Here is a 44,191-nt window from a genome sequence, read left to right on the forward strand (position 1 = left end):
GTCCGCAAAGCTGCCGCGCGAACTGTCGACGCGGTCTGCGCCGCAATCGGCTGCGCACTCGATGCCTTCACCTCAGAAGAATGTGCCAACTACCTCAAAAACTCAGGCTATCGAACCTAATGCCATCACGCTTTAGAGCCGTTTCGGTTCTGACGGAGTCACAACCGGGCTCTATTTGTCGAAGGCGTGGATTTGTTGAAGACGTGGATTGTTGGAGCCGTGGTTATTCGCGGCGTATTTTTTGACGCGTACTTTTTTTGACGCACACCTTTCACGCGTGTTCTTCGCGCGAACCGGCCCCGGTCCGCGCGAAAGCACCAGGCAACCGATCAGTCTTCGTTCGCTGCGATCGATTCCATCAAGGACACCAGCTGACGTTGTACGGTCTGGTCCTTGATCTTGCTGTAGGCTCGCAACAACCGCAGGCTGAAAGCGCTGTCGAGGAACAGCAGGCTCTCGACCTCACGCGCCTTGCCGTCGCCGTCGTAGAAGAAGGTGACGGGCACATCAAGCGCGGTAGCGATCTGCTGAAGACGAGCTGCGCCGACACGGTTGACGCCCTTCTCGTACTTCTGGACCTGCTGGAAGCTGACGCCGAGCTTGTCGCCAAGCTCTGCTTGCGAGATCTTCTGCTCAACACGCCGCAGGCGAATCCGCTTGCCCAATTCAATGTCGGGTTTGCCGGCACTGCGCTGCTTCATCTTCTTTGCTGCTGATGTTTTCATTCTGGTTTTACCGTCCTTCGATCGGGAAACCCTGAGCGATCGAGCCAGGGGTTCATCCGCATTTACCGCGTTAAGTTCGTCAGGGTCGTGAGTTCGTCGTTAGAACCACGGGATATCGAGTGATTGCGGGATGGTAGCCAAACGCATTTGCGCATTGGAAACACCCTGATACCGGCGCCGTCGGCTGCCTCCAGCCATTGGCGCCCGGGGCATAATTTAGCAAAACCCCGCACCCGTACATTTGGCAAACTATTCGACAAACTACAACCACCGCGAGTTCACTTGCCACAGATTTTGGGAGCATACTTACCGTGTAACGCCTGTGTACCCGGTACTTCTACGGATATTTGTGGCGGGTTGTGGGCCGATGAAATACCTCTTTAGGTGTACGAAAGGACTTCCCGTGGCTTGTATCGAGCACATGCCTCAACCGTGATATCTGAAAAAATACAGCACGGTCGATACGATTTTCAAATCGATAGTGTGCTGGACAATTGAGTAAAACTTCTGGATCATCAGGTCAGGCTCTCACACGATCCATTGCGTGACAGCGGCCGAATTATTTTGGTGCCTTTTCGTGGAGAGGCTCATGAAGCGACGATCCGAACCGCCTCCAATCTATCTTGCAAGCTCGGGAACTGACAAAATGCCGGCGGCCCATTCAGAAGAACGATTGTTGTCGCTCCTCGCAACGCTGGAGGAATGTCGGGCGTTTCTGATGGATAAGGCCAGCCCGGAGGCCGCGAGATTGCTGTCGCTGGCCATTCTCGAGCTTCGGATGGAACTGCATCGGGTGACGGATTCCGAACTCAAGGCGCTGTGCGACCTGATGGTGACGGATGCTCAGGCTGCGCATACCACCAAGGCCGCACCGGGCCCGCGGTTGCCGCCTTATTTGAAGCTCATCAAATAAGCGCTGCCTTCGGCCCGATAGGCCTGCGCAAAAACTCCCCGACCGGCCGGCCTGCACGGCGCCTTTGCCGGTGCGACTCGTTGTCGCTCTTTGGTTGCGGGCAACCCATCCCGGCTCCAGCCTGCGGTGACATCCTCCGGTTAGGCCCTTCGAACTCGCGCCGCGGCTTGTCGCGGTCGAAATCGCTATCCGCTCAAGTCTCCTGCTCGAGCGCCGCAGTCACCGTGCAGACGACGCCGCGGGGCAGGAAGTCGACGGTGGCCTCGCCGCCGAGCTGGTCTCGCGCGCTGCGCTCGATCAGGCGCGAGCCGAAACCGCGCTGCACCGGCGCAGAAACGTGCGGCCCGCCGGACTCGCTCCAGATCATCCGAAGTTTGCGGCCACCGCCTTGTGCGATGATCTCCCAATCCAGCGTAACGGTTCCACTGTCGTTCGACAGCGCACCGTATTTTGCGGCATTGGTCGCGATCTCGTGCACGATCATCGACAACACCACGGCGAGCCGCGGCGATAGCGGCACCTTCGGTCCGAACATCCGCACCCGCTCCGGATTGTTGAGCAGATAGGGATTGCGAACCCGTGCGACGACGTCCTGCAGTTCGGACCCCTGCCACTTCTCCTGGCTGAGCAGATTATGCGCTTCGGCGAGCGCACCCAGCCGGCCCTCGAATGTCTCACGCTCGGTCCGGCTGGCGCTGCGAAAGGTCTGCATGGCGATCGACTGCAGGATCGCGAGCGTGTTCTTGACGCGGTGGTTGAGCTCGTCAATTAGGAGATCGTGCAGCATCTCGCCGCGCGCAATCGCCGTCGCCATCCGCACTGCAAAGCCAAGGCCGACCAGCAGCAGCACGCCACCGATCACGCTGGTGATCGCCAGATTGCGCCATAACGGGGCGACCAGCGAGCTTTCCGCAATCCCGCCGGCGACCGTCCAGCCGGTGAGCGAGGAGCGCGCAACGCCGGTGGTCAGCGGCGCGCCTTCGAGCGACGCGGTCGCAAAGGTTCCCTCGGGTTTGCGAAACAGCTCCGCATAGAGCGACGGCGATGCCCGCTGGCCGATCGTGTTCTGCGGGTTCGGTACAAGGTCGAGGTTGTTGCGCAGCTGAAGACAGGCGTGACCGAGGAGAACAGCTGGCGCCCTTCGCGGTCCGCCACCAGCACGACGCCGTCCCTGCCATATTGTTCGAGAAAGCCGGTAACGATGCGGCGGAAACCGTCGAAGTCGCGGTCCCGCAGCGCGTTGGTCAGCGACAGCACCTGAAGCCCGCCGATCATGCGCTGCATTTCGGCATCGAGCACGAGGCGGATGCCGCGCACGGTCTCCAGCACGCGCTGCGTCGCGTCCTTGCGGTCCTGGACGTAATTGTTGAAAACGATGCCGGCCGCGAAAATGATCAGCGGCAGCGTGGTTCCCGCCACCAGAAGGACGAGACGCATCGACAGTGAACGCTTTGGCAATGCTCGTCCCGGATCGGCGCCCCCAAACCGGCGCGAGCATAGGAGAAGCAGCCGGCATCCGCCAAGGATTTTAGTCCGATTTCGCGTTCGTGACCGGCGGAGCGGCGGCCTGCGTGGTGCGCCGCATCATTGCGTAAGCTGCAGCGCTGTGCTGTTCGATCCGCGCATTGGAATTAGCTTCCATCGCAACGCTCTTTTGAATACGCTTCGAAAATTGCAAGCCGCAACGTCGGCAAAGCTCACGACCCGGTACAAGGGCGGAGCACAGGGAGGGACAACATGAAACGCAGAACAGTATTAACCGGGCTCGGTGCGACAGCGGCCGTCTTTGGAATGCCGTCCATCTTAAAAGCGCAGGCGCCGGTCACGCTGAACGGCGCCGTGCAGTTCAACGACGACCACGCGTTTACCAAGGCGCTGGTTCGGTTCGAAGAGCTGGTGAAGAAGTATTACGGCAAGCCCGTCAATTTCACGCTGCACAAGAACTCGTCCCTCGGTCTCGAGAAGCAGTATTTCGAGTACATGTCGCAGGGCAAGGCGGTCGATTACGGCATCGTCTCTCCGGCCCACATGTCGACCTTCGCCAAGGCGGCGCCGTTCATCGATGCTCCCTTTGTGTTCAAGGGTATCGACCACATGAACAAGGTCGTCGAGGCGAACATCCTGGCGCCGGTCGCCGACGAAGTCGCTGCGAAGGCCGAGGTGGTGCTGATCGGGTACGCCGGGGGCGGCATCCGCAACATCTTCGCTAACAAGCCGCTCAAGAACCTGGCCGACATCAAGGGCCTCAAGGTGCGTGTACAGGGCGCGCCGATCTGGTCGAAGACGTTTGCCGCCGCCGGCATGTCTCCGACGGTCATCGCCTATAATGAGGTCTACAACGCCATCCAGAATGGCGTGATCTCGGCCGGCGAGAACGAAGCCGCCGGCGTCGAGGCGATGAAGTTCTACGAAGTGGCCCCGCACCTCAATCTGACCCAGCATGCGGTGTCGATCCGGCCGATCTGCTTCTCGGTCAAAACGCTCAAGACCCTGCCCAAGGATCTGCAGGACGCCATCATGAAGGCGGGCAAGGAGGCCGGGGACTTCGGCCGCAAGCTCGAGTCGAGTGAGGAAGTCATCAAGCTCGACGCGCTGGAAAAGGCGGGCAAGCTCAAGCGCGTGCCGTTCGAGGAGCGCGACGCCATGAAGAAGCTCGCCGATCCCGTGATGGCGACGTACGCCAAGGAAATCGGCGCCGAAGCCATCTTCGAGAAAATCAACGTCGCCTAGGGCTGCGCGTCGCAGACCGGAGTTCGGGGCAAGCTTCACCGCTTGCCCCGTTCGATGAGTGTTACCGCGCGGGGGCGCCAATGACCGAACTGCCGATCGATTTCAACCCGTCGCTGTGGCGGCGACTGACGCGCGCCTACGGCAAATTGCTGGAAATCCTGCTGGCGGCCTGCGTCGGCATCCTGGTCATTCCCGTCACGCTGCAGATCATCTCGCGCTATACGCCGTTCATCCCATCCTACATCTGGACCGAGGAGATGGCGCGGTTCCTGTTCGTCTGGACCATCATGATCGGGGCGATGGTCGGCGTCAGGGAGGCGCAGCATTTCGAAGTCGATGTCTGGCCCGATTTGTCGCGGCGGTCGGAGGCCGCTGTGCGGATCACGGGACGGCTCGGGATATTGGCGCTGGCGCTGGTGTTCGTGTGGGCGGGCCTTGAGTTCACGCGGTTTGCCTGGAACAGGACGTCGGAGCTGGCCGATCTGCCGCTCTGGCTGATTCACGTCGCATGGCCGGTGGCAGGCTTCACGTGGATCGCGTTCGCGGGCGAACAGATCGTCGATGAGGCGCGGATCTTGCTCGGGGTGGCACGATGAGCGGCAGTGTTCTTTCCGCCGGGCAGGCTGCTATGGTCCTGTTCGGCGTTTTCATCGGCCTGCTCATCCTGCGCGTACCGGTCGCGTTCGCGCTCGGGCTTGCCTGCCTGCCGATCCTGCTGATCGAGCCGCGGCTGTCGATGATGATGCTCGCGCAGGAAACCTTCAACGCCTACAACTCCTTCATCCTGCTGGCGGTGCCGTTCTTCCTGCTGACCGCGAACCTGATGAGCATCGGCGGCATCACCGACCGCCTGGTGTCGCTGTCGCGTTCGATGGTCGGGCACTGGCCAGGCTCGCTGGCGCAGATCAACGTCGTGCTGTCGGTGTTCTTCGCCGGCATCTCCGGCTCCTCGACCGCGGATGCGGCGAGTCAGTCGAAGATCTTCATCGATGCCCAGACCAAGGAAGGCTACGACCTCTCGTTTTCGATCGCCATCACCGCGGTGTCGGCGGTGCTTGCGGTCATCATCCCGCCGTCGATCCTGATGATCGTGTGGGGCGGGTTGATCTCGACGTCGATCGCGGCGATGTACCTGGCCGGCATCGTTCCCGGATTGTTGATCGCGGGCGCGCAGATGGTCACCGTGCATGTCTATGCGGTGCGCCGCGGCTATCCGACCTATCCAAAGTCGAGCTGGGTCGAGATGCGTTGCGCGCTCTGGCGATCTATACCGGCGCTGATCACCCCGTTCATCATCGTCGGAGGCATTCTGCTCGGCTGGTTCACGGCAACCGAGTCCGCCTGCGTCGCGGTGCTGTATTCGGTGGCGCTGTCGGCTTTCTTCTACCGCGAAACCGGCGCCAAAGAACTTTACAAGGCCTTGCTCGACACCGGGCGCCTCGCCGGCGTCGCGCTGTTCTGTATCGGCACGGCGAGCGCATTCGGCTGGCTGCTCGCCTATTACAAGATTCCGCAGGAACTGCTGGCCAACGTCTCGACATGGGGCATGGGGCCGATCGCGGCGGGCTTCTTCATCTCCTTCTGTTTTCTGGTGGTCGGCTGCTTCCTCGATGCCATTCCGGCGATCGTGATCGTCGGCACCGTGCTGGAGCCGCTGGCGCGGGCGGTCGATCTCCATCCGGTGCAGTTCGCGATCATCTCGATCGTCTCGCTGGCGTTCGGGCTGGTGACACCGCCTTACGGGTTATGTCTGATGATCGCGTGCTCGATTGCCGGGGTGCGGCTGCGTTATGCGCTCAAGGACACCGTGATCATGCTGATCCCGATGCTGCTGGTGCTGGCGGCGCTGATCATCTGGCCCAGCGTATCGCTGTTCCTGCCGCGCCTGATCGTGCCGGAGATGTTGAAATAGCAGGCCATCTATCCCGCGGCGATCATGCCGCGGGATGAGGCTCCGGCTTCAGAGATTGCTGTCGGTGATCGCCGCATACACCAGGGTGCGCAGCTCGCGCCGCAGCGGATAGGCGCTCGACGGCAGCACCTGGGTCATGAAGATCGTGATCAGTTCTTCGGCGGGATCGATGAAGAACGAGGTCGTCGCCGCGCCGCCCCAATTATACTCGCCGGGGCTGCCGGGAATCAGCGTCTGCTCGGGATGCATGGTGACGGCAAAGCCGAGACCGAAGCCGATGCCGTTATAGGTGGCTTCGCTGAACAGTGAGCGCGACATGCCAGGCAGGTCCAACCCGCCGGGCAGATGGTTCGACGTCATCAGCTTCAGCGTCTTTGGCCCGATGAGCCTGACGCCGCCAAGCTCACCGCCATTGAGGAGCGCCCGGCAGAAGGTGAGATAGTCGGCCGCGGTCGAGCACAATCCGCCGCCGCCGGAGACGAGCGAGGGCGGGGTAAGGAACGAACTCGTAGCCGGGTCATCCTGCAGCTTCAATGTGGCCTCGCCGGCCGTCATGCCGATCTGTACGCCAGCGGAATAGCAGGCCGCAAAACGATGCGCCTTGTCTGCCGGCACGAAGAAGTCGGTGTCGTTCATGCCGAGCGGATTGAAGATGCGTTCCTTCAGGAACTGCTCGAACGGCATGCCGCTGATCTTGCCGACCAGATAGCCGACCACGTCGGTGGCAACCGAATAGTTCCAAGCTTCGCCCGGCGAAAATTCCAGTGGGATCTTGGCGAGATCCTCGATCATGCTTTGCAGCGTGCCGGCCTTGATGACCTCGCCGATCTTGTTCTCGCGATAGGCGGCGTCGACATTGGAGCGCTGCTGGAAGCCATACGTAAGACCCGAGGTGTGCCGCAACAGGTCCACGATCAGCATCGGCCGCGACGGTGGCCGGGTCAGGAAGGCCGGGAAGCTGCCGGCCTGGAACACGCCGAGGTTCTTCCATTCCGGAATGTATTTGTGGACGGGCTCGTCGAGCGCGACGCGGCCCTCCTCGAGCAGCATCATGAAAGCCACGCTCGTGATCGGCTTGGTCATCGAATAAATGCGGAAGATGGTGTCGTCCTTGACCGGGACCTTGCGCTCGAGGTCGGCAAAGCCCTGCGCGGTCGAATGCACGACCTTGCCGCGGCGGTAGATCAGGACCTGTGTTCCCGGGAAGCGGCCGGCGTCGATGTAGCGCTGCTTGAGATGGTTCTCGAGACGATCCAGCGCCGGCTTCGACATTCCGGCAGACTCGGGCGAGGCGGGGGTAGGGGCTAGCATCAGGGCTGATCTCCGGCTGGCGAGGGAGCCTTGATAGCCGAAAAGTGTGCCCCGTTCCAACCGCCTGCGCTTACCCCGTGCGGTATGGTGGTGTAGGCTTGACCGAGCCACCATGCACCCCGCAGGACAGCCAAAATGCCCCAATTCAACGAAACCGAACTGACCGCCGCTGTGATCCGCAGCTTCGATGACACGCCGGATCCGCGGGCGAAATTCCTGCTGCAGGAATTGGTGAAATCGTTGCACGATTATGTCAGCCGGACCGATCTCACCTTCGAGGAATGGGAATACGCGATCGATTTCCTGACCCGGACCGGACAGAAGTGCACCCCGATCCGCCAGGAATTCATCCTGCTCTCCGACGTGCTCGGGGTCTCGATGCTGGTCGACGCCGTCAACCACCGCGAACGCGAAGGCGCCACCGAGACCACCGTGCTCGGGCCGTTCTATGTCGGCGAACACAAGGTGACGCCGCACGGCACCGACGTCTCGGCCAATTTGCCGGGCGAGCGGATGTTCGTGCAGAGCCGCGTCACGGATCTTGCGGGCAAGCCGCTGGCGAATGTTCCCGTCGATATCTGGCACGCCGATGACGAAGGCTATTACGATTCACAGAAGGCGTCTTATGCCACCGAGGGACCCTCGTCGCGGGCGCGCTTCGTCACCGATGCCGATGGCCGGTTCTTCTTCCGCACCATTTTGCCGTGCAGCTATCCGATCCCGACCGACGGTCCGGTCGGCGAAATGATCATCCAGACGCGGCGGCACGCGATGCGGCCGGCGCATGTGCACTTCCTGGTCGATGCGCCTGGCTATCAGCCGCTGATCACGCATGTGTTCATGGAGGGCGACAAATATCTCGATTCCGACGTGGTGTTCGGCGTCAAGGACGAGCTGGTCGCGAAGATTGAAAAACGCACTGACGCAACGATGCCGGACGGCAAGCCCGCGGCCGCGCCGTGGCACCTGATGACCTACGAATTCAGGATGAAACCGGGCGATGGCGCCGCGCCAAAACCGATGATGGCCAGGACGACTGACAAGACACCTGACAACGCCAAAGAGGACGCCTGAGGCAGGCTGGTGCGAGGCCTGCCCAATCGTTGTGCACCGCACAAGGATTGGGCGAATCGCAAATTTGAAAAGCGATGACTGGTTCCTGACCGCTGCCGATTTTTGCGGCATTGGTTCTGCATAGCACTGATATTTAAAAGTTTTTTGTAGTGAAGAAGGCTTGGCACGAAGCTTGAATAGCTAGTGCTGACGCCATTGATGCCGTCCCTTGAGACCACTCATCCGAATTGTGACGCCGCACTCCGGGGGCATCCCTGGAACGCGCCCTCGTGCGACCACGCGCGGTGATCCATTCGGACGGCCCCATTTCCAACGAAGGATAGAGAGACCCATGACGAAGCCCACCCATCCGACCTCACACGGCCTCAGCCGCCGCCGGCTCTTGAAAGCGACCGCTGGTACGGCGGCGTTGCTGGCCGCGGCCAAGCTAAATTTCCCGGCTGGCGCCTTCGCGCAAGGGGCGGGGCCCGAAGTGAAGGGGGCCAAGCTCGGCTTCATTGCGCTCAGCGATGCCGGCGCGCTGTTCGTGGCTAAGGACAAGGGCCTGTTCGCCAAGCACGGCGTCCCCGATGTCGACGTGCAGAAGCAGGCCTCATGGGGCACCACGCGCGACAACCTCGTGCTGGGATCGGAAGGCAACGGCATCGATGGCGCGCACATCCTCACCCCGATGCCGTATTTGATCTCGGCCGGCAAGGTGACGCAGAACAATCAGCCGACGCCGATGTACATCCTGGCGCGGCTCAATCTCGACGCGCAGTGCATCTCGGTCTCCAATGAATACGCCGATCTCAAGGTCGGCCTGGACGCCAAACCGTTCAAGGAAGCGCTGGAAAAGAAGAAAGCTGCCGGCAAGCCGATCAAGGCGGCGATGACGTTCCCGGGCGGCACGCACGATCTGTGGATCCGTTACTGGCTCGCCGCCGGCGGCATCGACCCCGACAAGGACATCGAAACCATTACGGTGCCGCCGCCGCAGATGGTCGCCAACATGAAGGTCGGCACCATGGACTGCTTCTGCGTCGGCGAACCCTGGCCCGGCCAGCTCGTGCATCAGAAGATCGGCTACACCGCGGTCAACACCGGCGAGCTCTGGAACAAGCATCCCGAGAAATCCTTCGCGATGCGCTCGGCCTGGGTCGACAAGAATCCGAAGGCTGCGCAGGCCATCACCATGGCGATCCAGGAGGCGCAGCAATGGGCCGACAAGATGGAGAACAAGGAAGAACTCGCCACCATCATGGGCAAGCGGCAGTGGATCAACTGCCCGGTTGAGGACATTCTCGATCGCGCCAAGGGCAAGTTCGACTACGGCACCGGCAAGGTGGTCGAGAACTCGCCGCACATCATGAAGTACTGGCGCGACCACGCCTCCTATCCGTTCCAGAGCCACGATCTCTGGTTCATGACCGAGGACATTCGCTGGGGCAAGTTCGAGCCGGGCTACGACTCCAAGGCACTGATCGCCAAGGTCAATCGCGAGGACATCTGGCGCGATGCCGCCAAGGCGCTCGGCGTCGCGGCTGCGGATATTCCAGCCTCGAAGTCACGCGGCAAGGAGACCTTCTTCGACGGCAAGGTGTTCGATCCGGAAGATCCGGGCGCGTACCTGAAGTCGCTGTCCATCAAGCGTGCTGATGTCTGATCCGGCAGGACCGCCCGCAAGCGGGCGGTCCGCCTCGTGAACACGGAGACGCATTTCCCATGAACATGCCTGCGATCAAGACCGAACCCGCCACCGCGATTGTTACGCACGCGGCGGCCCCGGTTGCCACCCCGGTCGTGACGATGACGCCGAAGCGTCCGCCGCGTGCCGAAAAATACAGCAAGATGGTCAAGGACACCGCGGTGCGCGTCGTGCCGCCGCTGATCGTGATCGCGCTCCTGATGCTGTTCTGGGAGCTGGTCTGCCAACGCGCCGGCTCCACCTTGCCGCCGCCCTCGCGCGTGTTCAAGGACACCAAGGAACTGATCTTCGATCCGTTCTTCGATCGCGGCGGCATCGACAAGGGCCTGTTCTGGCACTTGTCCGCAAGTCTGCAGCGCGTCGCGCTCGGCTATTCGATCGCTGCGATCGTCGGCGTCGCGCTCGGCACGCTGGTCGGCCAGTCGGTCTGGGCGATGCGCGGGCTCGATCCCTTGTTCCAGGTGCTGCGCACCATCCCGCCGCTGGCGTGGCTGCCGCTGTCGCTGGCCGCGTTCCGCGACGGCCAGCCCTCGGCGATCTTCGTGATCTTCATCACCTCGGTGTGGCCGATCATCATCAACACCGCAGTCGGCATCCGCAACATCCCGCAGGATTACCGCAACGTCGCGGCCGTGGTGCAGCTCAATCCGCTGGAGTTCTTCGGCAAGATCATGATCCCGGCCGCTGCCCCCTACATCTTCACGGGCTTGCGCATCGGCATCGGCCTGTCCTGGCTCGCGATCGTCGCGGCCGAGATGCTGATCGGCGGCGTCGGCATCGGCTTCTTCATCTGGGACGCCTGGAACTCCTCGCACATCAGCGAGATCATCCTGGCGCTGTTCTATGTCGGCATCATCGGCTTCGTGCTCGATCGCTTGATCGCAGGACTGGGCAAGATCGTGACCCGCGGCACGTCCGCAGGCTGAAGGGAACATATCATGCAGGCCTATCTGAAGCTCGACCACATCGACAAGACCTTCACCCGCGGCAATGCCTCGACCGAGGTGCTGAAGGAAATCAACCTGACGATCGACAAGGGCGAATACGTTTCGATCATCGGCCATTCCGGATGCGGCAAGTCCACGCTGCTCAACATCGTGGCCGGCCTTACCGACTGCACCAATGGCTGCGTGCTGCTGGAAAACCGCGAAGTCAATTCGCCGGGACCGGATCGCGCAGTGGTGTTCCAGAACCACAGCCTGCTGCCCTGGCTGACCGTCTATGAAAACGTCCGGCTCGGCGTCGACAAGGTGTTCGCTTCGAGCAAGACCCGCAGCGAACGCGATGCCTGGGTGATGCACAATCTCAACCTCGTGCAGATGGCCCATGCCAAGGACAAGCGCCCGTCGGAAATCTCCGGCGGCATGAAGCAGCGCGTCGGTATCGCCCGGGCGCTGGCGATGGAGCCGAAGGTGCTGCTGCTCGACGAGCCCTTTGGCGCGCTCGACGCGCTGACCCGCGCGCATCTGCAGGACTCGGTGATGGCGCTGCACCAGAAGCTCGGCAACACCATCCTGATGATCACCCATGACGTCGACGAGGCCGTGCTGCTGTCGGACCGCATCGTGATGATGACCAACGGGCCGAGCGCGCGGATCGGCGAAGTACTGGAAGTGCCGCTGGCGCGTCCGCGCAAACGGCTCGAGCTCGCAACCAACCCCGGGTACCTCAAGTGCCGGCAGCGCGTGCTCGAATTCCTGTACGAGCGGCATCGCTTCGTCGAGGCGGCGTAGTTCTTGTTATCTCCGCGCCCGCGCGGGCGCTGAAGCGGCCGAGTGAGGGTACGTCATGAGCGAACCGCTGGTGATTGTCGGCAACGGAATGGCTGCCGCCCGTCTGGTCGACGAACTGGCCAAGGTCGCGCTCGGCCGCTACGCCATTGCCGTGATCGGGGACGAACCGCGGCTTGCGTATAATCGCGTGCTGCTGTCATCGGTCCTTGCCGGCGAGACCGCCTCGCATGATATCGAGCTCAGGCCCGCTTCATGGTGGCGCGACCGCGGCGTCACCCTGAAATACGGCTGCCGGGCCACCGAGGTCGATGTCGGGCGGCGCGAAGTCAAAATCGAAAATGAAGAGAGTGTCCCGTTCTCGAAACTGGTCCTGACCACGGGTTCGTCGCCGCTGCGGCTCAACGTATCAGGCGCCGATCTTGCCGGCGTGCACACGTTTCGCGACAGCCGCGACGTCGATCTCCTGCTGACGCTGGCCGCGCAGAAGAAGCGCGTCGTGGTCGTCGGTGGCGGGCTGCTCGGGCTGGAAGCGGCCTACGGGCTCGCCAAGGCCGGCGCGCCGGTGACGCTGGTTCATTTGATGGAGCGGCTGATGGAGCGCCAGCTCGATGCGCCCGCCGCGGAACTGTTGAAATCGCTGGTCGAGCGCAAGGGCATCGAGATCCTGCTCAATGCCAACACCGCGCGCATCCATGGCACGACACGCGTCGAGGGCCTCGAACTGACCGATGGCCGCCGCATCGATGCCGATGCGGTGATCTTCGCAGCGGGCATCCGGCCGAATATCGCTCTGGCAAAGGAAGCCGGCATTGCCGTCAACCGGGGCGTCGTCGTCGACGACGTCATGCAAACCGTCGCGCCCGGCATCTTTGCGATCGGCGAATGCGCCGAACACCGCGGCATCTGCTACGGCCTGGTCGAGCCGGCCTATGAGCAGGCGCGCGTGCTGGCGCGGCATCTCGCAGGCCGCGACACCTCCTATAGCGGCAGCATCGTGGCGACCAATCTGAAGGTCTCCGGCGTCAGCGTGTTCTCAGCGGGTGATTTCGTGGGCACTGAGGGCTCCGAAACCATCGTGCTCAGCGATCTCAACTACGGCACCTACAAGAAACTCGTGGTTGCGGACGGACGGCTGACCGGCGCAGTACTGATCGGCGATGCCAGCGACGCGCTCTGGTATCTCGAACTGATCCGTACCCGCCAGCCCACCGCGCCCATTCGCGCCGACATGATGTTCGGCCGTTCGCTCGCGATCCGTTCAGAGGCGGCATGAGCCGGTTGCTCGCATGACCGCCGTCGATCCCCATTTGCGCGTCACCAAGACCGCCTGCGCCTATTGCGGCGTCGGTTGCGGCGTGCTGGCGACGCCCGACGGGCGGGGCGGGGCGTCGATCTCGGGCGATCCCGAGCACCCGGCGAATTTCGGCCGGCTGTGCTCGAAGGGCTCGGCGCTCGGCGAGACGCTGGGTCTGGAAAATCGCCTGCTGCATCCGATGATCCGCTGCGACAATGGGACCATGGAGCGCGTGGCCTGGAGCGACGCGCTCGACCATGTCGCGCATCGTTTTCAGCACATCATCGCGCGCGACGGACCCGGCGCCGTCGCGTTCTATCTCTCCGGGCAGCTGCTGACCGAAGACTATTACGTCGCCAACAAGCTGATGAAGGGATTCGTCGGCAGCGCCAATGTCGACACCAATTCACGGCTGTGCATGGCGTCGTCAGTCGCCGGCCACCGCCGCGCGTTCGGGGCGGACACCGTGCCCGGCTGCTACGAAGATCTCGACGAGGCCGATTTGCTGGTGCTGGTCGGCTCCAACGCGGCCTGGTGTCATCCGGTGCTGTACCAGCGCATGCTGGTCAACAAGCAGAGCCGCGGCGCCCGCATCGTGGTGATCGATCCGCGCCGGACCGATACGGTCGGCAATGACGATCTGTTTCTGGGGTTGAAGCCGGGCACCGACACCGCATTGTTCAGCGGTTTGCTGGTGCACCTCGCCGACAACGGCGCGCTCGACCACGACTACATCGAACGCCATACTACTGGCTTCGACGACGCGATGATGCGGGCGCGCAGCATGGCTGGCAGCCTCGGCGCGACGGCGCTGGCAACCGGCCTGTCCGAGCCTGATGTCGCGGCGTTCTTCCAGATGTTCGCCAATACGCCGCGCGTGGTCACGATGTATTCGCAAGGCGTCAACCAATCGGCGCAGGGCACCGACAAGGTCAATGCGATCCTCAACTGCCACCTTGCGACGGGTCGGATCGGTAAATTGGGCGCGTCGCCGTTCTCGCTGACCGGACAGCCCAATGCGATGGGCGGCCGCGAGGTCGGCGGGCTCGCCAACCAGCTGGCGGCCCATATGGGTTTTTCGCCGCCGGATATCGACCGCGTGCGCCGGTTCTGGAAGGCGCCGCGGATCGCCACCCATGAAGGGCTGAAAGCGGTCCAGATGTTCGAGGCCATCGCGCGCGGCGAGATCAAGGCGCTGTGGGTGATCGGCACCAATCCGGCGGTGTCGCTGCCCAATGCCGACGCCGTCAGCGCGGCGCTGAAGAAGCTCGAATTGTTCGTCGTCTCCGAAAACGTTGTTACCAACGACACCGTCGATGCCGGGGCGCAGGTGCTGTTTCCGGCGCAGGCTTGGGGCGAGAAATCCGGCACCGTGACCAACTCGGAACGCCGCATCTCCCGTCAGCGCGCGTTTCTTTCTTCGCCGGGCGAGGCGCGGCCGGATTGGTGGATCATCGGCGAGATCGCAAAGCGGCTCGGCTTTGGCGCGGCATTCAATTTTGCATCGGCCGCCGATATTTTTCGCGAGCACGCCGCACTCTCGGCGTTCGAAAACGAGGGCAACCGCGATTTCGACATCGGCGGCTTGCAGGCGCTGTCGGACGAAGCGTTCGATACGATGGCGCCGGTGCAATGGCCGATCCGGCTCGATGCGCAGCCGCAGGCGCGCTTCTTTGCCGAAGGCGGATTCTTCACTGGCGAACAGAAGGCCCGTTTTATCGCACCCGAGACTCCCGCGCTGCGGACCGAGACTACGGCCGCGCGCCCGCTGCGGCTGAACACCGGCCGCGTCCGCGACCAATGGCACACCATGACCCGCACCGGGATGAGCCCGCGGCTCGGCCAGCATCTGCCGGAGCCGTTCGTCGAAGTGCATCCGGACGACGCGGCAAGGCACGGCGTCGCCGACGGCGATTTCGCGCGGGTCACGACCGATTACGGACAATGCACGCTGCGGGTTGTCGTCAGCGAGCGCCAGCAGCGCGGCATGCTGTTCGCGCCGATCCACTGGAGCGCGGTCACCGCGACCGGCGCACGCGTGGGATCGCTGGTCGCGCCGCTCACCGATCCGTTCTCCGGCCAGCCCGAGAACAAGGCGACGCCGGCCTCGATCACCCCTTACGAATATGTGTTCCGCGGCTTTGCATTGTCGCGCACGCCGCTCGAGCTACCCGCGCATGCCTGGTGGGCGCGCGTCGCCGTCAATGGCGGCTATGGCTATCTGCTCGCGGATAACGCCGATCTCAGGGGCTGGCAGTCCTGGCTCGGATCGATCGCCGGCGATGACCTCGCCGAATACAAGGACTTTGGCGGCGGCGTCTATCGCGCGGCGTCTTTTGCCGCCGACCGTATCGAGACCTGCCTGTTCATCGGGCCCGCGCGGGACGCCGGCGACTGGAATGTGGTCAAGGGCCTGTTTGCCGCCGACGCGCTCAGCAACGATCAGCGCCGCATGCTTTTGTCGGGCAAATCGACGGACGGTCTTGCCAATGCCGGCCCGATCATCTGCGCCTGTTTTGGTGTTGGCCGCACCACGATCTGCGACAGCATCGCCGCAGGCGCGCGATCCGCGGCCGACATCGGCGCCAAACTGAAGGCGGGCACCAATTGCGGCTCATGCATTCCGGAGTTGAAGCGACTGATCGCGCAAACCGCGCCGAACGCCGTGCCGCAGTTGGCCGTGGCTGCGAATTAAAGCAGGTCCATCAACGTCATTGCGAGCGTAGCGAAGCAATCCATTCTTGCTTCCTGTTTGCCGCCCGATGGATTGCTTCGCTTCGCTCGCAATGACGGAGGAGGCGACGCGAATGACTCGAGCACACCCGTATCGTCCTACTCCGACGCCAGCCGCGAGAATCGGAAATTGCAGTGGCTCGCGCCGCCAGCCAGCGTTTGTGTCCTTTCCAAATGGATGCCCCGCGTTGCATAGGCGTCGAAATCAAGCCCGCAAATGTTCGGCAGGATTTCTTGATCTCCATGGCGAGCCGCGAATTTGCAGAAGCCGCAAGCCTTGTAGTTGATGCCGAATTCAAACTTGTCACCCGTATCAGGCTCGACGAAATCGTAGACGAAATCTTCCGGAAATTCTTGGCGGTGGCTTTTTGCAGCCTGCTCGCGCAGCAAAGCCTGATTCTCTGACGACATGAACTGACGACCCGAGGCGAGGCGCTCCGCTTCGGGCACGGTGAGCAATTGCGCCTTGTAGGTTTCTCGCTCGATTTCGCCGATCGCGGACAGCGGAACGTCGTGTCGCCGGAGCACCCGGCTGATGGCCATAAAGCCGATGAGGCGCATGAAGAAATCGCTCATGCGGCTTGCCGAGCCTCCGACATAGGGCATTTGGGTAAGCACGATTTCGAATTCGTCCATCACCTCCTGCCTGATCCCATCAATATCGGATAGATGCGCGCGCTCGCACAACATCGCTTCGGCAAGGTCGAGGCGATGGCGCATGGCGGTCTCCATCGCACCGCGATGCTGTTCGTAAAAGGGGTGAATCTCAGCCATAGGCAGTCTCCTGTTCGACGAACTCCAGCGCCAGGCCATGCGATGCGGCGGGCGAAGTCAGCAACACATCGCCGATGACCTCGAACGCGACACCGTTGTTCTTCAAGACCCGTCCGGTCGCATCGAGATCGGTGACCGCCAGCCGCGCCGCGCAAAAGCGCGGCGAACCATCGGCGGCGCAATTCGGCAGCCGGCGTGCCAGCTCGGGCGGGCCGAGCACGGTTATCCGGTCGCCGCGTTCGCCCACCGTCAATCGCCCGGTCGCGAATTCGGCGACACCCTCCGTGAGGCGCTCGAGGAACGCGCGGTGCTGCGCCGGCTCCGGCGCCGACATCACGACTTCGACCACGCGCAGGGCGCCGTTAAGGTGATGCTGGTATTCGGCCTTCCAGAACAGTTCGGGCGGATGGCGTTGCTGGCAGGTGAAGAAGGCGATCCCGGGCATCGCGGGATCAGTGGCAAACGCCAGTGAAAATCCGACGCGGGCCGTGCCACCGCCCGGCAGCACCGCGTCACGGCCAAAATCGAACGGCGCATAGGCGCCGAGATGGGCCGCGTTGAAGCGCACCGCTTCGGCATGGAGTCGGTGCTGTGCAAGGCCAGCATCGACATCCCTTCACCGGTGCGAAGAAAATCCTGATTGTGGGCGGCGAAGCTGAAGTGGCCGGGCGCGGCTGGCGGCACTGCCCCAGCATCGGTGACACCAAGCAGTTCCAGAAAATTATTCCCGAACATCGCCAGACGGTTGCTGGTTCCAAAGGGATGGACGCCGGTCGGCGTGAGAGAAAAGCCGAGCGTTTGCCAGTCCGGCGCGGCCTTTGCCAGATTGTGGACGCAAATAACGAGATGATCTAGTCGGCGAGGCATGGGATCTCCGGATGCTGCGAAGCGACCGTAACCGGGGACATCAGGTCAGCGCAAAGCATAGTTCCTTCGCTCAAGCACTAGAAAATCTATTGCAAGGCCAGGGCCCATCAGTGACAAACTGCAGCGCGATGACCTACACCCTTCCACCACTCAATGCGCTTCGCGCATTTGAAGCCGCCGCGCGACATCTCAGCTTCAAACTGGCCGCGCACGAGCTGCATGTGACACCCGCCGCCGTGGGGCAGCAGGTGAAAGCGCTGGAGGCGCGCCTCGGCGTACGCCTGTTCGAGCGGCTGCACAAACAGCTCATCCTGACCGCGGCCGGCCAGGCCTATCTGCCCGAAATATCCGACGGCTTTCGTCTGATCGCCGATGCGACCACCCGGTTGAAGCCGGCCGGCGCGGTGCTGCTGCAGTTGGGGCTCCATGGCAGCTTCGACCTGCGCCGGCTGGAGTTGGCGGCGTTTCGCGGCGCGCATGCGGAAATCGGTTTGCGGGTGCTGCAGCCCGCCGGCCTGCACGAGCTGGTCGAGGGCAAAGTCGACCTGCTGATCGCCCGCGGTCTTGGCCACCATCCGGGCTATCGCTGCGACCGCGTCAATGAGGGATCCGGTTTGGGCGATTGGCTGATTGCGCCCGAAGGCACCGCTGACTGTCCTGAGGTCGTCAGCTTCCGCGATTGGCTGCGCGCGCTGCCGGTCGAGAACCCGCTCGAAGTCCATCGCCGTCCTCGTCTGGTCGGCAACATCAGAAGTTGAGGCGATCGTGAAGCAGAAAAAATTCGGCGTCAAAGGCCCGGAAGTGTCCGTCATCGGGCAGGGCACCTGGTACATCGATCGCGCCGACCGCAAAAGCGCGGTCGCAGCACTATGCCGCGGCCTCGAGCTCGGCATGACCCATGTCGACACCGCCGAAATGTATGGCGATGCCGAACCCGTGATCGCGGAGGCGATGGCCGCCGGCAAGCGCGAGGATCTCTATCTCGTCTCCAAGGTGCTGCCGAGCAACGCGTCGCGTCGCGGCACCATTGCCGCCTGCGAGCGATCGCTGAAGCGGCTGAAGACCGATCACCTCGACTGCTACCTGCTGCACTGGCGCGGATCCCATGAGCTTGAAGACACCGTGGCGGCGTTCGATCAGTTGATATCAGCCGGAAAAATCCGCTCATGGGGTGTCAGCAATTTCGACACCGACGATCTCAACGAATTGCTGGCGGTCGCCGGGCAGGGCAGGATCGCCTGCAACCAGGTGCTCTATCATTTGCAGGAGCGCGCGATCGAGCATGCTGTCATCCCGTGGTGCGAACGGCACGGTGTTGCCGTCGTCGCCTATTCACCGTTCGGTCACAATGATTTTCCCTCGCCGCACAGCAGGGAAGGGCAGGTGTTGCAGGCGATTGCCGACGCGCGCCACGTCACCGCGCGGCAGATCGCGCTCGCGTTTCTGACGCGCCTTGCAGCGGTGTTTGCAATTCCGAAAGCCGCGAGCGCGGAGCATGCCGCGGACAATGCGGCGGCGGGAAAGTTGACGCTGAGCGCCAGCGAGATCGAAGCCCTCGACAAGGCCTTTCCGCGTGGCCCGAAGCCGCGCGGTCTGCCGATGCTCTGATAGAAGCCTCGAAGGATGAATCGGCCACCGACGGGCCGTCACCCTTCGAGGCGCGCAAGAGCGCGCACCTCAGGACGACGGATTGCGACGCTTTGGCAGATGACGGTTCTTAACAAAGTGTTGCAATCGCGCCCTCAGCGCATATCCGCATCCCGTTATCGGACCTTGTTGTTCCGCCTCAGATAGCGTTTTTTAGAGCCTCGCCCGATTCGATCATTATTGCTTTCGAGATTGCCGTGACACCGCCCCCCGCCGCAGCCGCCAGGCTGGACAGCGCGCCATTGCCGTTGCCCGAGAAGAAGTACTTCACTCCCAAAGCGCCCGCTCGTGCCGATCGTCCGTTCAAGGGCATCGCGCTGATCCTGGCGTCGACGGTCTTCCTCGGCGTCTCTGACGTGACGGCCAAATATCTGTCCGCGACGCTGCCCTCGATCGAGATCGCCTGGATCCGCTTCGTGGTGTTCGCCATGATCATGACGCCGGCGATGCTGCCGGGCTCGCCGCTGTTTGCGTTGCAGACCAGGCGGCCCGGCCTGCATTTGATGCGCGGCCTCACCGTGCTGGCCTCGTCGCTGTTCTTCATCTCCGGCCTGCGGTTTCTCCCGATCGCGGAAGCCTCCGCCACCGGCTTCGTCGCGCCGCTGCTCGTTACCGCGCTGTCGATCGTGTTCCTGAGCGAGAAGGTCGGCCTGCGCCGCTGGATCGCGACCGGCGTCGGCCTGATCGGCGTCATTATCATCCTGCGGCCGGGCACCGGTGCGTTTCATCCCGCGGCGTTCTTTCCGCTGGTCTCGGCGCTGGCCTGGGCCTGCACGCTGATCATGACGCGGATGATGAGCGGCACCGAGCGCGCCATCACCGTGATGACCTATTCGTCGATCGCGGGCGTCTGCATCCTCAGCGCATTGGTGCCGTTCGTCTGGGTGACGCCGACCTGGCACGACATCGCCTTCGGCATCTTCATCGGCGTCGCCTCGACCGCGGGACAGTGGATCGTGGTGCTGGCGTTCCGTTACGCCGATGCCTCGGTGCTGGCGCCGTTCTCCTATACGCAATTGCTCTGGGTCAGCATCCTCGGCTTCCTGATCTTCGGCGAAGTCCCGGACGTCTACACCGTGACCGGTGCCTGCTTCATCGTCGCCAGTGGCCTCTACACAGCCCATCGCGAACGGGTGCGGCGGTCGCAGCTGCTGACGGTCGCGGCCGAGTCGTCGCCGAACGCCTGAGCGGGTCCCGGCCGACGACCTTGCGCTGAATGAGAGGAGCCGCCCTCCAAGCGTTGCCCGGGTACCACAGGTGCCCCGGAAAACGCCCATTTTCCGGTGTCAAAACAAGGGATTCCCGGCAAACCGTAATTGTACGGTGGAACCCATGCTAGGTTGTGCCCGGACAGCGCCGCAGAGCGCTGGGGGGTACTGGGGTTTGGGCGTGGTTTTTAAGTCGGCATCGGGCGTGGAAAAACGGCTGCGGCAGCGCGTGGCCGGGCTGCTGTTTGGCATTGGCCTGGCGTTCGCGGCGGTGCCGGCGGCACAAGCGCAGTCCGTCTGGGGCGGCACCGGCAGCACGACCGTTACGAGCGACTACAGCCTCGGCACCAACTGGTCCAATCCGCCGGCCGGTGCGCCGCCGATCCTTCCGACACAGGCGGCCGTTTTCGGTTCGACGGGATCAGCGACGATAACCATCGGTGCCGGTCCGATGTTGCCGGACTCCTGGACCTTCAACGCCAATTCGCTTTCGTTCACGATCAGCGGGAACCCGGTTGCCTTCAGCCTGTCAGGGCCAACCGGCGGCCTTATCAACAGCGCCAACACCGGCCAAACCATTACCATCTCCGCCAACGTCACTGATGGTATCGGTGGCCCCATCATGGTGCAGCAAACCGGCAACAGCACATTGGTGCTTGCGGGCACCAATGGCTATTCCGGCGGGACGGTGATTTCAGCCGGAACGGTGCAAGTAACGAACGCGGATTCGGTCGGCAGCGGCACGATCACGCTGAGCGGCGGTACCTTCCAGATGCAGTCGCCGACGGTCGTGAGCGTTGCTTTCACCAACAACATCGCCGTCAGCGCCGCCGGCGGCACGGTCGACGCGAACGGCGCCGAGGTCAATCTTCAGGGCGTGATCGCTGATGGCGTCGGCGCCGGCGTTTTGCGTTTGATCGACTCGACCGGCTCCGCGACAGCCAACGTTCAGCTATCGGGCACCAATACCTACACCGGCGGGACGCTGGTGGTTGGGACCACGGTGCTGGTCACCAATTCCTCTTCGGTCGGCACCGGAACGGTGACGCTCGACAATGCCGCATTCAAAGCCGACGGCGCCGGCGACATCACCTTCACCAATAATTTCAGGATCAATAACTCCGGCGCAGGCGCTACGATCGACGCCAACGGCATCATACTGACCATTGCCGGCAACATCTCCGACGGCGTCGGCGCGGGCAAGCTGACGGTGGACAGTGCGGGCGGTGGCACCGTCGTCCTGCTCGGCAACAACACCTATACCGGCGGCACGGAAATCTGCAATTGCGTGGCATTGCAGCTCGGCGATGCGACGCATACGGCGTCGCTCGTTGGCGATATCACCAACTTCGGGCGTCTCGATGTCGTCAACGCCAACACGTCCGGCATCACTTCGCTGACCAATGACGGCGGCGCGGCGAATTTTCTCAATGCGACCTCCGCCGGTAGCATGACCATCAACAACATCAATGGCGGCCAGCTCACCTTTGGCGTTTTCGGCGGTACCGATACCGCCACCGCGGGTAGTGCAACCATCATCAACGATGGCGGCAGCGCGGTCGGCTTCTTCGCCAACACCAACGCCGGCACCGCGAAGATCACCAATCAGAACGCGGCCCAGCTGGTTTTCGTCGACCGGGCCTCGGCCGGGTTCGCGACCATCACCAACGACAATTTCGGCACGACGGCGTTCGGCCAGGCCTTCGGAACGGATACTGCGAGCGCCGGCAGCGCCACGATCACCAACAATAATTTGGGGTTGACCGAGTTCAACGCATCGTCCACCGCCGCCAACGCCACCATCACCACCAACAATGGCGGCGCTACCGGCTTCTTCGACAACAGCACCGCCGGCAACGCCAAAATCATCACCAATGACGGCGGCACCACCAGCTTCTTCGACAACGCCAACGGCGGCACCGCGCAGTTCATCACCAACGGCACCGGCTCTGTCGAATTCGGCGGCAGCGCTGGTCCGAACGGTGATGGGCGCATCACGGTGGGCTCGCTTGCCGGTTCCGGCAATTACTATATTGGCGGCGGCAATACCCTGGTCGTTGGTGGCAACAACCTCTCCACCGAGGTGACCGGCGTGATTGCCGATGATTGCGGCTGCTTCCCGGGTCCCGGCTCGCTGGAGAAGGTCGGTACCGGCAACCTGATCCTGTCCGGCATCAACAACTACACCGGTAGCACGACGGTGAACGGCGGCACGCTCACGGTCAACGGTTCGATCGTCGCGTCGAGCGGCGTGACCGTCAACGCCGGCGGCACGCTCGCCGGCAACGGCATCGTCGGCAACACCACCATCAACGGCGGCGCGCTGGCGCCCGGTAACTCGATCGGCCTGCTCACCGTGCAGGGCAGTCTCGTATTTACCGCGGCGGCCAGTTACATGGTGGAAGTTTCACCCACCACGGCCGACCGCACCAATGTGACGGGCATTGCGACGCTCGGCGGCGCCACGGTCAATGTGAGCTTCGAACCCGGAAACTACGTTGCCAGGCAATACACCATTCTCAATGCCGCAAGCATCAGCGGCACGTTCAATCCGGTGGTTGGGACCACGGCCCCGAATTTCAAGACCAGCCTGAGCTACGACGCCAACAATGTTTATCTCAACCTCGCGCTCAGTTTCACCAATGGTCTCACGCCGAACCAGCAGAACGTCGCCAACGCGTTGACGAATGCCTTCAATTCCGGCGGCGGCGTTCCGGTCGCGGTCGGCTCCCTGACGCCCGCAGGCCTGACGCAGATCTCGGGCGAGCTCGCGACCGGCTCGCAGCAGTCGACCTTCGATGCGATGAACATCTTCCTCGGTCTGTTGACCGATCCCTTCATCGCCGGCCGCAACGGCGGCGCCAGCGTCGGCGGCGGCGCGACGCCGTATTCCGAGGAGAGCGGTTCATATGCCTATGCCGCGAAGAACAAGGGCACGGTGCGCGACGCCTTCGCCAAATTCCCGACCAAGGCCGATGTCGCGCGCAACGATTTGTTCGATCAGCGCTGGAGCGTGTGGGGCTCGGCCTTTGGCGGCGGCAGCAACAGCGACGGCAACGCCAATGTGGGATCGAACAACGCCGCGGTGCGCGCGTTCGGTCTCGCCGGCGGCGCGGACTACCGGATCTCGCCGTCGACGCTGGTGGGCTTCGCGCTGTCCGGCGGCGGCACCAATTTCAACGTCAATGGCTCGGGCTACGGGCGGTCGGACCTGTTCCAGGCCGGCGCCTTCGTGCGCCATAATGTCGGTGCAGCCTATGTCACCGCCGCGGCGGTCTATGGCTGGCAGGACGTCACCACGGACCGCACCGTCACCGTGGCCGGCGTCGACCGCCTGCGCGCCGAGTTCAACGCCAACGCCTGGTCCGGACGCGTCGAGGGTGGCTACCGCTACGTCACGCCTTGGATGGGCATCACGCCCTATGCCGCCGGCCAGTTCACCACCTATCAATTGCCGGCCTATGCCGAACAGGTGGTGTCGGGTTCGAATGCCTTTGCGCTGAACTATGCGGCAAAGGATGTCACCACTGGGCGCAGCGAACTTGGCGTCCGGCTCGACCGCTCCTTTGCGATGCAGAACGCGGTCCTCACGCTGCGCGGCCGCGCCGCCTGGGCGCATAATTTCAACACCGATCGCAGCATCACGGCGCTGTTCCAGTCGGTGCCCGGCGCCACCTTCCTCGTCAGCGGTGCGGCGCAGGCGCCGAACACCGCGCTGACCACGGCCTCCGCCGAAATGAAATGGCTGAACGGCTGGTCCGCCGCCGCCACCTTCGAGGGTGAGTTCTCCGACATCACCCGCTCCTATGCCGGCAAGGGCGCCATCCGCTACAGCTGGTGACGCCGTCTTCCGGGGTGAACCTCCGCGTGTTTTCGTTCTTTCCTTCCGCAGCCAGCTGTGGGAGAGGAAAAGATAACGAATAACAGGAGAGAACGCCGATGCGGGCTGCAATCTTCCGGAACGGTGAGATCGTCGTCGACCAGATGCCGGAGCCCAAGCCGGGCCCGGGCATGGTGCTGGTCAAATCACTGGCCTGCGGCATTTGCGGCTCCGACCTGCACGCGCGCAAGCACGCCCACCGCATGGTCGAACTTGCAAAACATTTTCCCGGCCGCAAGCCGATGGACCTTTCGCGTGACGTCGTGTTCGGCCACGAATTCTGCTGCGAAATTCTCGACTACGGCCCGGGCACCACGCGAAAGCTCAAGGCCGGCACCAGGGTATGTTCGCTGCCGGCGCTGCTGACCGCGGAAGGCCCGCAGGGCATTGGCTATTCCAACGACAATGTCGGCGCCTATGCCGAGCGCATGCTGCTCAGCGAAGCGCTGCTGCTCGAAGTCCCGAACGGCTTGGCGGCCGAGCATGCGGCGCTGACCGAGCCGCTGGCGGTCGGCGTTCACGCGGTTGCGAAAGCCAATATCAAAGGCGGCGAAGTGCCGCTGGTGATCGGCTGCGGCCCGGTCGGGCTTGCCGTGATCGCCGCCCTCAAGATCAGGGGATTGCACCCGATCGTAGCGGCGGATTATTCGCCGGCGCGCCGGGCGCTCGCTGAAAAACTCGGCGCCGATATCGTCGTCGACCCTGCGCGCACGCAGCCTTATACGACCTGGGCCGAACACGCCGCGATGTCGCCGGAGGAGAAGGCCGCGCGGCCGCCGCTGCAGGCCCTGTTGCCGGCGCTGAAGCCCGCGCTGATCTTCGAATGCGTCGGCATCCCCGGCGTGATCCAGCAGGTGTTCGAAGGCGCGCCGCGCGATGCGCGCATCGTCGTGGTCGGCGTCTGCATGGAGACCGACCGCTCCGAGCCGATGCTCGGCATCCTCAAGGAGCTCAACGTCCAATATGTGCTCGGCTACACACCCGATGAATTCGCCTATTCCCTGCGCCTGATCGCGGAAGGCGAGGTCGATGCGGCCTCGCTGGTGACCGCAAGCGTCGGCATCGACGGCGTCGCGCAGGCGTTCGCAGATTTGGCCAATCCGGAGCGGCACACCAAGATCATCGTGGAGCCGTGGCGGTAGTTTCCGTCGTCCCGGCCTTGAGCTCAGATGTGCAATTGCACATCGGGGGACCCATACGCCGCAGCGGAAATTGTTGAGCAGACTGGGCGACGACTTTTTCAACAACAGATGACCGGGATTATGGGTCCCGGCGTTCGCCGGGACGACGAATAGATAGAGGGAGCCAGGAAATGATCACACTGACCGCAAGAGACGTCCTGCCGGAAGACGGCGCTGATGGCACGCTGGTGGGGCGGGTCTGGATGCCCGATCTCGCAGGCCCGGCCGTGGTCGCCGTCCGCAACGACGGCGTCTTCGACGTCAGTGCACGGTTCTCCACCGTCAGTGCGCTGTGCGACGAGGCCAACCCCGCGGAGGCGCTGCGCGGCACCGCGGGGACGCGGATCGGTGACCTCGAAAGCATCGTCGCCAACACGCCGCCCGATCGGCGTGACCGGGCAAAGCCCTGGCTGCTGGCGCCGCTTGACCTGCAGGTCCTGAAAGCCGCGGGCGTCACGTTCGCGATCTCGATGCTGGAGCGCGTGATCGAGGAGCGGGCGCGCGGAAATCCGGCCTCGGCGGACGCAATCCGCAAGGAAGTGGTTCGGCTGGTTGGCGACGACCTTTCAAAACTCAAGCCCGGCTCAGGCGAAGCGATGAAGCTGAAGGCGGTGCTGATCGAGCAGAACGCCTGGAGCCAGTACCTGGAAGTCGGCATCGGTCCCGACGCCGAAGTGTTCACCAAGGCGCCGACGATGTCTTCCGTCGGCACCGGCATGGACGCCGGCCTGCATCCGAAATCGACCTGGAACAATCCGGAGCCGGAAGTCGTGCTTGTGGTGTCGAGCCGCGGCACGATCGTCGGCGCGATGCTCGGCAACGACGTCAATCTGCGCGACTTCGAAGGGCGCTCGGCGCTGCTGTTGTCGAAGGCCAAGGACAACAACGCCTCCTGCGCGGTCGGCCCGCTGCTGCGGCTGTTCGACAACGGTTTTTCGCTCGATGACGTCAGAAAAATGGATGTCGGGCTGACCGTGAAGGGACAGGACGGTTTTGTCCTCGACGGCCATTCCTCGATCAGCAAGATCAGCCGCGACCCCACCGACCTTGTCGCGCAAACCATCGGGCCCGTGCATCAATACCCTGATGGTTTTGCGCTGTTCCTCGGCACGATGTTCGCACCCGTGAAAGACCGCGATGCACCGGGCGAGGGCTTTACCCACAAGCGCGACGACATCGTCACGATCTCCGCGCCCCAGCTAGGCAAGCTTGTCAACCGCATGCGCACCAGCGACGAATGCGAGCCCTGGACCTTTGGCATCGGCGAATTGATGCGAAATCTGGCGAAGCGGAAGGTGCTGTAGCGTTGCTTCGTATGGTGGGTTAGCGACTTGTCCGCCGTAGCTCGAAGAGCGAAGGCGGAAAGCGTAACCCACCTCTTTTGTTGCCACGTTCAGGGTGGGTTACGGCTTCGCCTAACCCACCCTACGATCTGACGCTTCTGGTTACGGCATCACGAGCGTAATCACGCCGTCCTCGATCACTCCGTCTTTGATGCCGTCGCGCGCCATCGATTCGATGACGGGCCATTTCTCGCGGAACAGAACCGACGCTTCCTGCATGCTTGGCGCGTCGACCTTGACGCAACAGGCCCGACGTTCACCGTCATTCGCTATCTGAAAGAAGAAATTGTAGCCACCCGGTTCCCCATCGCCATTCATCCGATTTCGTTCATGTCGCATTCAGTTGTCCCCTGATTTGCGTCGATCGCGGACCAGTTGCGTTTTCAATTTGGATTTTCGTGCGGCGCGATTGTGTCGCCGGAAATTTTCGCCGCACCTGTTGCAAACATAAGACAATTGGAACCAGCGCAGCTCCGCGAACTGCTCATCTCATCGGCAGATGCCCAGCGGACTAGCGCCACATCCCGCGCATGCGTGCACCGACATCAATGCGCGGACCATTGCTCGCGGGCCGATCGCCTCCCGCCACCGCGAGCGGCCAAATCGTCTTGTCGAACAGGGCGAGCAGGCGATCGGGAATGAAACGGGTTCTCGACGCATAGACGTGGCGGTCGCCCTTCGCGTGCTGCCCGTGCGTGAAGAAACGCTGCGGGACGACAAGATGCAGATCGTCCTTGGCCCGGGTCATGGCGACGTAAAGCAGCCGTCGTTCTTCTTCGATCTCAGCCGTCGTTCCGGTACCGAGGTCGGAGGGCATGCAGCCGTCGACCACATTGAGCACGTACACCGATTTCCACTCCTGGCCCTTGGCGGAGTGGATCGTCGACAGGATCAAATAGTCCTCGTCGAGCAGGGGAACGCCGGCCTGGTCGCTGGTGGCGTCTGGCGGATCGAGCGTCAGTTCGGTGAGGAAGCGTTCACGGGACGCATATCCGCTCGCGATTTGTTCAAGCTGGACGAGGTCGGCGCGGCGGGTTTCGGCATCCTCGTGAATGCGGTCGAGGTGCGGCTCGTACCACGAACGGGCGCGTTCGAGATCGGCCGGCCAGTTTGAATGACGCAGGTCCGCAATGGCGGAAGTGAATGTTTTCCAGTCCTCGCCGGCGCGCGGCGGGATCGGCGCCTGCGCAAGGGATGCAATCGGATCGGGATCGCCAGCCATGTGATCAAGCACGCGCTGCGCCGAGGCGGGGCCGACGCCCGGGATCAGGTGCATCAGGCGGAAGCCGGCCACACGGTCGCGCGGGTTCTCGACAAAGCGCAGCAACGCCAGCATGTCCTTGACGTGGGCGGCGTCGAGGAATTTCAAACCGCCAAATTTGACGAACGGGATGTTGCGCCGGGTCAACTCGACTTCCAGCGGACCGCTATGGCTGGATGTCCGGAACAGGACGGCTTGCTCCTTCAGCCGCGCGCCGGACTCCCGGTTCTCCAGGACGCGTTCCACGATGCAACGCGCCTGGTCGGCTTCGTCGCGCACCGTGACGAGTTGAGGTCTCGTGCCCGAACTCCGGTCGGTCCATAGATTCTTGGTGAAGCGCTCGCGTGCCAGATCGATGACGCCGTTGGCTGCGGCCAGAATGGCCTGTGTCGACCGATAGTTGCGGTCAAGCGTGATGATGCTGGCCGGTGGCGAGAATTGCGTGGGGAAGTCGAGGATGTTGCGCACGGTCGCAGCGCGGAATGAATAGATCGCCTGCGCATCGTCGCCGACGACCGTGAGGCCGTGGCCGCCGGGCTTGAGTGCCAACAGAATGGACGACTGCAGACGGTTGGTGTCCTGATATTCGTCGACCAGGACGTGGTCGAAGCGGCCGCCGATATCGTCGGCGATTTCAGGCTCGTTCATGGTCTGCGCCCAGTAGAGCAGGAGATCGTCATAATCCAGCACGTTCTGGCGCTGCTTGGCCTCGACATAGCCGGCGAACAGCTCTTTCAGTTCGGCGGCCCACCCTGCGCACCAGGGGAACGATGCCCCCAAAACCTGCTCGATCGGCGCTTCGGCGTTGACGCATCGCGAGTAGATCGCAAGACACGTACCCTTGGTCGGGAAACGGTTTTCGGTCTTGGAGAAGCCGAGATCATGCCGGACCAGATTCATGAGGTCGGCGGAGTCTTCGCGGTCGTGGATCGTGAAGGCGGGGTTGAGGCCGATCTGATCGGAGTATTCACGAAGCAGACGCGCGCCGATGCCGTGGAAGGTGCCCGCCCAGGCCAGGGCATCGGTCATGATGCCGGCGTTGTCACCCATCACCTTCCGCGCGATCCGTTCAACGCGCCTGGTCATTTCGGACGCGGCGCGGCGTGAAAACGTCATCAGAAGAATGCGGCGGGGGTCGGCGCCGCCGACGATCAGATGGGCCACGCGATGCGCAAGCGTGTTGGTCTTGCCGGATCCGGCTCCGGCAATCACCAGCAAGGGCGCGAAGGGGCCCGGTCCGATCGCGCCATGCTCGACCGCACGGCGCTGTTCCGGATTGAGATTGTCGAGATAGGCAGCGGCAATTGACACGAATGGTTCGTCCCCAGGAGCGAATCAACGGTCACTGATTCTCGCTTTGTTCGCAATGATCCCTCGCCACGGCGAGCAAAGGAACTCAGCCAGTTCCCGGGCGTTTGAATGGGATATGTACTCGTTCCGCAGAGGTGACAACTGCTTCAACGTGCATCGATTCTCGTCCCTGGCCAGACCATCTGGAAAAAGGGCGAAGCAAGCCGGGTGGCGGTGCTGAACGACGCGGCCGAATATTTCGCGGCCCTGCGGGACGTGCTGCTCCGTGCGGAGCGGCAGGTCTATATCGTCGGCTGGGACATGCACAGCGAGACCGACCTGGTGGGGCCGTCAGGCCGGGCCGAAGATGGCTTGCCGGTCAGGCTCGGCGCCTTCCTGAAGGCCTTGCTGCAGAGCAAGCCGGCGCTGCGCATCAACATCCTGACCTGGGACTTCGCGGCGCTATATGCCTCGGAGCGCGAATGGAATTCCGCCAAAAAATTCACTTCCGGATGTGACGGCCGGCTTTGCTTCTGCCTGGATGCCTGTCTGCCGCTGGGCTCCGCCCAGCATCAGAAGATCGTCGTGGTCGACAATGCGATCGCCTTCGTCGGCGGCCTCGACCTCACGATCCGCAGGTGGGACACCAGCGAGCACTGTCTCGATCATCCGTTGCGCCGCGATCCCGACGGCAAGCCTTACCCGCCATTCCACGATGTCCAGTGCATGGTCGAGGGATCGGCGGCTGCCGCGCTCGGCGAAATCGCAGTGGCGAGGTGGACGGCGGCCGGCTGCACCAGCGAACCTTTGCTGCCCGTCGCAGGCGACCATTGGCCGGCATCCGTACCGGCGCAGGCGCGGGCGATTACGGCCGGCATCGCGAGAACCGAACCGAAAACCGAGACCTGCGAGGAAATAGATGAGGTCGCCCGGTTGTTCGAGGCCTCGATCAACGCGGCGAACCGCTTCATCTATATCGAGAACCAGTTCACCAGCGCGAACGAGATCGCGCGTTCGCTGGCGCGGCGGATGGTGGACGTTCCCGCGCTGCGTGTTCTCATCGTGACTCCGAAGGGACATTCGTCTTGGTTCGAATCCCAGGCGATGCAAGGCGGCCGCGGAGGCTTTCTCGATCCGTTCGTTGCCGCCGGCGTCACCGATCGTCTTCGTATCCTCTATCCGTCGGTCGCCGATGAGAACTCATCCGCGGCGGTGATGGTGCACAGCAAGGTCATGATCGTCGACGACGGCTTTCTCCGCGTCGGCTCCGCCAACATCAACAACCGCTCGATGGGGGCGGATACCGAATGCGACCTGGCGTTCGAGGCGACGTCCGAACGTCACCGCGATTTCATCCGCCGCCTGCGGCGCCGGTTGATCGGGCACTTTTGCGGGCTTGAAGAAGCTGTGATCGCTGATAACGAGGACGACCTGTTCGGATTTATCGAACGCCATGCGGCGAGTGGCGCGGGCAGGGCGCTGGTGCCGATCGATTTTGAACATGCGCCGGCGCTGATCGGCATCGTGCAGCCGATCGCGGATCCCAGGCATCCGCTCAACCTTCAGCGCACCGCACGGCGGATGTGGAACGGGCGTACCGTGATGGCGGCGGCCGGCACTGCGGTCGCGCTGGCGGGGCTGGCCCTTGCCTGGCGCTATACGCCGCTGAGCAGCTACACCGATCTCGGATACGTAGCCTCGCTGATTTCGCAGCACGCGCAGTCGGCATTCGCACCGCTGTATGCGGTTGCGCTGTTTGTGCTGGGCGGGCTGGTGGTATTTCCGGTGATCGTCCTGATTGCCGCGACGGCGGCGGCGCTGGGGCCCTGGATCGGTGCCCTCAGCGCCACCGTCGGGGTCCTCTTGAGCTCACTGCTGTTGTTCATGATTGGCCGTCTCATGGGTCACAAACGCCTTCAGGCGGTGCTCGGTGCCCGCGCCTTGCGCGTACAGAAACGCGTCGCCGGCCGGGGTGTTGTCGCGGTGGCGATGATCCGGATGGTCCCGATCGCTCCATTTACGCTGGTCAACCTTCTGGCCGGCGCGAGCCAGCTCCGATTGAGCGACTTTCTGATCGGAACCCTGCTTGGAATGGCGCCGGGCATCATTATGATGGCCGCGCTGGGCGCGCAGATCGCGGACTTCGCCAGGAATGCCTCATGGTCGAACATCGTGCCGCTCGGCCTGACCATCGTGCTGTGGATCGCGGTTTGTCTCGCGGTCCAGTTCCTGGTGACCTGGCTGAGCGGTCGGCGCACGTGACGGGTACGCTGCGCGTCATGACATGGAACGTGCACGGCACGTTCAATCTCAATCCCGATTTCGACCTTGAAGGCGTCTGTTCGGTCATCGAGAGATGGTCGCCTGACGTCGTCGCGCTGCAGGAGGTCGACTCGCGCGGACGTTCCGACGATGTTTTCGGACGGCTGGCGGACGCCGTCGGCGAGCACCGTGTGGAGGCCCGCTCGATCGTCGCGCAGGACGGTCACTATGGCCAGACCCTGCTGAGCCAATGGCCCTTCGCCTGCGAACCCACAGTGACGGACGTCTCCTATCAGGAGAGGGAACCGCGCCGGGCGATCTCTGCGCGCATCCTTACGCCGATTGGCGAAGTGACTGTGGTGGCGACCCATCTTGGCCTCTCGATGCACGAGCGCTATGCGCAGGCGCAGGCGCTCGCCGCGCTGGTGAATGCGCCCCGGACCATCGTCCTCGGCGACTTCAACGACTGGTTCTGGTTCAAGTCGGTGCGCCGGGCGCTGGCGGCGCGGTGTCCGGTTCGAACCCGCCTGCGGACGTTTCCGTCCCGGCTTCCCATCCTGCGTCTCGACCGCATCTACGCCACGCCGAGCGGGACGATCGTGAACGCTTGGACCGATGACAAGGCGAGGAGTTGCTCAGATCATCTGCCTGTTATTGCGGACATCGCGTTTTCGCATGATAATTTGTGATATCGGTTGACTATCCATCCGAGCGATCGCCCGCCATGAATGATTTGCGCATCCGGCCGATGCAGCCCGACGAAATCTCGATAGCCGTCGATTGGGCGGCGGCCGAAGGCTGGAACCCGGGCATTGCCGACGACGCGTGCTTCGCAACCGTCGATCCCCAGGGCTTCCTCATCGGCGAGCTCGATGGCGCGCCGGCCGCGACCGTCTCCTGCGTCAATTACAGCGATCATTTTTCCTTCCTCGGTTTCTATATCGTGCGTGCGGATCTGCGCGGCCGCGGCTACGGTCTGCGGATATGGAACGCGGCCATCGCGCATGCGGGATCGCGCGTGATCGGGCTCGACGGCGTGGTGGCGCAGCAGCAAAACTATCGGCGGTCCGGCTTCGAACTGGCCTATGCCAATGTCCGTTACGGCGGCACCGTCGCTGCCCCTCCTGTGCGACAGGCGGGTATGGTCGCGCTCGCCGAAATCCCGATGGCGGCCGTGGAGGCCTACGATGCGACCGTGTTTCCGGCGCCGCGCCCCGCGTTCCTGCGCGCCTGGATCAGTTCGCCCGGGCATAGCGGCCGCGCGCTGCTGCGCGATGGCGCGCTTGCCGGATGGGGCGTGATCCGTCCATGCCGGCAGGGCCACAAGATCGGCCCGCTGGTCGCCGACGACCGCGCCACGGCCGAGGCGATTCTGTCGGCTTTGCTGGCCGATATGGGCGGCGGCGAGGTCTTCCTCGACGTGCCCGCCATCAACCGCGACGCCGTCGCGTTGGCGCAGGATCTGGGGCTCACGCCGGTGTTCGAGACGGCGCGAATGTATACCGGCGCGATTCCGCCGTTGCGGCTGGACCGGGTGTTCGGCGTCACGACCTTTGAGCTCGGGTAGCCGCGCTATTCCGCGGGTGCGAGCTGTCCGCCAGGGCGTGATGTTGCGGTCTGGCGCACCCGGACGCGGGCACGGCGCTTGCGCCACCAGATCACGACGCCGGTCACCGACAGCGCCGCAACCACCAGCCCCATGATCGAGATCAGGATGCGGCCGGGCAGCCCGACGATACGGCCGGAATGCAGCGGGAATTGCGCCTGCACGAAGATGTCGGCGGCGGTGCCGACCCACGGCAGTCGCGCGCCGATCGGCCGTCCGTCCTCGCTGTCGTAATAAAGCTGCGCCGGGCCGACGCCGCCGGTGCCATGATCGTCGCCGGGATGGAAGAAGGCCGCGGCATATACGCCGTGCGCCGGGCCATAATTGATCGAGCCGACCGGCGTGGTCCATCCGCGGCTCTTGCCGTCGGCGGCCGCCCGCGCGGCGATGTCGGCAAAGCTGACCCTGGGTTCGATAGGATCGTCGAGATGCCGGTAAGGACGCTGCTCATAGGGCGTCGGGGTGTAGTCCGACACCGTCTTCATCAACGGCGAGAACACCTCGAAATACAGGTTGAGCGAGAACGCCGTGAAGGCGATCACGAACAGCAGCGCCCAGGTCCACAGGCTGAAGGCGCGGTGGAGGTCGAAATTGATCCGGTAAGCGCTGCCCGAGGTCTTGACCTTCCAGGCCGGCGCCCAGCGCGCCCAGAAGCCGCGGCCGAGCTCGCGCTCGACGGCAGGGGCGCGGCCCACCCGGGCGCGGCGACGCGACGGCAGCGTCAGATAGAAACCGACGAAGCAATCGATGGTCCAGATGATGGCGATGACGCCGAGCACGCGCATGCCCCAGCGGTCGCTGCCCCAGAACTCCGGAATGTGCATGGTGTAGTGCAGCTTGTAGAGGAACGAGACGAAGTTCTCGCGCGTCACCGGCCACACCGCGCCCCAGTAGCGCCGCCCGAGCTCCGCGCCGGTGTTGGGATCGAGGAAGATCTGATTGTAATCGAGGCTGAATCGCGTGCCGGTGGCGGGATCGATCCGCGGCAGCACGAAGAACCACAGCGAGTGGTCCTTTTCCGGCGTCATGAACATGTGGATGACGCGCGCGCGGGGATCGCGCTGCTCGATCAGCTTGACGAGATCGACGGAGGGTATCGCCGGACCGCTGCTGGTCACGTCGAACAGATGCTTGTTGAGCGCGTCGTCGATCTCGTGATCCCACGAGATGATCGCGCCGGTAATGCCCGAGAAAAACAGAAAGCCGGCGGTGAGAAGGCCGGCCCAGCGATGCAGTCGCCCGAAGATCGCTCTCATGGCGTTCGCCCGTGTAGAGGTTGCCTCACCATCGATAGGTCACCTTGCCGATCGCCTTGCGCCCCTCCGCGTAGAAGCATCCCGACAGGCTGTAGCAGGCGGCGACATAGCGCGTGTCGGCGAGATTGGTGACGTTCAGCGACAGGCGCCAATTGTCCTTGTTATAGGCGAGCAGCGCATCCAGCACGGTGGCTGCTTCGACCTTGAAGGTGTTGGCGTCATTGCCCCAGGTCGCGCCGACATAGCGGACGCCGCCGCCGAACTGGACCCCGGCAAGCGGCCCGCTCCGCAGCGTGTAGTCGCTCCACAGCGAGGTGCGGTTGAGCGGCACCGTGGGGGGCGCCTTGCCGACATTGACCGGGTCCTGCGTGATCACGGCGTCGACATAGGCGTAGGCGGCGCGCAGGTTCCAGCCATCGGCCAGCGATACCGTGCCTTCGAGCTCGATGCCGCGCGACTTTACCTGGCCGGTCTGTTCAGCGGTATAGAGCGGTGGCGGGTATGTAACGACGTTGGAGCGCGTCAGGTCGAACGCCGCGAACGTGAACAGGGCGTTCAGGCCGACCGGCTGGTATTTTACGCCGACCTCATACTGAACGCCGGTCTCGGGGTTGAGCAACTGGCCCGCCGCGTTGGTCGCCAGCACCGGCAGGAAAGATTCCGAATAGCTGATATATGGCGCGATGCCGTTGTCGAAATTGTACATGACGGCTGCGCGGCCGGTGAACGCCGAGGCGTCGGTCGTGGCCGAGGTGTTGAACAGACCGCTGTCGACCTTCGTGGTGACGAAATCCTGGCGGCCGCCGAGCTGGAACGAGAGCCGGCCGAGCCTGATCTGGTCCTGCGCGTAGAGCCCGACCTGCGATTGCTTGATGCCGGTGTTGTCGCTCATGGCCCCGATGGTCCAGTCGTAGCTGTAGACCGGGGAGAACACGTTGATCTCGGGGGCCGAGGTCGTCACGCCATAGGCGGTGTCGCGGAACGAGGTGTTGCGGTAGTCTATGCCAACCAGCGTGGTGTGGCTGAGGAAGCCGGTGGTGAACTTGCCCTGCAGTTGATTGTCGACCGCGAAGGAATTGATGTACGAGTTGCTCGTGCTGCCGTAGCGCGCGAGCAGACCTGCGGCCTCGTTGGTGTAGCCGCCGCCATAGAACACTTTTTCTTCGTTGTGCTGGTAGGCGTAGCGCAGATTCTGCCGGAAGGTGACGGCGTCGTTGAAGTCGTGCGAGAGCTGGTAGCCGGCGGTCGCAATCTCGGTGTTGAAGGCGTCGAAGCTGGGTACGCCTGCGAAAAACGAGACCGGAATGGTGCGGCCGTTATTGGGCCACACCGTGCCCGAGGCCGGCAGGAACTGCAGTCCCCATCCGGCCCGGTCCCTCTGATAGTTGGCCAGGAAGGTGATGGTCGTGTCCTCGTTCGGCTTGAAGGTGACTGCCGGCGCGATGAAGACGCGGTTGTCCTTGGTGAAGTCGACCTGGGTCTCGCCATCGCGAACGACGCCGGTCAGCCGCCACAGCACGGTGCCTTCCTTGTTGGCGGGTCCGCCCATGTCGAACTGGCCCTGATAGCGGTTGAAGCTGCCGCCCGAGATCGAGGCTTCGCCGAACTGCTGCGCGGTCGGCAGCTTGGTCACGTAGTTGAGGATACCGCCGGTGCCGCTACCGCCATACATCGCCGACGACGGCCCCTTGAGGACCTCCAGCCGCTCGGCGCCGTATGGATCGAGACCGTTGAAATGCACGTAATTGCTGGACGGCACCCGCAGACCGTCGATGTAGAGGCCCGGCATGGTCATGTCGAAGCCGCGAATCTGCAGGCCGCCGAAGCGCGTGTCGGAGCCGCCGTTGACATCGCCGCTGACGCCGGCTGTGTAGCGCAACGCCTCGCCGATCGACACCGCGCCCTGGTTTCTGACCTGGTCGGTGGTGACGACGGAAATGGATTGCGGGGTTTCGATGAGCGGCGTGTCGGTCTTGGTCGCGGTGGCGGAGCGGGTCGCGACGAAGCCCTGCACCGGACCATTGGCGCGCTCGCCGGCGCCGGGACCCGATGGGATCGCAGCCGGCGCCGCTTGCGGCGCGCGGGCGGCGCGATTGGCGCGCGCGCCACGCGCGGTTGCCGCGCGGCGGGACGGTTGGGCCGCGGCCGGGCGCGCCCGCTGCTGCGGCGATTCCACTGTGATTGGCGGCAGTGACGACTGCGCCAGCGCGGCGCCCGTCGGCAGGGCGAGGGCAAATCCGCTGACTGCCCCGAGGCAGATCATCCGTGTCAGTTGAAGTCGGGTGGCGAAAGGCGAGTGGAACTCTTTTGGTATCACGCTGCGATGTATCCTGAAGCCTGCCGGCTTGGCCGGTACGATTTTTTTGAGGCTTCGCTCTAACGCAGGCACCTTCGCAACGCGATGGGTGGTTACTAGAATTGCTCCAGATTGAAAACTTCCATTTATGGATGGTCGCGCGACGTCCGCTCTGCTTCCAGAGCGGACATCCACGGCGCCCGGGCGTGATCGCGGCTTCCGATCGTCGAAGCCCCGGGTTCTTCGAACAGCCGCCGTTATCTCACCGCGACCGGCGACACTGTCGAGCCCGAGCCGCCCTGAATCTTGAGCGGCTGCATCACGAAGGCGAATTCCCCGACGCCCTTTTGCGCGAGTTCGTCGAGTTTCATGTTCTCCAGCAGGTGGATGCCGTTCACCACGAGCGCGAGCTGGTGCACCGGCAGCGACAATTGCTTGTCGGGGTTGGGCGCGACCTCGACCGGCCAGTTGTCGGCGCCGAGCAGCATCGGGTCTTTCGCAGCAAGCCAGAGCGCGGCCGGCACGCCGATGCCCGGGCAGGATTTCACGTAGCGCGGATTGTCCTTGCCGTAGAGCTTGCCCCAGCCGGTGTGGATGACCACCGCGTCGCCAGGCTGCAGCGTCAGGTTCTGCTTCTTCAGCGCGCCCTCGAGATCCTCCACGGTGATTTCGTAATTGTCACCCAGCATCTCGACGCCCTTGAATCCCGCGACGTCGATCAGGACGCCGCGCGTGAACAACGTGCCGACATTATGGATGCCGAACTTCTTGAAGCCGGTGCGATCGACATTCTCGTCGACCTTCTGGCAATTGTACCAGCTGTTGAGATGGGTCTGGTGCGCAAAACCGTCGAACTGCGTGCCGACCTGGCCGAGTTCGGTGATGATGATCTCTTCGTTCGAGCCGCGCATGTTGGAGAACTGGTTCATGAAGGTGCGCTTGGTGTGCACGTCGAAGCGCCGTGTCCCGAAGAACGCCATGCTGGGACCGAGCACGTGCGCGAGCTCGATGACCTCGCCGCTCTTGATCAGCTTCGCGGCGTTCATCACGGCTGCGGGTTTCTGGTGATTGGCCGAACCGCGCTCGTCGGCCGCGCCCCATTTCGATGGGCAACGCTGGCTTTCCGCCGGAACGGTCCAGCTTGGCGCCTGCGCATAGGCGGCGGCGGAAAACGCAAGCGTGATCGCCGCACCCAAAGTGAATGCTTTCATCCCTGTTCCTCCCAAGAGCGGGTGCTCTGGAAAACGGCACCCCAGGATTGAGTATGCGGGTCCCGTCCAGCCGGTTCAAGGCATGACAACGTGCCTGAGACGATGTGCCATCCGGGCGAGGTAATCCATGATGCCCAAGCAGACCATGCACCGCAGCAAACAACATGGTGCTGCTTCCGGCGAAAAACACGCTAGATTGAAGTCGCCACGTGCTCGCGATTCGGAGGAGCCATGTCAACACAGCGCCGGCGAGGCTTGCAGGGTGCGGGTCCAGCGAAGCGACCAACCGTCGATAAATATCCTGCCCGGCAATTTCCGGTTCAACATGGAATTCAGAAATTGGAAGAAGAACTGAACGCCTTCAACGACCGGATCGCAGAACTGGAAGATGAAGGTCACCGCGGCCATGCGATGAACGTGTTGAAGGAAAATGCGATAGATCTTGCGCGACGGATCGACGAACTTCGCAGCTTGCTCGTCGAACCCACAAAGAGAGGCCGGTCTCCGTAGGCTGCTCCAGGCGATGCCCTCGGGCTCAGCCTCTGATGCCTCAGGCTCAGTCTCTAAGAGCTTTCTCGTGAGCTTTTAGCGCGGCCGCCATCAGCTTCGGCAGGCTCCTGGCATAGGATTCGATGAATGCCGCATCGCCGCACGCCTGGGGGGCGCGGGCGGCCTGCTCGGCGATGCGCGCGGCCTTTGCCTCGCACTTCGCGAAGATGTGCCAAAACCATTCCGGCTTTTTGGCCATCGCTTGCTTATGCCTCTTGAGGACTGCGGCCCCAACGGCGCTCATCGCACTTACCGCGCCCGCGCTCAGGGTACTGAGGGCTTGCGCGCTGATGATATCTTCGCGCGCTTGCGCGGGTCCGGTGGCTGCGGTTGCTCGAGCTTTGGTCGGCATGATCGGCTCCTGATGCGCCCCATCTCGATCATCTGCCCGCGAAGTTGAGGAACACTCAATTTAAATAGGTTGCGAACCGTTCTGGATTTCGCTCCGTTTTATGTATCTTTTTAGATTTTGCGATGGCTCTGCTTCAAAGCAGTGCAGGCGCAAGGCACGTTTCGATTCTTGCGCCGCCAGGCGCCTCATTTTTCCAGCCCACGGGCGATCTTGCCCCTGATCCTCTTCGCGTCGGCTGGATCGGGCTTGAGCGACAACGCCTGCTCCCAGGATTTGCGCGCCTCGTCCTGGCGTCCCGTCCGCCACTGCACATCGCCGAGATGGTCTCTTATCTCGCTGTTGTCGAGCTCAAGAGTGGCCGCGCGCTCCAGGACCTTGAGCGCCTCCGGGTAGTCGCCGAGGCGGTAGTGCGCCCAGCCGAGACTGTCGAGCATGTTGCCGTCATCCGGCCTGAGCTTGACGGCCTTCTCGAGCAGCGCCAGGCCCTCCCTGAGCTTGAGATTCCGATCGACCCAGTTATAGCCGAGTTGATTGAGCACGTCGGGTTGATCGGGGTCGAGCTCCATCGCCTTGAGAAAATCCGCCTCCGCCTGCGGCCATTTGCCGAGGCGCTCAAAGCTCACGCCGCGATAAAGCCACCAGGTCCAGTGCGCCTTCTCCGGCTTGCCGGCCAGTTCGATCACCTTGCCGTAATCCCTGGCGGCGCGATCGAAATCGTTTCTGCGGCGCCAGGCATCGCCGCGACCGCTATATGCCCGCATATTTTTCGGATCGAGGCGGATCGCCTCGCTGAAATCCTTGATGGCGCGGTCGTTGTCGCTCTTGCTGGCGTAGACGCTGCCGCGATTGGCATAGGCCGCCGCATCCTTCGGCCTGAGGCGGATCGCCTCGTCGTACTCCTTGATGGCGCGTTCAGAATCGCCCTTGGCGACGAAAACAGCGGCGCGATTGAAATAGGCAGCCACATATGTCGGATCGTGGCGGATCGCCTCGCTGTAGTCAGCGATGGCGCGGTCGTTGTCGCCCTTCTCCCGGTGGATATTGCCGCGATTGTAAAAGGCAATCACATATTTCGGATCGAGGCGGATGGCCTCGTCGAAATCCTTGATGGCGCGGTCGTTATCGCGCTTGTTGGAGTAGACGACGCCGCGGTTGTAATAGGCCTTCGCATCCTTCGGATCGAGACTGATCGCCTCGTCGAAGTCCTTGATGGCGGGGTCGTAATCGCCCTTGTAGGAGTTGACAGACCCGCGATTGAAATAAGCAGCCGCATATTTCGGGTCGATGCGGATCGCCTCGCTGTAATCCTTGATGGCGCGGTCGTTATCGCCCTTGTCCTTGTGGGCATTGCCGCGATTGAAGTAGGCAACCACAAATTTCGGGTCGAGGCGGATGGCTTCGTCGAAATCCCTGATGGCGCGGTCGTGATCGCCCTTCTCGGAATAGGCGTGTCCGCGATCGTTATAGTCGTCGGCATTCTTTGGTATCAGCGCCGTTTGCCCTCTCGGCCGCAGCCGTGCCGCCTCGTCGAAATCCTTCCTGGCCCGGGCAGGGTCTCTCTTGCTTTCATAGGCCCGCCCGCGGATCTCATAGGCTAGCGCATATTTCGGATCGAGGCGGATCGCCTCGTCGTACTCCTTGATGGCGCGGTCGTAGTCGCCTTTGAAGAAGTAGGCGCCGCCACGATGCAAATGGGCGCTCGCATCTTTCGGATTGAGGCGGATCGCCTCGCTGTAATCCTTGATGGCGCGGTCGTGATCGCGCTTGCTGGTGTAGGCAAGCCCGCGATTGAAATAGGCCTCCGCAAAATTCGGATCGAGACGGATCGCCTCGTCGTGATCCCTGATGGCGCGGTCGTGGTCGCCCTTGCCGGAGTAGGCATTGCCGCGATTGCTATAGGCATCCGCCAATTTCGGATCGAGGCGGATCGCCTCGTCGTGATCCCTGATGGCACGGTCGTTGTCGCCCTTGCCGTGGTAGGCCTTGCCGCGACCGGTATAAGCAAGCGCATATTTCGGATTGAGGCGGATCGCCTCGTCCAGGTCCTTGATGGCGCGGTCGTAATCGCCCTTCAAGAAGTACGAACGGCCGCGGGCGTTATAGGCACGTTCCAATTTCGGATCGAGGCGGATCGCCTCGTCGTAATCCTTGATGGAGCGGTCGTTATCAACAGTGCCGTAGGCATAGCCGCGATTGACATAGGCGTTGGCGCGGCTCGTCTCGCTCTCTGCCGCGCCGCGCGCCAACACTTGCGTGCATCCGGCGATCTTGCGTTCCTGGTCGGCGATTTGACCGCAATCCTCCCACGCCTTGTCCGCCGCGCGGGCCGGCGGCGGGAGCAGGGGCAGGAACGCCAGAGCCAGGATGAGGGCTAAGAAACGGCAACGCCGGAACATCACGTACTCCATCCAAAGCGCGCAAGGGGGAGGCGGCGCGGCGCATATTGTCGTCACGGCGTGGATCGCCCCCGGGCATGGCCAGCAAAGCCTGCGATGAGAATGAGCCCGCTTGGTAAGTCTGACCGACGTCTCCTTCGGTTCAAAAGCTGACCTGGCTCGAACGGCCGCTTCCGGCGCAAGGCAGCCGCTCGTTGCTGTTTGCAATTTGGCATCGTTCGGCCGCATTATGCGCGCTTGATGGCTTGCGGGGAACCGAAGGGAGGACCGACATGACGGTTTCGACGGAACGCGCAGTCCTTGCCGGTGGCTGCTTCTGGGGCATGCAGGATTTGATCCGCCGCTACCCCGGCGTGATTTCGACGCGGGTGGGCTACACCGGCGGCGAGGTGCCGAACGCGACCTATCGCAACCACGGCAATCACGCCGAAGGCATCGAGATCATCTTCGATCCGAAAGTGATCAGCTATCGCAAGCTGCTGGAGTTCTTCTTCCAGATTCACGATCCGTCAACCCTGAATCGCCAGGGCAACGATCTGGGCCCGAGCTACCGGTCGGCCATCTTCTATACCAATGATGAGCAGAAGCGGGTCGCAGAAGACACCATCGCCGACGTCGATGCCTCAGGTCTTTGGCCGGGCAAGGTCGTCACCGAGGTGGCGCCCGTCGGTCCGTTCTGGGAGGCGGAGCCCGAGCATCAGGATTATCTGGAGAAATATCCTGACGGGTACACCTGCCACTTCATCCGGCCGGACTGGACGCTGCCGCACCGGGCGGAGAAAGCGGAGCCAGGGGTGAGGGGAGCCGCGTGACCAAAGCCTCCGATCTCCTGGTCGCGGCCCTCGAAAACGAGGGCGTCGAATACATCTTCGCCATTCCCGGCGAGGAGAATCTCGACGTGCTGGACTCGCTGCGGCGCTCGAAGATCAAGCTCGTGCTGACGCGGCACGAGCAGGCCGCCGGCTTCATGGCGGCCACCTATGGGCGGCTCACCGGACGGGCGGGCGTCTGCCTGACGACGCTCGGTCCCGGCGCGCTCAACCTGACGACATCTGCGGCCTGCGCCCATCTCGGCGCGATGCCGATGGTGATGCTGACAGGACAAAAGGCGATCCGGAGCAGCCGTCAGGCGCGCTTCCAGATCGTCGACATCGTCGCGACCATGCGGCCGCTGACCAAGATGGCGACCCAGATCGTGTCAGCGCAGAGTATTCCGACCCTGGTTCGCGATGCCTTCCGCGTGGCGCAGCAGGAACGACCGGGCCCGGTGCATCTCGAACTGCCCGAGGACATCGCGGCCGATGAAGCCACAGCCGATATGATTCCCCCGCACACCGTCGAGCTGCCGGTGGCGCCAGCGGCAGCCATCGATCGCGCCGCCGCCATGATCATGGCCGCCAAAAAGCCGCTCGTGATGCTGGGCGCCGCGGCAAGCCGCCCGCAACTTGCCGAGCCGCTGTCGGCGTTCGTGCGGCGGTGCAAGATTCCGTTCTTCAACACCCAGATGGGCAAGGGCGCCGTCAATGCCGGCTCCAACCTCTATATGGGCACGGCCGCGTTGTCGGAACGCGATTGGGTGCACGAGGCCATCGACCAGGCCGACCTGATCATTTCGATCGGCCATGACACCGTCGAGAAGCCTCCGTTCCTGATGGGTCATGACGGTCCGCAGGTGATCCATGTCGGCGTCACGCCGGCGACGGTGGAGCAGGTCTACTTCCCGCAGGCCGAGATCGTCGGCGACGTCGGCGCGGGCCTTGCCGCGCTCGCCGATCGCCTCGAAGGCAAGCTCCCCAATGGTCAGGCATTGCTAAGTTTGCGCGATGGGATTCTGGCCCATCTCGCCGAGCGTTCGACCGAGGACCGGTTTCCGCTGACGCCGCAGCGCATCGTGCACGACGTCCGCGCCGTCATTCCGCCGGACGGCATCGTTGCCCTCGACAACGGCATGTACAAGATCTGGTTCGCGCGCAACTATCGCACCAGCGTCGCCAACACGCTGCTGCTCGACAACGCACTGGCGACCATGGGGGCGGGGCTGCCTTCGGCGATCGCGGCGGCGCTGCTTTATCCCAAGCGGCGCGTGCTGGCGGTCTGCGGCGACGGCGGCTTCATGATGAATTCGCAGGAGCTGGAAACGGCGGTGCGGCTCAAGCTGAACCTCGTCGTGCTGATACTGGAGGATCGCGCCTACGGCATGATCCGCTGGAAACAGGAAGTCGACAAATTTCCCGACTTCGGCCTCGAGTTCGGCAACCCTGATTTCGTCGCCTATGCCAAATCATACGGCGCCAAGGGCGCGCGCGTCGGCAAGGTCTCGGAGCTCTCGACGATGCTGGAGGGAGCTTTCAGCGAAGGCGGCGTGCATCTCGTCGTGGCGCCCGTCGACTACAGCGAGAACATGCGCGTGCTCGTCGACGAGTTGCACTCGGTAGCCCAGGCCGGCTGAAAGCGCGTTTCTGGCGCCAAGCGGCCAATCCGCGGTTGGCGATCGCCGGCAGTTCCGCAAGTGCGACAAAACAACCCGACGGGCAAACCACTTCTGATTTGCGGAAGTTGTGTCAAGTCCCGAAATGAAAAATATTTCTGTTTACCAGAAGGTAAATCAGGTGCATATCTTTGGCCATCCCGTCCTACTCAGAAGGGCGTCGGCCGTCGTCACGGACGTTGGGCGGGTTGCGGTGGACGCTTGTTTACGCT

At 63.2% G+C, this 44,191-nt stretch carries 33 protein-coding genes and 2 pseudogenes; 22 read left to right on the top strand and 13 right to left on the bottom strand.

Features of this window, described 5'->3' with window-relative positions:
- Nucleotides 1-329: 329 nt before the first annotated feature.
- Complete coding sequence (locus tag JQ609_RS32825) at nt 330-725, bottom strand: helix-turn-helix domain-containing protein (protein ID WP_192734827.1); 396 nt, start codon at nt 723-725, stop codon at nt 330-332.
- 589 nt (nt 726-1,314) lie between these two features.
- Here JQ609_RS32825 and JQ609_RS32830 point away from each other — a divergent pair.
- Nucleotides 1,315-1,638 carry a hypothetical protein gene (locus JQ609_RS32830; protein ID WP_212276765.1) on the top strand — a complete coding sequence of 108 codons (324 nt, stop codon included), beginning with the start codon at nt 1,315-1,317 and terminating at the stop codon, nt 1,636-1,638.
- Nucleotides 1,639-1,831: 193 nt separating this feature from the next.
- Here JQ609_RS32830 and JQ609_RS32835 read toward each other — a convergent pair.
- Nucleotides 1,832-3,075 (bottom strand): annotated as a pseudogene (locus tag JQ609_RS32835) (sensor histidine kinase).
- A gap of 300 nt (nt 3,076-3,375) precedes the next feature.
- Between JQ609_RS32835 and JQ609_RS32840 the strand changes: the two are divergent.
- The 3 genes from JQ609_RS32840 (at nt 3,376) to JQ609_RS32850 (ending at nt 6,280) form a co-directional block, all read left to right on the top strand.
- On the top strand, nt 3,376-4,368 hold the full coding sequence (locus tag JQ609_RS32840) for a TRAP transporter substrate-binding protein (protein WP_212208454.1): 993 nt from the start codon (nt 3,376-3,378) through the stop codon (nt 4,366-4,368).
- A gap of 80 nt (nt 4,369-4,448) precedes the next feature.
- Nucleotides 4,449-4,964, top strand: coding sequence for a TRAP transporter small permease (locus tag JQ609_RS32845; protein ID WP_212276766.1), 516 nt, complete (start codon nt 4,449-4,451; stop codon nt 4,962-4,964).
- A complete protein-coding gene (locus JQ609_RS32850; protein WP_212208452.1) occupies nt 4,961-6,280 on the top strand; it encodes a TRAP transporter large permease in 1,320 nt (439 codons plus the stop codon). The genes JQ609_RS32845 and JQ609_RS32850 overlap by 4 nt, the downstream gene beginning before the upstream one ends.
- 48 nt (nt 6,281-6,328) lie before the next feature.
- Here the strand turns inward: JQ609_RS32850 and JQ609_RS32855 are convergent, their stop codons facing one another.
- Complete coding sequence (locus tag JQ609_RS32855; protein ID WP_212276767.1) at nt 6,329-7,591, bottom strand: serine hydrolase; 1,263 nt, start codon at nt 7,589-7,591, stop codon at nt 6,329-6,331.
- Nucleotides 7,592-7,726: 135 nt separating this feature from the next.
- On the opposite strand from JQ609_RS32855, the gene JQ609_RS32860 reads away from it, so the two are divergent.
- The 6 genes from JQ609_RS32860 (at nt 7,727) to JQ609_RS32885 (ending at nt 16,074) form a co-directional block, all read left to right on the top strand.
- Nucleotides 7,727-8,665, top strand: coding sequence for a dioxygenase (locus JQ609_RS32860; RefSeq protein ID WP_212276768.1), 939 nt, complete (start codon nt 7,727-7,729; stop codon nt 8,663-8,665).
- 331 nt (nt 8,666-8,996) lie between these two features.
- Nucleotides 8,997-10,310: a CmpA/NrtA family ABC transporter substrate-binding protein gene (locus JQ609_RS32865; protein WP_212276769.1), complete on the top strand. Its 1,314-nt coding sequence runs from the start codon at nt 8,997-8,999 to the stop codon at nt 10,308-10,310.
- Nucleotides 10,311-10,369: 59 nt separating this feature from the next.
- Nucleotides 10,370-11,278 carry a nitrate ABC transporter permease gene (gene ntrB / locus JQ609_RS32870; protein WP_212208448.1) on the top strand — a complete coding sequence of 303 codons (909 nt, stop codon included), beginning with the start codon at nt 10,370-10,372 and terminating at the stop codon, nt 11,276-11,278.
- 12 nt (nt 11,279-11,290) lie between these two features.
- A complete protein-coding gene (locus JQ609_RS32875; protein ID WP_212208447.1) occupies nt 11,291-12,085 on the top strand; it encodes an ABC transporter ATP-binding protein in 795 nt (264 codons plus the stop codon).
- 55 nt (nt 12,086-12,140) lie between these two features.
- Nucleotides 12,141-13,358 (top strand): NAD(P)/FAD-dependent oxidoreductase, encoded by a 1,218-nt coding sequence (locus JQ609_RS32880; RefSeq protein ID WP_212276770.1) that lies wholly within the window; start codon nt 12,141-12,143, stop codon nt 13,356-13,358.
- 13 nt (nt 13,359-13,371) lie between these two features.
- Nucleotides 13,372-16,074: a nitrate reductase gene (locus JQ609_RS32885; protein ID WP_212276771.1), complete on the top strand. Its 2,703-nt coding sequence runs from the start codon at nt 13,372-13,374 to the stop codon at nt 16,072-16,074.
- A gap of 137 nt (nt 16,075-16,211) precedes the next feature.
- Here JQ609_RS32885 and JQ609_RS32890 read toward each other — a convergent pair whose 3' ends face one another.
- The 3 genes and pseudogenes from JQ609_RS32890 to JQ609_RS35700 all read right to left on the bottom strand — a co-directional run.
- Nucleotides 16,212-16,886 (bottom strand): L-2-amino-thiazoline-4-carboxylic acid hydrolase, encoded by a 675-nt coding sequence (locus JQ609_RS32890; RefSeq protein ID WP_212276772.1) that lies wholly within the window; start codon nt 16,884-16,886, stop codon nt 16,212-16,214.
- On the bottom strand, nt 16,879-17,454 hold the full coding sequence (locus tag JQ609_RS35695) for a VOC family protein (protein WP_312014926.1): 576 nt from the start codon (nt 17,452-17,454) through the stop codon (nt 16,879-16,881). The genes JQ609_RS32890 and JQ609_RS35695 overlap by 8 nt, the downstream gene beginning before the upstream one ends.
- Before the next feature lie 44 nt (nt 17,455-17,498).
- Nucleotides 17,499-17,753: pseudogene (locus tag JQ609_RS35700) on the bottom strand (VOC family protein); the annotation flags it as partial.
- 128 nt (nt 17,754-17,881) lie between these two features.
- Between JQ609_RS35700 and JQ609_RS32900 the strand changes: the two are divergent.
- The 6 genes from JQ609_RS32900 (at nt 17,882) to JQ609_RS32925 (ending at nt 26,973) form a co-directional block, all read left to right on the top strand.
- Nucleotides 17,882-18,511, top strand: coding sequence for a LysR family transcriptional regulator (locus JQ609_RS32900; RefSeq protein ID WP_212276773.1), 630 nt, complete (start codon nt 17,882-17,884; stop codon nt 18,509-18,511).
- Nucleotides 18,512-18,518: 7 nt separating this feature from the next.
- Nucleotides 18,519-19,361, top strand: a complete 843-nt coding sequence (locus tag JQ609_RS32905; RefSeq protein WP_212276774.1) for an aldo/keto reductase — start codon at nt 18,519-18,521, stop codon at nt 19,359-19,361.
- A gap of 281 nt (nt 19,362-19,642) precedes the next feature.
- A complete protein-coding gene (locus tag JQ609_RS32910) occupies nt 19,643-20,587 on the top strand; it encodes a DMT family transporter (protein ID WP_249119302.1) in 945 nt (314 codons plus the stop codon).
- Nucleotides 20,588-20,789: 202 nt separating this feature from the next.
- Complete coding sequence (locus JQ609_RS32915; protein WP_312014927.1) at nt 20,790-24,449, top strand: autotransporter domain-containing protein; 3,660 nt, start codon at nt 20,790-20,792, stop codon at nt 24,447-24,449.
- Between the two features lie 98 nt (nt 24,450-24,547).
- Entirely contained in the window at nt 24,548-25,630 is a 1,083-nt protein-coding gene (locus JQ609_RS32920; protein WP_212276776.1) for a zinc-binding dehydrogenase, read from the top strand.
- Between the two features lie 170 nt (nt 25,631-25,800).
- On the top strand, nt 25,801-26,973 hold the full coding sequence (locus JQ609_RS32925; protein ID WP_212276777.1) for a fumarylacetoacetate hydrolase family protein: 1,173 nt from the start codon (nt 25,801-25,803) through the stop codon (nt 26,971-26,973).
- Between the two features lie 141 nt (nt 26,974-27,114).
- On the opposite strand, the gene JQ609_RS32930 is transcribed toward JQ609_RS32925, so the two are convergent.
- Both JQ609_RS32930 and JQ609_RS32935 read right to left on the bottom strand, forming a co-directional pair.
- Entirely contained in the window at nt 27,115-27,330 is a 216-nt protein-coding gene (locus JQ609_RS32930) for a hypothetical protein (protein ID WP_212208437.1), read from the bottom strand.
- A gap of 193 nt (nt 27,331-27,523) precedes the next feature.
- Nucleotides 27,524-29,584 carry an ATP-dependent helicase gene (locus tag JQ609_RS32935; RefSeq protein WP_212276778.1) on the bottom strand — a complete coding sequence of 687 codons (2,061 nt, stop codon included), beginning with the start codon at nt 29,582-29,584 and terminating at the stop codon, nt 27,524-27,526.
- 207 nt (nt 29,585-29,791) lie between these two features.
- Here JQ609_RS32935 and JQ609_RS32940 point away from each other — a divergent pair, with 207 nt between their 5' ends.
- From JQ609_RS32940 to JQ609_RS32950, 3 genes are read left to right on the top strand one after another with little or no spacing between them, the layout of a single operon-like run.
- A complete protein-coding gene (locus tag JQ609_RS32940) occupies nt 29,792-31,825 on the top strand; it encodes a VTT domain-containing protein (RefSeq protein ID WP_212276779.1) in 2,034 nt (677 codons plus the stop codon).
- Nucleotides 31,822-32,514: an endonuclease/exonuclease/phosphatase family protein gene (locus JQ609_RS32945; protein ID WP_312014595.1), complete on the top strand. Its 693-nt coding sequence runs from the start codon at nt 31,822-31,824 to the stop codon at nt 32,512-32,514. The genes JQ609_RS32940 and JQ609_RS32945 overlap by 4 nt, the downstream gene beginning before the upstream one ends.
- A gap of 35 nt (nt 32,515-32,549) precedes the next feature.
- On the top strand, nt 32,550-33,392 hold the full coding sequence (locus tag JQ609_RS32950) for a GNAT family N-acetyltransferase (protein WP_212276780.1): 843 nt from the start codon (nt 32,550-32,552) through the stop codon (nt 33,390-33,392).
- A 5-nt stretch (nt 33,393-33,397) separates the two neighbouring features.
- On the opposite strand, the gene fsrB is transcribed toward JQ609_RS32950, so the two are convergent.
- From fsrB to JQ609_RS32965, 3 genes are all read right to left on the bottom strand, one after another.
- Entirely contained in the window at nt 33,398-34,687 is a 1,290-nt protein-coding gene (gene fsrB / locus JQ609_RS32955; protein WP_212276781.1) for a siderophore utilization protein FsrB, read from the bottom strand.
- 25 nt (nt 34,688-34,712) lie between these two features.
- Nucleotides 34,713-36,701, bottom strand: coding sequence for a TonB-dependent siderophore receptor (locus JQ609_RS32960; RefSeq protein ID WP_212276786.1), 1,989 nt, complete (start codon nt 36,699-36,701; stop codon nt 34,713-34,715).
- A gap of 539 nt (nt 36,702-37,240) precedes the next feature.
- On the bottom strand, nt 37,241-38,194 hold the full coding sequence (locus JQ609_RS32965) for a cyclase family protein (RefSeq protein ID WP_212208431.1): 954 nt from the start codon (nt 38,192-38,194) through the stop codon (nt 37,241-37,243).
- 231 nt (nt 38,195-38,425) lie between these two features.
- On the opposite strand from JQ609_RS32965, the gene JQ609_RS32970 reads away from it, so the two are divergent.
- Nucleotides 38,426-38,704: a hypothetical protein gene (locus tag JQ609_RS32970; RefSeq protein WP_212276782.1), complete on the top strand. Its 279-nt coding sequence runs from the start codon at nt 38,426-38,428 to the stop codon at nt 38,702-38,704.
- A 46-nt stretch (nt 38,705-38,750) separates the two neighbouring features.
- Here JQ609_RS32970 and JQ609_RS32975 read toward each other — a convergent pair whose 3' ends face one another.
- Nucleotides 38,751-39,095 carry a hypothetical protein gene (locus JQ609_RS32975; RefSeq protein ID WP_212276783.1) on the bottom strand — a complete coding sequence of 115 codons (345 nt, stop codon included), beginning with the start codon at nt 39,093-39,095 and terminating at the stop codon, nt 38,751-38,753.
- Between the two features lie 185 nt (nt 39,096-39,280).
- Nucleotides 39,281-41,491: a tetratricopeptide repeat protein gene (locus JQ609_RS32980; RefSeq protein WP_212276784.1), complete on the bottom strand. Its 2,211-nt coding sequence runs from the start codon at nt 41,489-41,491 to the stop codon at nt 39,281-39,283.
- A gap of 272 nt (nt 41,492-41,763) precedes the next feature.
- Between JQ609_RS32980 and msrA the strand changes: the two genes are divergently transcribed.
- Nucleotides 41,764-42,303, top strand: a complete 540-nt coding sequence (gene msrA, locus JQ609_RS32985; protein WP_212215241.1) for a peptide-methionine (S)-S-oxide reductase MsrA — start codon at nt 41,764-41,766, stop codon at nt 42,301-42,303.
- Nucleotides 42,300-43,940, top strand: coding sequence for an acetolactate synthase large subunit (locus JQ609_RS32990; RefSeq protein WP_212276785.1), 1,641 nt, complete (start codon nt 42,300-42,302; stop codon nt 43,938-43,940). Before msrA ends, JQ609_RS32990 begins: the two co-directional genes overlap by 4 nt.
- The last annotated feature ends 251 nt before the right edge of the window (nt 43,941-44,191 follow it).

It is taken from the genome of Bradyrhizobium sp. AUGA SZCCT0169 (assembly GCF_018130085.1).
In the GTDB taxonomy this organism is placed as follows: Bacteria; Pseudomonadota; Alphaproteobacteria; order Rhizobiales; family Xanthobacteraceae; genus Bradyrhizobium.

What these genes read in the sequence shown, in the direction of transcription:
- JQ609_RS32825 (WP_192734827.1), bottom strand. Translation starts at nt 725, where the DNA reads ATGAAAACATCAGCAGCAAAGAAGATGAAGCAGCGCAGTGCCGGCAAA.
- JQ609_RS32830 (WP_212276765.1), top strand. Translation starts at nt 1,315, where the DNA reads ATGAAGCGACGATCCGAACCGCCTCCAATCTATCTTGCAAGCTCGGGA.
- JQ609_RS32840 (WP_212208454.1), top strand. Translation starts at nt 3,376, where the DNA reads ATGAAACGCAGAACAGTATTAACCGGGCTCGGTGCGACAGCGGCCGTC.
- JQ609_RS32845 (WP_212276766.1), top strand. Translation starts at nt 4,449, where the DNA reads ATGACCGAACTGCCGATCGATTTCAACCCGTCGCTGTGGCGGCGACTG.
- JQ609_RS32850 (WP_212208452.1), top strand. Translation starts at nt 4,961, where the DNA reads ATGAGCGGCAGTGTTCTTTCCGCCGGGCAGGCTGCTATGGTCCTGTTC.
- JQ609_RS32855 (WP_212276767.1), bottom strand. Translation starts at nt 7,591, where the DNA reads ATGCTAGCCCCTACCCCCGCCTCGCCCGAGTCTGCCGGAATGTCGAAG.
- JQ609_RS32860 (WP_212276768.1), top strand. Translation starts at nt 7,727, where the DNA reads ATGCCCCAATTCAACGAAACCGAACTGACCGCCGCTGTGATCCGCAGC.
- JQ609_RS32865 (WP_212276769.1), top strand. Translation starts at nt 8,997, where the DNA reads ATGACGAAGCCCACCCATCCGACCTCACACGGCCTCAGCCGCCGCCGG.
- ntrB (WP_212208448.1), top strand. Translation starts at nt 10,370, where the DNA reads ATGAACATGCCTGCGATCAAGACCGAACCCGCCACCGCGATTGTTACG.
- JQ609_RS32875 (WP_212208447.1), top strand. Translation starts at nt 11,291, where the DNA reads ATGCAGGCCTATCTGAAGCTCGACCACATCGACAAGACCTTCACCCGC.
- JQ609_RS32880 (WP_212276770.1), top strand. Translation starts at nt 12,141, where the DNA reads ATGAGCGAACCGCTGGTGATTGTCGGCAACGGAATGGCTGCCGCCCGT.
- JQ609_RS32885 (WP_212276771.1), top strand. Translation starts at nt 13,372, where the DNA reads ATGACCGCCGTCGATCCCCATTTGCGCGTCACCAAGACCGCCTGCGCC.
- JQ609_RS32890 (WP_212276772.1), bottom strand. Translation starts at nt 16,886, where the DNA reads ATGGCTGAGATTCACCCCTTTTACGAACAGCATCGCGGTGCGATGGAG.
- JQ609_RS32900 (WP_212276773.1), top strand. Translation starts at nt 17,882, where the DNA reads ATGACCTACACCCTTCCACCACTCAATGCGCTTCGCGCATTTGAAGCC.
- JQ609_RS32920 (WP_212276776.1), top strand. Translation starts at nt 24,548, where the DNA reads ATGCGGGCTGCAATCTTCCGGAACGGTGAGATCGTCGTCGACCAGATG.
- JQ609_RS32925 (WP_212276777.1), top strand. Translation starts at nt 25,801, where the DNA reads ATGATCACACTGACCGCAAGAGACGTCCTGCCGGAAGACGGCGCTGAT.
- JQ609_RS32930 (WP_212208437.1), bottom strand. Translation starts at nt 27,330, where the DNA reads ATGAATGGCGATGGGGAACCGGGTGGCTACAATTTCTTCTTTCAGATA.
- JQ609_RS32950 (WP_212276780.1), top strand. Translation starts at nt 32,550, where the DNA reads ATGAATGATTTGCGCATCCGGCCGATGCAGCCCGACGAAATCTCGATA.
- fsrB (WP_212276781.1), bottom strand. Translation starts at nt 34,687, where the DNA reads ATGAGAGCGATCTTCGGGCGACTGCATCGCTGGGCCGGCCTTCTCACC.
- JQ609_RS32965 (WP_212208431.1), bottom strand. Translation starts at nt 38,194, where the DNA reads ATGAAAGCATTCACTTTGGGTGCGGCGATCACGCTTGCGTTTTCCGCC.
- JQ609_RS32970 (WP_212276782.1), top strand. Translation starts at nt 38,426, where the DNA reads ATGTCAACACAGCGCCGGCGAGGCTTGCAGGGTGCGGGTCCAGCGAAG.
- JQ609_RS32975 (WP_212276783.1), bottom strand. Translation starts at nt 39,095, where the DNA reads ATGCCGACCAAAGCTCGAGCAACCGCAGCCACCGGACCCGCGCAAGCG.
- JQ609_RS32980 (WP_212276784.1), bottom strand. Translation starts at nt 41,491, where the DNA reads ATGTTCCGGCGTTGCCGTTTCTTAGCCCTCATCCTGGCTCTGGCGTTC.
- msrA (WP_212215241.1), top strand. Translation starts at nt 41,764, where the DNA reads ATGACGGTTTCGACGGAACGCGCAGTCCTTGCCGGTGGCTGCTTCTGG.